48 protein-coding genes and 1 pseudogene (1 of these 49 running past the window's edge) are annotated in these 57,360 nt (G+C 68.9%); 17 read left to right on the plus strand and 32 right to left on the minus strand.

Annotation, left to right across the window (positions count from 1 at the left end; all coding sequences use genetic code 11):
• From A6745_RS09355 to A6745_RS09365, 3 genes and pseudogenes are all read right to left on the minus strand, one after another.
• Positions 1–1,270: the 5' portion of an efflux transporter outer membrane subunit gene (locus tag A6745_RS09355; protein ID WP_066126176.1), read on the minus strand. 218 nt of this gene lie to the left of the window's left edge; only the first 1,270 of its 1,488 coding nucleotides appear in the window; it begins with the start codon at positions 1,268–1,270; the stop codon falls past the left edge of the window.
• Positions 1,267–4,440: an efflux RND transporter permease subunit gene (locus A6745_RS09360; RefSeq protein ID WP_066126179.1), complete on the minus strand. Its 3,174-nt coding sequence runs from the start codon at positions 4,438–4,440 to the stop codon at positions 1,267–1,269. The genes A6745_RS09355 and A6745_RS09360 overlap by 4 nt, the downstream gene beginning before the upstream one ends.
• A gap of 11 nt (positions 4,441–4,451) precedes the next feature.
• Positions 4,452–5,629, minus strand: a pseudogene (locus A6745_RS09365) (efflux RND transporter periplasmic adaptor subunit).
• Between the two features lie 217 nt (positions 5,630–5,846).
• On the opposite strand from A6745_RS09365, the gene soxR reads away from it, so the two are divergent.
• A complete protein-coding gene (gene soxR / locus A6745_RS09370; RefSeq protein WP_066126181.1) occupies positions 5,847–6,323 on the plus strand; it encodes a redox-sensitive transcriptional activator SoxR in 477 nt (158 codons plus the stop codon).
• Between the two features lie 27 nt (positions 6,324–6,350).
• On the opposite strand, the gene A6745_RS09375 is transcribed toward soxR, so the two are convergent.
• Positions 6,351–6,776, minus strand: a complete 426-nt coding sequence (locus A6745_RS09375; RefSeq protein WP_066126183.1) for a DUF1810 domain-containing protein — start codon at positions 6,774–6,776, stop codon at positions 6,351–6,353.
• 163 nt (positions 6,777–6,939) lie between these two features.
• On the opposite strand from A6745_RS09375, the gene A6745_RS09380 reads away from it, so the two are divergent.
• Together A6745_RS09380 and A6745_RS09385 are read left to right on the plus strand one after the other, a co-directional pair.
• Positions 6,940–7,848: a D-hexose-6-phosphate mutarotase gene (locus A6745_RS09380; protein WP_066126185.1), complete on the plus strand. Its 909-nt coding sequence runs from the start codon at positions 6,940–6,942 to the stop codon at positions 7,846–7,848.
• A gap of 130 nt (positions 7,849–7,978) precedes the next feature.
• Positions 7,979–8,338, plus strand: coding sequence for a winged helix-turn-helix domain-containing protein (locus tag A6745_RS09385; protein WP_066126187.1), 360 nt, complete (start codon positions 7,979–7,981; stop codon positions 8,336–8,338).
• A gap of 30 nt (positions 8,339–8,368) precedes the next feature.
• On the opposite strand, the gene A6745_RS09390 is transcribed toward A6745_RS09385, so the two are convergent.
• Together A6745_RS09390 and A6745_RS29025 are read right to left on the minus strand one after the other, a co-directional pair.
• The gene (locus A6745_RS09390; protein ID WP_231885958.1) at positions 8,369–8,881 is read right to left on the minus strand and encodes a hypothetical protein; all 513 of its coding nucleotides are present in this window, start codon (positions 8,879–8,881) and stop codon (positions 8,369–8,371) included.
• A 155-nt stretch (positions 8,882–9,036) separates the two neighbouring features.
• Complete coding sequence (locus A6745_RS29025; RefSeq protein WP_082852989.1) at positions 9,037–9,426, minus strand: hypothetical protein; 390 nt, start codon at positions 9,424–9,426, stop codon at positions 9,037–9,039.
• A gap of 182 nt (positions 9,427–9,608) precedes the next feature.
• Between A6745_RS29025 and modB the strand changes: the two genes are divergently transcribed.
• From modB to A6745_RS09410, 3 genes are read left to right on the plus strand one after another with little or no spacing between them, the layout of a single operon-like run.
• Positions 9,609–10,286, plus strand: coding sequence for a molybdate ABC transporter permease subunit (gene modB, locus A6745_RS09400; protein ID WP_066126472.1), 678 nt, complete (start codon positions 9,609–9,611; stop codon positions 10,284–10,286).
• 22 nt (positions 10,287–10,308) lie between these two features.
• Complete coding sequence (gene modA, locus A6745_RS09405) at positions 10,309–11,058, plus strand: molybdate ABC transporter substrate-binding protein (RefSeq protein WP_066126193.1); 750 nt, start codon at positions 10,309–10,311, stop codon at positions 11,056–11,058.
• Complete coding sequence (locus tag A6745_RS09410) at positions 11,055–11,831, plus strand: sulfate/molybdate ABC transporter ATP-binding protein (protein WP_066126197.1); 777 nt, start codon at positions 11,055–11,057, stop codon at positions 11,829–11,831. Before modA ends, A6745_RS09410 begins: the two co-directional genes overlap by 4 nt.
• Positions 11,832–11,883: 52 nt before the next feature.
• On the opposite strand, the gene A6745_RS09415 is transcribed toward A6745_RS09410, so the two are convergent.
• A complete protein-coding gene (locus A6745_RS09415) occupies positions 11,884–12,864 on the minus strand; it encodes an AraC family transcriptional regulator (RefSeq protein WP_082852990.1) in 981 nt (326 codons plus the stop codon).
• A gap of 86 nt (positions 12,865–12,950) precedes the next feature.
• Positions 12,951–13,520, minus strand: coding sequence for an SAM-dependent methyltransferase (locus A6745_RS09420; RefSeq protein WP_066126199.1), 570 nt, complete (start codon positions 13,518–13,520; stop codon positions 12,951–12,953).
• A 414-nt stretch (positions 13,521–13,934) separates the two neighbouring features.
• Here A6745_RS09420 and A6745_RS09425 point away from each other — a divergent pair, with 414 nt between their 5' ends.
• Positions 13,935–14,987: an aldo/keto reductase gene (locus tag A6745_RS09425; protein WP_066126200.1), complete on the plus strand. Its 1,053-nt coding sequence runs from the start codon at positions 13,935–13,937 to the stop codon at positions 14,985–14,987.
• 167 nt (positions 14,988–15,154) lie between these two features.
• Here A6745_RS09425 and A6745_RS09430 read toward each other — a convergent pair whose 3' ends face one another.
• Positions 15,155–15,985 carry an SAM-dependent methyltransferase gene (locus tag A6745_RS09430; protein ID WP_156513338.1) on the minus strand — a complete coding sequence of 277 codons (831 nt, stop codon included), beginning with the start codon at positions 15,983–15,985 and terminating at the stop codon, positions 15,155–15,157.
• Between the two features lie 430 nt (positions 15,986–16,415).
• Between A6745_RS09430 and A6745_RS09435 the strand changes: the two genes are divergently transcribed.
• Together A6745_RS09435 and A6745_RS09440 are read left to right on the plus strand one after the other, a co-directional pair.
• The gene (locus A6745_RS09435; RefSeq protein ID WP_082852991.1) at positions 16,416–17,873 is read left to right on the plus strand and encodes a GGDEF domain-containing protein; all 1,458 of its coding nucleotides are present in this window, start codon (positions 16,416–16,418) and stop codon (positions 17,871–17,873) included.
• A 178-nt stretch (positions 17,874–18,051) separates the two neighbouring features.
• On the plus strand, positions 18,052–18,906 hold the full coding sequence (locus A6745_RS09440) for a universal stress protein (protein WP_066126202.1): 855 nt from the start codon (positions 18,052–18,054) through the stop codon (positions 18,904–18,906).
• Position 18,907: 1 nt separating this feature from the next.
• Here the strand turns inward: A6745_RS09440 and A6745_RS09445 are convergent, their stop codons facing one another.
• Together A6745_RS09445 and A6745_RS09450 are read right to left on the minus strand one after the other, a co-directional pair.
• The gene (locus tag A6745_RS09445; RefSeq protein ID WP_066126204.1) at positions 18,908–20,131 is read right to left on the minus strand and encodes a lytic murein transglycosylase; all 1,224 of its coding nucleotides are present in this window, start codon (positions 20,129–20,131) and stop codon (positions 18,908–18,910) included.
• A 75-nt stretch (positions 20,132–20,206) separates the two neighbouring features.
• On the minus strand, positions 20,207–21,058 hold the full coding sequence (locus A6745_RS09450) for a ferritin-like domain-containing protein (protein ID WP_156513350.1): 852 nt from the start codon (positions 21,056–21,058) through the stop codon (positions 20,207–20,209).
• 101 nt (positions 21,059–21,159) lie between these two features.
• Here A6745_RS09450 and A6745_RS09455 point away from each other — a divergent pair, with 101 nt between their 5' ends.
• Positions 21,160–22,293: a GNAT family N-acetyltransferase gene (locus tag A6745_RS09455; protein ID WP_066126209.1), complete on the plus strand. Its 1,134-nt coding sequence runs from the start codon at positions 21,160–21,162 to the stop codon at positions 22,291–22,293.
• A 124-nt stretch (positions 22,294–22,417) separates the two neighbouring features.
• Here A6745_RS09455 and A6745_RS09460 read toward each other — a convergent pair whose 3' ends face one another.
• Positions 22,418–22,885, minus strand: coding sequence for a cyanophycin metabolism-associated DUF1854 family protein (locus tag A6745_RS09460; RefSeq protein ID WP_066126211.1), 468 nt, complete (start codon positions 22,883–22,885; stop codon positions 22,418–22,420).
• Between the two features lie 12 nt (positions 22,886–22,897).
• Positions 22,898–25,165, minus strand: coding sequence for a cyanophycin metabolism-associated ABC transporter (locus A6745_RS09465; RefSeq protein WP_066126212.1), 2,268 nt, complete (start codon positions 25,163–25,165; stop codon positions 22,898–22,900).
• 276 nt (positions 25,166–25,441) lie between these two features.
• On the opposite strand from A6745_RS09465, the gene cphA (A6745_RS09470) reads away from it, so the two are divergent.
• The 5 genes from cphA (A6745_RS09470) (at position 25,442) to A6745_RS09485 (ending at position 31,865) form a co-directional block, all read left to right on the plus strand.
• Positions 25,442–28,060 (plus strand): cyanophycin synthetase, encoded by a 2,619-nt coding sequence (cphA, locus tag A6745_RS09470; RefSeq protein ID WP_066126215.1) that lies wholly within the window; start codon positions 25,442–25,444, stop codon positions 28,058–28,060.
• 103 nt (positions 28,061–28,163) lie between these two features.
• Complete coding sequence (cphA, locus tag A6745_RS09475; RefSeq protein ID WP_066126219.1) at positions 28,164–30,764, plus strand: cyanophycin synthetase; 2,601 nt, start codon at positions 28,164–28,166, stop codon at positions 30,762–30,764.
• Positions 30,765–31,104: 340 nt separating this feature from the next.
• Positions 31,105–31,305: a CsbD family protein gene (locus A6745_RS09480; protein ID WP_066126222.1), complete on the plus strand. Its 201-nt coding sequence runs from the start codon at positions 31,105–31,107 to the stop codon at positions 31,303–31,305.
• A 47-nt stretch (positions 31,306–31,352) separates the two neighbouring features.
• Positions 31,353–31,514 carry a DUF1328 domain-containing protein gene (locus A6745_RS27775; RefSeq protein ID WP_082852992.1) on the plus strand — a complete coding sequence of 54 codons (162 nt, stop codon included), beginning with the start codon at positions 31,353–31,355 and terminating at the stop codon, positions 31,512–31,514.
• A gap of 15 nt (positions 31,515–31,529) precedes the next feature.
• Complete coding sequence (locus tag A6745_RS09485) at positions 31,530–31,865, plus strand: BON domain-containing protein (RefSeq protein ID WP_066126225.1); 336 nt, start codon at positions 31,530–31,532, stop codon at positions 31,863–31,865.
• Positions 31,866–32,154: 289 nt separating this feature from the next.
• Here A6745_RS09485 and A6745_RS09490 read toward each other — a convergent pair whose 3' ends face one another.
• From A6745_RS09490 to A6745_RS09535, 10 genes are all read right to left on the minus strand, one after another.
• A complete protein-coding gene (locus A6745_RS09490; RefSeq protein ID WP_066126227.1) occupies positions 32,155–33,021 on the minus strand; it encodes a PhzF family phenazine biosynthesis protein in 867 nt (288 codons plus the stop codon).
• A gap of 205 nt (positions 33,022–33,226) precedes the next feature.
• Positions 33,227–34,606 carry a 4Fe-4S binding protein gene (locus A6745_RS09495; protein ID WP_066126230.1) on the minus strand — a complete coding sequence of 460 codons (1,380 nt, stop codon included), beginning with the start codon at positions 34,604–34,606 and terminating at the stop codon, positions 33,227–33,229.
• Between the two features lie 47 nt (positions 34,607–34,653).
• Positions 34,654–35,499 carry an FTR1 family iron permease gene (locus A6745_RS09500; RefSeq protein WP_066126234.1) on the minus strand — a complete coding sequence of 282 codons (846 nt, stop codon included), beginning with the start codon at positions 35,497–35,499 and terminating at the stop codon, positions 34,654–34,656.
• Positions 35,500–35,523: 24 nt separating this feature from the next.
• Positions 35,524–35,847 (minus strand): cupredoxin domain-containing protein, encoded by a 324-nt coding sequence (locus tag A6745_RS09505; protein WP_066126237.1) that lies wholly within the window; start codon positions 35,845–35,847, stop codon positions 35,524–35,526.
• Positions 35,847–36,383, minus strand: coding sequence for an iron transporter (locus A6745_RS09510; RefSeq protein WP_066126239.1), 537 nt, complete (start codon positions 36,381–36,383; stop codon positions 35,847–35,849). Before A6745_RS09510 ends, A6745_RS09505 begins: the two co-directional genes overlap by 1 nt.
• 154 nt (positions 36,384–36,537) lie before the next feature.
• The gene (gene phaR, locus A6745_RS09515; protein WP_066126242.1) at positions 36,538–37,101 is read right to left on the minus strand and encodes a polyhydroxyalkanoate synthesis repressor PhaR; all 564 of its coding nucleotides are present in this window, start codon (positions 37,099–37,101) and stop codon (positions 36,538–36,540) included.
• A 116-nt stretch (positions 37,102–37,217) separates the two neighbouring features.
• Entirely contained in the window at positions 37,218–37,955 is a 738-nt protein-coding gene (gene phbB, locus A6745_RS09520) for an acetoacetyl-CoA reductase (protein ID WP_066126245.1), read from the minus strand.
• A gap of 66 nt (positions 37,956–38,021) precedes the next feature.
• Complete coding sequence (phaC, locus tag A6745_RS09525) at positions 38,022–39,647, minus strand: class I poly(R)-hydroxyalkanoic acid synthase (RefSeq protein ID WP_066126248.1); 1,626 nt, start codon at positions 39,645–39,647, stop codon at positions 38,022–38,024.
• Positions 39,648–39,865: 218 nt separating this feature from the next.
• Positions 39,866–40,642 (minus strand): peptidoglycan editing factor PgeF, encoded by a 777-nt coding sequence (gene pgeF / locus A6745_RS09530; protein WP_066126253.1) that lies wholly within the window; start codon positions 40,640–40,642, stop codon positions 39,866–39,868.
• Positions 40,630–41,592, minus strand: a complete 963-nt coding sequence (locus tag A6745_RS09535; RefSeq protein WP_066126256.1) for an RluA family pseudouridine synthase — start codon at positions 41,590–41,592, stop codon at positions 40,630–40,632. The genes pgeF and A6745_RS09535 overlap by 13 nt, the downstream gene beginning before the upstream one ends.
• 107 nt (positions 41,593–41,699) lie before the next feature.
• On the opposite strand from A6745_RS09535, the gene A6745_RS09540 reads away from it, so the two are divergent.
• A complete protein-coding gene (locus A6745_RS09540; RefSeq protein WP_066126481.1) occupies positions 41,700–42,491 on the plus strand; it encodes an outer membrane protein assembly factor BamD in 792 nt (263 codons plus the stop codon).
• 67 nt (positions 42,492–42,558) lie between these two features.
• Here A6745_RS09540 and A6745_RS09545 read toward each other — a convergent pair whose 3' ends face one another.
• Entirely contained in the window at positions 42,559–44,682 is a 2,124-nt protein-coding gene (locus A6745_RS09545) for an ATP-dependent DNA helicase (RefSeq protein ID WP_066126483.1), read from the minus strand.
• Between the two features lie 314 nt (positions 44,683–44,996).
• On the opposite strand from A6745_RS09545, the gene tex reads away from it, so the two are divergent.
• A complete protein-coding gene (gene tex / locus A6745_RS09550) occupies positions 44,997–47,453 on the plus strand; it encodes an RNA-binding transcriptional accessory protein Tex (RefSeq protein ID WP_066126259.1) in 2,457 nt (818 codons plus the stop codon).
• 59 nt (positions 47,454–47,512) lie between these two features.
• On the opposite strand, the gene A6745_RS09555 is transcribed toward tex, so the two are convergent.
• The 8 genes from A6745_RS09555 to lpdA form a co-directional block, all read right to left on the minus strand.
• Positions 47,513–49,474, minus strand: coding sequence for a bifunctional diguanylate cyclase/phosphodiesterase (locus A6745_RS09555; protein ID WP_066126262.1), 1,962 nt, complete (start codon positions 49,472–49,474; stop codon positions 47,513–47,515).
• Between the two features lie 22 nt (positions 49,475–49,496).
• Positions 49,497–50,159 (minus strand): hypothetical protein, encoded by a 663-nt coding sequence (locus A6745_RS09560; RefSeq protein ID WP_066126266.1) that lies wholly within the window; start codon positions 50,157–50,159, stop codon positions 49,497–49,499.
• A 287-nt stretch (positions 50,160–50,446) separates the two neighbouring features.
• Positions 50,447–51,778 carry a tryptophan--tRNA ligase gene (locus A6745_RS09565; protein WP_066126270.1) on the minus strand — a complete coding sequence of 444 codons (1,332 nt, stop codon included), beginning with the start codon at positions 51,776–51,778 and terminating at the stop codon, positions 50,447–50,449.
• Positions 51,779–51,844: 66 nt separating this feature from the next.
• A complete protein-coding gene (locus A6745_RS09570; RefSeq protein ID WP_066126273.1) occupies positions 51,845–52,171 on the minus strand; it encodes a DUF3325 domain-containing protein in 327 nt (108 codons plus the stop codon).
• A gap of 4 nt (positions 52,172–52,175) precedes the next feature.
• Complete coding sequence (locus A6745_RS09575; protein ID WP_066126276.1) at positions 52,176–53,882, minus strand: PepSY-associated TM helix domain-containing protein; 1,707 nt, start codon at positions 53,880–53,882, stop codon at positions 52,176–52,178.
• Positions 53,879–54,160 (minus strand): DUF3649 domain-containing protein, encoded by a 282-nt coding sequence (locus A6745_RS09580; RefSeq protein WP_066126485.1) that lies wholly within the window; start codon positions 54,158–54,160, stop codon positions 53,879–53,881. Before A6745_RS09580 ends, A6745_RS09575 begins: the two co-directional genes overlap by 4 nt.
• Positions 54,161–54,311: 151 nt before the next feature.
• On the minus strand, positions 54,312–55,406 hold the full coding sequence (zapE, locus tag A6745_RS09585) for a cell division protein ZapE (protein ID WP_066126281.1): 1,095 nt from the start codon (positions 55,404–55,406) through the stop codon (positions 54,312–54,314).
• A 512-nt stretch (positions 55,407–55,918) separates the two neighbouring features.
• Positions 55,919–57,346, minus strand: coding sequence for a dihydrolipoyl dehydrogenase (gene lpdA / locus A6745_RS09590; protein ID WP_066126283.1), 1,428 nt, complete (start codon positions 57,344–57,346; stop codon positions 55,919–55,921).
• Positions 57,347–57,360: the final 14 nt, after the last annotated feature.

The following is a 57,360-nucleotide window of genomic DNA, read 5'->3' on the forward strand; positions in this document are numbered from 1 at the left end:
GGGAGCGCGCCAGGTCGCTGGCCCGGGCGCTGTCCTCGGCGGCCCGCCGCAGGTGCCCGGCCTCGGCCTGCGTGCGCGACAAGGTCAGCAAGGCGTTCTCGGTGTCCTCGGCCGCGCGCAGCACGGTCTGCTGATACTGGGCCAGCAGTCCCGCCGCGTCGGCGTCGCTGGCGGCGATGCGGGCGCGCACCCGGCCCACGTCCAGGAAAGACCAGTCGATACCCAGCGCGATCAGGTTGCGGTCGCTGCCGTCCCGGAAGAAGTCGTAGCTGCCCGTGCTGCTGCCGATCAGTCCCATCAGGGAGAGGCGCGGAAACAGCCCCGCCGTGGCCACGCCGATGCGCGCGGTGGCGGCATGCAGCCGGGCCTCGGCCGCGGCGACGTCCGGACGGCGGCGCAGCAGGTCGCCCGGCGTGCCGGGGCCGATGGAAGGCGGCGGCGAGGGCATGGCCCCGGGCGCGTCCAGGCGCGCGATCAGCGCCTCGGGCGGCTGCCCGGTCAGCACCGCCAGGCGATGCTGGCTGACGCCGATGACGGCCTCGTAGGCCGCGATGCGCGAGGCCGTGGACTCGTACTGCGCCCGGGCGCGGGCCGCGTCCAGGTCGGAGCCGCGTCCGGCATCCACGCGTGCCCGCACCAGCGACAGCGTCTCCTGCTGCGTCCGCGCGTTGTCGCGCGCCAGTTGCAGGCGCCGCTGCGCGCCGCGCAACTGCATATAGCTCTGCGCCACGTCGCCCGCGATGGCCACCCGCACCGCGCGCACGTCCGCCGCGCTGGCGTCGGTCTCGGCGCGCTGGGCCTCGATATCGCGGCGTACCCGGCCGAACAGGTCCAGTTCCCACGAAGCATTGGCCGCGAGGCTGGAGGTGGGAGAACCGCGCGGGTCGCGCGGCGCGCCGAAGGCCTCGTCGCGGCTCATCCGTTGATGGCCGATCTGGCCGCTGGCGGTGACGGTGGGATAGCGGTCCAGCTTGGCGCCGGACAACAGCGCGTTGGCCGAGTCATGGCGCGCGATGGCAATGCGCAGGTCATGGTTGGCGGCATAGGCCTGCTCGACCAATCGGCCCAGCACGGGGTCGCCGAAGCCCTGCCAGAAGGCGGCATCGGCCCCATCCCGCGCCGCCTTGCCTGGCCCGGCGTGCGCAGCCTCGCGGGCGTATCGGTCGGGCAATGGCGAGGCGGGGCGTTCGTAGTCGGGACCGACCGCGCAGGCGGACAGGACCAGCGCCGCGGCCAGCGCGAGCGGATAGCGGACAAGGCGCGCGTTCATCGATGTTCTCCTTCTAGCGCGATATGCGCCTCGTGATGCCCGGCCAGCCGGGTGCCCGCCAGCTTGCGGATGGCGACGTAGAAGACCGGCGTGAGGAACAGGCCGAACAGCGTCACGCCCAGCATGCCCCCGAACACGGTGACGCCGGTGGCGGCGCGCACCTCGGCGCCCGCGCCGCTGCCGATCAGCAACGGCACCGAGCCAGCGATGAAGGCGACCGAGGTCATGACGATGGGCCGCAGCCGCAGGCGGCACGCCTGCAGCGCGGCCTCGACGGTGCCCTTGCCCTGGATCTCCAGTTCACGCGCGAACTCCACGATCAGGATGGCGTTCTTGCACGCCAGGCCCATCAGCACCACCAGCCCCACCTGTACGAACACGTTGTTGTCGCCGCCGGCCAGCCACACGCCGAACAGCGCGGCGCACATGCACACCGGCACGATCAGGATCACGGCCAGCGGCAGCGTCCAGCTCTCGTACAGCGCGGCCAGCACCAGGAACACCAGCATCAGCGCCAGCGGGAACACCACGATGGCGGCATTGCTCTGCGTGACCTGTTGATAGCTGAGATCGCTCCACTCCAGCACGATGCCGGGCGGCAGGACCTGCCTGGCGATCTCTTCCAGCTTGGCGATCGTCTGGCCCGAGGACAGCACGCGCGGGTCGGATTCGCCGATGAGGTCGGCGGCGGGATAGCCGTTGTAGCGCATCACCGGGTCCGGCCCGAAGGTGGGCGTCACGGTGACCATGGAGCCTATCGGCACCATCTGGCCCGCGGCGTTGCGCACGCGCAGGTTGCCGATGTCGGCCACGGCCTGGCGATGGTCGGCATCGGCCTGCGCCATCACGCGGTACACCCGTCCGAACAGATTGAAGTCGTTGACGTAGCTCGACCCCAGGTACACCTGCAGGGTCTGGAACAGGTCGGTCAGCGACACGCCCTGCGCCTTGGCCTTGATGCGGTCCACGTTCACCTCCAACTGGGGAATGTTGGCCTGGTAGGAACTGACCGGGTATCCCATGCCCGGCGTCTGCGCCACCGCCCCCATGAAGGCCTCGGTGGCCTTCTGCAAGGCGCCGTAGCCCAGTCCGCCCCGGTCCTCCAGGTACAGCGAGTAGCCCGAGCCGTTGCCCAGGCCCTGGATGGGCGGCGGCATCAGCGCATAGGCGAAGCCGCCCTTGATGGTCGAGAACTTGGCGCCGAGCTCGGCGTTGATCTCGGCCGCTGTGCGGGTGCGCTGGCCGAACGGCTTGAGGATGACGTAGCTGTTGGTGATGTTGGGCGTGTTGGTCTGCTGCAGGGCATTCAAGCCGGCGAAACCCGCGACCGTTTCCACCCCATCGGTGTCCAGGGCCATCCGGGTCATCTGCTGCATCACCTCGGTGGTGCGCGCCAGCGAGGCGCCCTCGGGCAGCTTGGCGCCCGCAAACAGGTACAGCTTGTCCTGCGTGGGAATGAAGCCGGACGGCACCGTGTCGAACAGATACGCCGTGGCCGCCAGCAGCACCGCATACACGGCGAACACCAGGCCGCGCCGTTTCAGCGAGCGGCCCACCACGCCGTGATAGCCATCGGAACTGCGCTGGAAGAAGCGGTTGAACGGCCGGAACAGCCAGCCCAGCATCGCATCGATGGCGCGCGACAGGCCATCGCGCGGCGCGCCATGCGGCCGCAGCAGCCTGGCGGCCAGCGCGGGCGACAGCGTCAGCGAATTGATGGTGGAGATGACCGTCGAAATGGCGATGGTGACGGCGAACTGCTTGTAGAACTGGCCGGTGACGCCGCTCATGAAGGCCATGGGCACGAACACCGCGCACAGCACCAGCATGATGGCGATGATGGGGCCGGAGACTTCCTTCATGGCCTGGTGCGCGGCCTCGCGCGGGGCGAGGCCCCGTTCGATGTTGCGCTCGACGTTCTCGACCACCACGATGGCGTCGTCCACCACGATGCCGATGGCCAGCACCAGCCCGAACAGCGTCAGTGTATTGATGGAGTATCCCAGCAGCAGCAGGAACGCGAAGGTGCCCACCACCGACACCGGCACGGCCACCAGCGGAATGATGGACGCGCGCCAGGTCTGCAGGAACAGGATCACCACGAACACCACCAGCACCACCGCCTCGATCAGCGTGTGCTGCACGGCCTCGATGGAGTCGCGCACGAAGACCGTGGGATCCCAGGTGGCCTCGTACTTCAGGCCCGAGGGAAAGCGTTGCGCCAGTTCATCCAGCTTGGCGTAGACGACCTCGGCCACGGCCAGCGAGTTGGCGCCGGGCGACAGGAACACGCCCACCGACGCCGAATTCCTGTCGTCGCGGTAGGCGCGCAGGGTGTAGTCGCCCGCCCCCAGTTCGATGCGCGCCACGTCGGCAAGCTTGACCACCTGCCCGTCCGCCCCCGCGCGCAGCACGATGTTGCCGAACTCTTCGGCGCTCTTCAGGCGGCCGCGCACGTTGATGGGGGTCAGGAAGTCGCCGGCACGGGGACTGGGCTCGGCGCCCAGCTGGCCCGCGGACACCTGCGCGTTCTGCTCGCGCACGGCGGCCAGCACGTCGCTGGCGGCCAGGCCGCGCGAGGCCAGGCGGTTGGGGTCGAGCCACAGCCGCATGGCGTAGTCGCCAGCGCCATACAGGCCGACGTCGCCCACGCCGGGAATGCGCGACAGCTCGTCCTTCACGTGCAGCAGCAGATAGTTGCGCATGTACAGCGAATCGCGGCTGTTGTCCGGCGAATACAGCGTCAGGTACATCAGCGGCGTGGGCGATTGTTTCTGCGTGGTCACGCCGAACTGGCGGACCTCTTCCGGCAGGCGCGACAACGACTGGCTGACGCGGTTCTGCACGCGCACCGCCGCCGTGTCCGGATCGACGCCGGGCAGGAAGGTGACGGCCACCTGCAGCGTGCCGTCCGAGCTGGACACGGACTTCATGTACATGATGCCCTCGACGCCGTTGATGGCCTCTTCGAGCGGCGCGGCGACGGACTCGGCGATCTCCTTGGGATTGGCGCCCGGGTACGTGGCGCGCACGACCACGCTGGGCGGCACGACCTCGGGATACTCGCCCGCGGGCAGCACGGGAATGGCGATCAGGCCGACCGCGAAGAGGATGATAGACAGCACGACCGCGAAGATCGGCCGGTCGATGAAGAACTTGGAGAAATCCATGGCGTCCTGCCTTACGGCTTGTTGCCGGCTGCGCCAGCGGCGGCTTGCCCGGCCAGCGCCACCGGCTTGACCGGCGCGCCAGGGTAGAAGATCTTCTGGAAGCCCTCGACCACGACCTGATCGCCGGGCGAAAGGCCGGTCTCGACGATGCGCTGGCCGTCCACGGCCCGGCCCACCGTCACGTCGCGGCGCAATGCCTTGTTTTCCGGGCCGATCACATAGACGTACTTCTGGCTCTGGTCGGTCAGCACGGCCTTGTCGTCGACCAGCAGCGCGGACTGGGCAGCGCCGCTGTTCAACTGCACGCGCGCGTACAGGCCGGGCACGAAGGCCTGGCCGGGATTGGCCAGCCGCGCGCGCGCGCGCGGATGGTGCCGGTGGCCGGATCCAGGCGGTTGTCCAGGAAGTCCACCGTGCCCGTGTGCGGGAAGCCCTGGTCGTTGGCCAGCGCGATGCCCACGGGCGCCTGCGCGATCGCGCGCCCCTCGCCCTGGGCGCGCTGCGCGGTGTAGCGCAGGAAGCTCTGCTCGTCGCAATCGAAGTACACGTAGACCGGGTCCTGCGACACCACGGTGCTCAGCAGCGACTGGTCCGCGCGCGCCAGGTTGCCCACCGTCAGCAGGGCGCGGCCGATGCGGCCAGAAATGGGGGCGCGCACTTCGGTGTAGCCGAGGTTCAGCCTGGCGTCGTCGACGGCGGCGTCGGCGGCGCGCAACGAAGCCTGCGCCTGCAGTTGGGCGGCCTGGACGTTGTCCAGCTCTTCCTGCGAGGTGGCGCGCGCCTTCATCAACGTCCGCACGCGCTGCAATTGCACGCGCGCCAGCTGCGCGGCCGCGCGAGCCTGCTGCTGCTGGGCGATGGCGCGGTCCAGCGCGATGCGGTAGGGGCGCGGGTCGATGACGAACAGCACATCGCCCCGTGTCACGAAGTCGCCTTCCCTGAAGGCCACGCGCTCGAGATAGCCGCTGACGCGGGGACGAAGCTCGACGGCATCGACGGCTTCGAGGCGGCCATTGAACTCGTCCTTCAGTTGGACGGCGCGCGGCTGGATGACGGCCACGCCGACCTCGGGCACGGGCGGCGCGACGTCGGCTGCGGGCGGCTGGCACGCGGCCAGCATCAGGGTGAGGACGCCCGCCGACAAGCGGGCGGACAAGGGGCGGAATCTGAAGGCGTGAGAGCCGTGCATGGGAGAGAGCGCTTGCGGAGGTTGAGGTGCCGCCATGGTGGTGCGCCGCATGCCTGGGGCCAAGATCCAAGACATGCCTATTTGACTAGGCCATGTCCGCGATCCCGGCTTGCCCTGCCCGAGCGCCCGCCGCCATGACGGGGGGTACCGTGAAGAAGTGGGCGCATGGTAAAAGTTCAAGTGAACTTCAAGTCAACAAAAACCCTGCTGGAGGCATATGTCCGCCAAATCCGAGATGAATGAAGCCACGCTGCTGTCCATCGGCGAAGTCGCGGCGCGTAGCGGCGTGGCGGCGTCGGCGCTGCGCTATTACGAATCGCTGGGCCTGATCCAGTCGGTGCGCCAGGGCAGCAGCCGGCGCCATTTTCCCCGCGCCAGCCTGCGCCGCATCGCCTTCATCGTGTTCTCGCAGCGCATCGGCTATACGCTGGAGGAGATCGCCGAGCAGTTGAACGGCCTGGGCGTGAACAGGGCGCCAACCAAGGCCGACTGGGACCGGATGTCGCGCGACTGGCGCGCGCGCGTGAAGCAGCGCATCGCGGAACTGCAAAGGCTGGACATGGACCTGAACCACTGCATCGGCTGCGGCTGCCTGTCGTTGAAACGCTGCAAGCTGAGCAACCCGAACGACCGGGCAGCCCGCGCCGGCGCGGGCGCGCGGGTGTGGATGGGGGATGTGTATCCGGACGACTGAAGCGCGGCCCGTCCAGGGCAGCAAGCCCTAGTCCAGCAGGCGCAGCGTCTGCGCGTCCGGGCCGTCCGGATAGAACCGCGACAGCGCCGCCTCGACGCCCGCGTCGCCGGGTGCGATGGCGGCGAACAGTGTCAGGCAGGAGCGCAGTTTCATGTCGTCGGGCGAGCCGAAGATGGCGCGCGGATCGGCGGTGCCCAGGGCCAGCAGCGTGTGCACGCATTCGCGCAGGCGCGCGCCCAGCAGGGGATGCCGCAGATAGGCCGAGGCCTCGTCGCGCGAGGCAATGCCGTAGAACTGCGCGGCGTCGCTGCGGCCCAGCCCGCGCAGTTGCGGAAAGACGAACCACATCCAGTGGCTGGCCTTGCGGCCGCGGGCCAGTTCGGCCAGCGCCTGCGAATAGACCTCGTCCTGGGCATCGACGAAGCGTTGCAGATTGAAGGGGTCTTCGCTCATGGGCGTCTCGCGCAAGGCCGGCCAGGCCGGGTCGGACCCCAGTGTAGAGCCCCTTGTCCGGCTGCGTCACGTCCCGGCTGGGAACCGCTTGCAACATAGCGCTACGCCGCGGGCGCCCTGCCCGGTCTTACACTGTCCGGGACATCATAGGAGACCGACCGCCATGAACACCCCTGCCCCCGTACGCATCTTCCCAGAGCGCCTGGGCGAACTGGATTGCCTGCGCATCGAGACGCCGCACGGTTCGGCGCTGATGGCGCCACAGGGTGCGCAACTGCTGAGCTATACGCCCACCGGCGGCAAGCCGCTGGTGTGGCTGTCGGAGCAGGCGTCGTTCCGCGCCGGCGTCTCGGTACGCGGCGGCGTGCCTGTCTGCTGGCCCTGGTTCGGCGTCTATGCGCGCAATCCGAAATCGGTGCGCGACAGCGTGAACGCGCCGGAGGACGCGCCCTCGCACGGCCTGGTGCGCGGACTGGACTGGCAACTGGCCGACCCCGAGACGGGCAAGGACTGGGCCGAACTGATGTTCGCGCTGGATCTGGAAGACGGCATCGGCCCCTGGCGCCATTCGGCCCGGCTGGCGCTGACGGCGCGCTTCGGCAAATCGCTGGAACTGGGTTTCTCGATCACCAATACGGGCTCGTCGCCCTTTACCGTCAGCCTGGCCCTGCACACGTATCTGGCGGTATCCGACAGCCGGCGCATCCGCATCGACGGCCTGCAGGACAAACCCTACCTGGATACGGCGCGCGGCTGGACGCAGTTGCGCCAGCAGGGCGAGATCGCCATCGAGGAAGAGACCGACCGCATCTACCAGGAAGTGGACCGGCCCATCGAGGTGCACGACCCCGACTGGGGCCGCACCCTGCGCCTGGCGGCATCGAACTCGCGCTCGGCGGTGGTGTGGAATCCGTGGATCGAGAAGTCGGCGCGGCTGTCCGACTTTGCCAGCGATGCCTGGCAGCGCATGCTGTGCATCGAGACGGCGCGCATCATGGACGACGTGCTGACCGTGGAAGCGGGCGCGACCGAGACGGTGGCGCTGGCGATCCAGGCCGATACGGGGGATTGAACCGGCCTGCATGCCGCCGTCCCCGGCCCTGCCGGGCCGGGGGACGGCAAAAGCTCACGGCAGGCGGGCGGCCCGGGCGCACGCCACGGAACGGTGACACAATGGGCTTCGCCCCGATTTCCTCCGTGCCATGTCCCGCTCCGATCCTCCCCGCGTCCAGTTCCGCATGCGTGTCTACCGCGACGCGGACATCGCCGTGGGGCCAGGCAAGATCGCGCTGCTCGAAGCCATCATCGAGGCCGGCTCCATCACGGCGGCGGCGCAACAGCTGGGCATGTCGTACCGGCGCGCCTGGCTGCTGATCGACGAACTGAACCGATCGCTGCGGCACCCGGCGGTGCAGAGCGCGACGGGCGGCGCCCGCGGCGGCGGCACGGTGGTCACACCCACGGGGCTGGAGCTGATCCGCTGCTATCGCGCCATCGAGGCGCGCGCGCGGGCCGCGGCGGCCGACGAGATCGCCACGCTGACGAGCATGCTGGCGCCTTGAGCCAGGCGCACCAGCGCAGCGACGTCCGAGTTACGGCGCGCGGCGCCTGGGCTTGCGCGCAGAGCCGACGGGCGCCGCGGCGCGCAGAGCCTGCGCAGCCTCGTATTCGTCGGCGGTCATCAGACGATCCTCCTGCGGCAGGAACCCGCTGACGACGATGCCGGCATCGCGCACGGCCAATTGGATGTGACCATCGCGACTGAACCCGGAATACGCATCGCCTAGCGGCTCGCCTTGCAGGAACGCGCCACGCACCATTTGATAGGCCTGCATGCTTTGCGCCTGACGAAACGCATGCAATGCCGTGAAGACTTGATTGTTCAATCTGCGCAGCAAAGGATTGTTGTCGTCATTCCTGGCCAATGGCGCGCCTACGGCCTTGAGTTGCTCAAGCACTTCGGAAAACTCGTCCAGACCTGTCTGGGTCGTCATGTCCAGACATCCGGACACGCAGATCACCGCGCCAACCACCGCCGGTGTGAGGATCGGCCGTTTGGTGTAGAGCCTGTCGGGATGCGCCGCCGATTCAGCGGCGAAGTTCATCGCACGCTGCGGATCGCCTTCGAAAAAATAGGTTCCAGGGCCTAACCAATCATATTCATTCTGAGTATGGTCCAGGGCTCGCAGACGCCCCGACACCAGATCGTCGCGTGTTGTCGCGTCACACCCGTGGTAGGCCAGCAGTAGATGGCCCGGCGTCACTGGAATACTTTGGTCAGATGACCGGAGGCGGTCAGTACACCCGCCTTGCGCAACACGTCCAAAGTCTTTTGGCGGCTCAGCGCATAAGGCTTGGCCGATTGAGCCGAGCCCGCTGCCGACGCGGCAAGCGGCTTCTTTGCTGGCGCTTTTTTGGCAGCCACCTTTGCCATGGTCTTTTTGGCAGGCGCCTTCTTAGCGGCAATCTTTTTGGAGGCGGCTTTTTTGGCTGGCGCCTTACTTGCCGGAGGTTCCGACACGAGCGCAGTTGCCGCGAACGATCCCACTAGCGTCTTGGGCGCCGCATACGTTCCGCGCACGGCAGGGCTGATCGACGTTTTGGCGATCTGACGCGTACTGGCTGCAGCGGATTTGCGCGGTTTCGACATGATTCATTATTGCACGCGGTATCGGGCAGCCACAGTCGCAAGGTGACAAATAGGTGCATCTGAAATGCTGCATGTGGCTCATCCACCGCAGCGGCGTGCTGGGCAGTTTGCTGAAACGGCAAAGGGGCCGCATTGCCGTCGCCAATCTTTACAATCCTGTTTTTCGTTGTATTCTTGCGGATATGACGCTACCCACGCTGGCCGCCTTCGAGTGGTTTCCGCTGATCCTTTCCCTGAAGGTCGCCGCGCTGGCCACGGTCGTGGCCCTGGTCATCGGCGTCGCCCTCGGCTGGCTGTTCGCGCGCCGGCCGTTTCCGGGCAGCGGCGTGCTCGAGGCCATCTGCATGTTGCCGCTGGTGCTGCCGCCCACCGTCATCGGCTACGCCATCCTGGTGGCCGCTGGCCGGCGCAGCCCGCTGGGCGCCTGGCTGCGCGAGCACCTCGACTACACCCTCATCTTCAGTTGGCACGGGGCCGTGGCGGCCTCGGCGGTGGTGGCATTGCCGCTGGTGCTGAAATCCGCCAGTTCGGCGTTCGCCCACATCGACCGCACCATGGAATCGGCGGCCAGCACGCTGCGCCAGTCCCCGTGGTCGGTGTTCGTCCGTGTCACCCTGCCGCTGGCCTGGCCCGGCATCCTGGCCGGCACACTGCTGGCCTTCGCCCGCGCCATGGGCGAGTTCGGCGCCTCGCTGATGGTGGCGGGCTCGATTCCCGGCCGCACCCAAACGCTGTCCATGGCCATCTACGACGCCGTGCAGGCCGGCCAGGACGATCTGGCCCTCCTGCTGGTGGCCGTCACCTCGCTGCTGTCGGTCGCCATCCTGGCGGCCTCCAACCGCTATCTTTCCGTACGCTGATCCCGACCAAGGACTCCGCCCCATGCGCCGCGCCCGTATCGCCAGCCTGCTGCTCGCCCTCGCCCTGCCCCTGCCGGCCCACACCGCGGAACTGACCGTCTCGGCCGCCGCCAGCCTGACCGACGCCTTCAACGAGATCAACAGGCTGTTCTCGGCCAAGGCCCCGGGCACGACCGTGCGCGCCAACTACGGCGCCTCGGGCACGCTGCTGCAGCAGATGGCCGGCGGCGCCCAGGTCGATGTGTTCGCCAGCGCCGACCAGGCCACGATGGACAAGGCCGTGGCGCAGAAACTGGTGGATGCGCGGACGCGCCGCGACTTCGCCACCAACAGCGTGGTGCTGGTCGCGCCGATGCGGGACAGCGCGCCGATCAGGACGCTGCAGGACCTGGACACCCCGGCGGTCAAGCGCATCGCCATCGGCAAGGTCGCCAGCGTGCCGGTGGGCCGCTACACCCGGCAGGTGCTCGAAAGCGCCGGGCTGTGGACCACGCTGGAACCCAAGTTCGTGCCCGCCGACAGCGTGCGCCAGGTGTTGGACTACGTGGCCCGCGGCGAAGTGGACGCCGGCTTCGTGTACCGCACCGACGCGGCCGTGAGGAAGGACGAGGTCAGGATCGTGATGACCGCCGAGGGCCACACGCCCGTCAGCTACCCGGTGGCCGTGGGCGCCGACAGCGCGCACAAGGACCTGGCCAGGCAGTACGCAGACTTCCTGGCCACGCCGCTGGCCCGCGAAGTGCTGGAACGCCACGGTTTCGGCAAGCCATGATCGACCTGGACCTGGAACTGGATCTGCGGGACGGGGCGCGGCGTTTCGACCTGCGGGTGCGGTTCGCCACCGATGCGCCGTTCGCGGCCCTGTACGGCCCGTCGGGCGCCGGCAAGTCGCTGACGCTGCAGGCCATCGCCGGCCTGCTTACGCCCCGCGCCGGCCACGTGAGGCTGGACGGCCGCACGCTGTTCGACGCGGCGCGCGGCATCGACCTGCCGCCGCGCGAGCGCCGGGTCGGTTATCTGTTCCAGCATTACGCGCTGTTCCCGCACCTGACGGTGCGCCAGAACGTGGCCTTTGGCCTGACGTCGTGGCGCAAGCGGCGCCTGTCCCCGGAAGACGCGGCGCGCGTGCAGGATCTGCTGGAACGCTTTGGCCTGGCAGGGATGGCGGACAGCCGGCCGGTCAAGCTGTCGGGCGGCCAGCAGCAGCGCGTGGCCCTGGCCCGCGCGCTGGCCTGCGAACCCAGGGTGCTGCTGCTGGACGAGCCCTTCGCGGCCCTGAACCCCATGCTGCGGGCGTCGCTGCGGCGCGAGCTGGGTGAAGTGCGCCGGCAATGGAACATCCCGGCGCTGATGATCTCGCACGACGCGGACGACGTGCTGGAACTGGCCGACGTGGCCTTCATCTACGAGAATGGCCAGGTCACGCGCGAGATCGACGTGCGCAGCGGCGCAAGCCGCGAACTGGCGACTCGGCTGGGCGTGCAGTCCAATGAGGACACCCCGGTGCGCAGCAAGGTGCGCGCACTGCTCGGCGGCCGTACGTGACGCAGCCGACGCGGGTTGCCAGCGGAAATCGCGAGCCGATGCCAAGCGCGCGTCAGCGCGCGTCGTCGAGCAGGCGCCGGCGGTCGCGCATGGGCGACGCGCCGAACAGGCGGCTGTATTCGCGGCTGAACTGCGAGGCGCTTTCATAGCCCACCAGGTTGGCCGCCAGCGACACGTCCACCCCGCCCATGAACATGATGCGGCGGGCTTCCTGCAGGCGCAGCTGCTTCTGGTACTGCAGCGGACTCATGGCCGTGACGGCCTTGAAATGGTGGTGGAACGACGAGACGCTCATGTGTACCTCGCGCGCCAGGGCTTGCACGCGCAAGGGCTGGCGATAGCGCTCGCGCAGCAGGCGGATGGCATCGGCGATGCGCTGCGTCTGGCTGTCGTGCAAGGCGATCTGGCGCAACTGCGCGCCCTGCCCGTTGGACAGCAGGCGATACAGGATCTCGCGCTTGACCATCGGCGCCAGCACGCGGATGTCGTCGGGCGACTCCAGCAGGCGCAGCAGGCGCAATACGGCATCCAGCAAGGTGCTGCCGATGCGCTGCACGTACAGCCCGCGCGTGGCGCCGGACTGGCTGACGGGCGGCAGCGCGCCCTCGCGCAGCAAGTCGCGGATGTCTTCGGCGCAGAACTCCAGCCGCATGCCCAGGTAGGGTTCGGTGGAACTGGCCGCGGTGATCTTGGCGACCACGGGCAGGTCGACCGACGACACCATGTAATGCATGGGATCGTATTCGTAGACCTCGTCGCCCACCAGCAGGCGCTTGGAGCCCTGCGCGATGATGGCCAGCGCCGTGCGCTGGATGAGGTGTTGCGGTCCGCGGGGGTTCATGACCCGATTGATGGCCAGGCCCTCGATGGCCGTGGCCATGCTGCCTTCCTGGTCGCCCGTCAGGCGGCGCAGCAGGCTGACCAGTTCCAGGCGGGCGCGCTCCTGGCCCGCGTCGAAGGCGGGAGGCAGATCAGCCAGGGATGCCGACCCGGGGGCATCGGGAACGTCTTTGAAGCGTGAAGAATCAGGCATTGGGGAAAGGCGGCTGGCGGGGCAAGCGCCGATGATGCCGTGGTTAGCTTACACAGAGCCTGCCGCCTCTCTCAAGCCGTGTTATTTCACGACTTGCGTTCCGGCACGGTCCAGAAGTAGACCGTGCGGCCATTGACATTGATGGTCTGGTCGGGTTGCCAGTCGCCCATGTCGAAGGCGTGCGACACGATACGGGTGCCCGGCTTCAGGGCCAGCAGCTTGGGACGCAGCTTCAGGTTCAGCGACGGTAGCAGATAGAGGCTGATGACGGTAGCCCCCGACAGATCCTGCTCGAACAGGTCGGCCTGCACGAACTTGACCTTGTCGGTCACCTTGTTCTGGCGGGCATTGGCATTGGCCTCGGAGATGCGCTCGGGGTCGATGTCGAAGCCCACGCCCCGGGTGCCGAACTCGCGCGCGGCGGTCACCGGGATGATGCCGTTGCCCGATCCCAGGTCGTACAGCACGTCGTCGGGACCGACCTTGGCGGCCTTGAGCATCGCGTCGACGACCTCTTGCGGGGTGGGAACGAAGATGACGTCGGGCGCGCGCGAGGCGGCGGCGGGGGCCTGGGTCTGCGCTTGCAGGCCAGGGGAAACGGACAGCAGGGCGGCCGAAGCGGCCAGGGCGGTGAACAGGGAACGCGTGGTCCTCATGCTGGACTCCTAATGGACATGGATGCAGCTCGGTTCAATGGCGGTCTCGCGGTCTTGCGGCTTCTCCGGCGCGCGGGCGTCCCTGTGGAACGCGGCGTTTTCCCCGGCGGCACGGCCATGCATGGCTCGGCCGCCGCCTTTTTTCTGAATGAAAGCTGAACAATTATGGAAGCGAGGGCGACCGGAAAGTTGCCTGATCGTCCGGAACTTATGCCTGATCGTGCAAGCGGCCCTGGGCAGCCCCCGCCCGCCGTTGCGCCACGGAGAATCAGGCAGTAATGGAGCATGATCGGGCAGCAGCGCGACCAGGCGCGGGCGCATACTTGCGGCACGCGATTTACGCGGCATTCCCCAGATCCCGGCCCGTCCGCGCCCCCTGCGCCGCGGCGGCCCCCCTCTCCCAGGAGTCCCTTCATGCGATACAAGAAATTCGGCAGCACCGGCCTGTTCGTCTCCGAACTGTGCCTGGGCACCATGACGTTCGGCGGCAATGGCGAGATGTGGAACAAGATCGGCGACCTGCAGCAGAACGAGGCCGACGCGCTGGTCGGCCGTTCGCTGGAAGCGGGCATCAATTTCATCGACACCGCCGACGTCTACTCGCAGGGCCAGTCCGAGATCATCACCGGACAGGCCCTGAAGAACCTGAAGGTCGCGCGCGAGGACGTCGTGGTCGCCACCAAGGTGTTCGGAGAAACGGGCACGAAAGGCACGAACTCGCGCGGCCTGTCCCGCTATCACATCATGGACGGCGTGAAGGCCAGCCTGAAGCGCCTGCAACTGGACCACATCGACCTGTACCAGGTGCACGGCGTCGACCCGGCCACCCCCATCGAGGAAACGCTGTACGCGCTGGACAACCTGGTCAGCCACGGCCACGTGCGCTACATCGGCGTGTCGAACTGGGCCGCGTGGCAGATCATGAAGGCGCTCGGGATCTCGCAGCGCCTGGGCCTGGCCCGCTTCGAATCCCTGCAGGCCTACTACACGATCGCCGGCCGCGACCTGGAGCGCGAACTGGCCCCCATGCTGCAAAGCGAGGGGGTGGGCCTGATGGTGTGGAGCCCGCTGGCGGGCGGCCTGCTCAGCGGCAAATACTGGCGCGGCAAGGCGGCCGAGGCCGGCAACCGCCGCGCCTCGTTCGACTTCCCGCCGGTAGATACCGAGCGCGCCTACGACTGCATCGACGTGATGCGCGCCATCGCCGACGCGCACGGCGTGTCGGTGGCGCAGATCGCGCTGGCGTGGCTGCTGCACCGCCCGGTGGTCACCAGCGTGATCGTGGGCGCCAAGCGCATCGAGCAGCTGGACGACAACATCGCCGCCACGGGCATCACGCTGGGCGCCGAAGAGCTGGCGCGCCTGGATGAGATCAGCGCCCTGCCCCCGGAGTACCCGGGCTGGATGCTGGAGCGCCAGGGCGGCGTGCGGCTGGGCCAACTGGCGCAGTCGGCCGGGCCGCGTTAAGGCCGGGCCGCCCCAAGGCGAAAAAGCCCCCTCGGGGATGAGCCCGGACAGAAAACAGTCCTTGAGGACCGTTTTCTGCCTAGCGAATCCGAGCGGCTTGCAAGCCGCGGGTGGACAGCAAGCCGAAGGCGCGCGTGCGGGCCTTTTTCCCTTGCGCCTGCGGAAGATCAGATGCGGGTGGCCGTCCAGTTGCCTTGCGAGCCGCCCTTGCCGCTCATGCGCTTGCCGTCCACCGTGCCGGTATAGCGCACGCCGTCGACGCTGAACGAGATCTCGTTGCCCTTCATGCGGGCGTCGGCGATGGGGGTCTGGCCCAGCGTGCCGCTGAGCATCTGGTACTGCTGCGACAGCGTCAACTGGCGGTCGCCCAGCCTCCACGAACCCTCGACCTTGGCGGGCACGACCCACAGCAGCGCCGTGCACCAGTTCTGGCAGTCCTGCTCGACGGTGGCCGTCTCGTCGGGCTGCCAGTCGCCCATGCGGAACGTGTTGGACACTACGCGGGTGCCCGGCTTCAGGTCCAGCAGGACCGGCCGCAGGCGCTCGTTGATGGACGGCAGCAGGAACATGGTGATGACCTGCGCGCGGCTCAGATCGGCCTCGAACAGGTCGCCGGTGGCGAAGGACGCCCGCTCGGCCACGCCTTCCCTGGCGGCGGCGCGGCGCGCCACTTCCGTCATGTCGGGGTTGTATTCGATCCCGTGCGCGGTCAGGCCACGCTTGGCGGCCGTGATGACCGTGCGGCCATCCCCGGAACCGAGATCGATCAGATAGTCCGTCTTCCGCACCTTGGCGATGTCCAGCATGCGCTCGACCAGCGCCTGCGAGGTCGGCACCCACACCACGTCCTTGCCGGCCTGCCCCACCGAGGGCTCGTACGTCGCCTGGGCGCTGGCGCCGGCGGCGGGCAGCAAGACCAGCGCCGCGGCCACCAGCGGGGCGAGCAGCATGGCGCGGCCCGGGGACTGATAGGAAAGGGGAGAGGTCATCACAGGCATGGAGGTCTTCCTTTTCGGATGGGAGAGAAAAGCCAGGCGGCTGGAGAATGGAGCGCATTCAACCCTTAAGGTTCCCGTCAGTATCCTCTCGTGCGATGCAAAATCCGCCTTTTGCGCCCAACCGGGCGCAGGCTCGGGCATAACACCGGCCCTTCAATTTAAATCGGGCGGGCCGGCGGCGGCGTGGCTAGAATAGCGGTCCATCGACCCGTTACGAATGTCGTAACCGCACGACATCCGTAACCTGAATGGCCTTACGCCACCGAGATTTCCATACGGCGGCGTCAGTATTCGAAGCACACTTCCCGCCGTCCCTTTCCGGCCCACGCCGCCTCGCCGATCCCCGATCCGAGGCCGGGCGAACCGGTCATGGACGGCGCTGCGGCCCCAGGCCGCCTACGAACGCACTACACGCCAGGAAAGCAAGAACATGCACGACTCGGCCCCGGCGCAAGCCCAGGTGCCCGCCACGCTACCCGCCCGGTTCGTCCTGGCGACCGGTTCCGCCCTGCTTGCGGCGGCCATCCTGTTCCTGTGCTGCCTGGTCGGCATCTGGAGCCGGCCGCCCGGGTTGCTGGCCGCGCTGTGGCCCGCCAATGCCGTCATGCTGGGCATGATGATCCGCTGGCCGCGCATGGCCAACCCGGCGGGTTGGCTGGGCGGCGCCGCCGGCTACGTCCTGGCCGACCTGGCCACCGGCGGCGCCCTGGCCATGACGCTGTGGCTGACGCTGGCCAATATTGCGGGGGTCTTCACGGGCTGGACGTTGTTCTCGCGCCTGGAGCCGGACGAGCAGCGCCTGCAACGGCCCAGCTCGGTCATGCACCTGTTCGGCATCTGCGCCGCCGCCGCGGCCGCGGCCTCCCTGACCGGCGCCGGCATCACCACCGCCGTCTATGCCCAGGACACGCTGACCGGACTGACGTACTGGTTCATCGGCGAACTGGCGAACTACATCATCATGCTGCCGGTGCTGCTGACCTGGCCCGGCCTGCGGCGCGTGGCGCTGCTGCGCCGCTCGGCGGACATCAGCGCCCTGCTGGGCCGCGGCCTGCCGGCGCTGGCGCTGGCGGCCTCCCTCATGGCGGCGATGGCGATCGGCGGCCCCGGCGCCATCTTCTTCCCGATCCCCGCCCTGCTGTGGTGCGCACTGACCTACAAGATGTTCGCGGTGTCGCTGCTGACGATGGGCTCGGTGATCTGGGCGCAGCTCTACAGCTCGCGCGACATGATGGGAGAAGTCATGGCCTCGTTCATCCATGCCACCACCTCCATCCGCCTGGGCATCACGCTGCTGGCCCTGGCGCCCTTGACCGTGGCCAGCATCAATGCCGCGCGCAACCGCCTGCTGGCCGAACTGGAATACGCGGCGCACCACGATTCGCTCAGCGGCGCGCTGACCCGCGCCGCCTTCATCAAGCGCGGCACCCAGATCTGGCAGGGCCGCGCGCCCTCGCGCTGCAGCGCCGCCGCGCTGATGCTGTGCGTGGACGGTTTCCGCCAGGTCGACGACCAATACGGCTATTGGGCCGGCGACCGCATCCTGCAGGCCTTCGCGCGCCAGGTGCGCGCGGTGGTGCGCGAAGAAGACATCTTCGGCCGGCTGGGCGACGAGGAATTCGGCCTGCTGCTGTTCGGCATCTCGCGCCAGGAATGCCTGGGCGTGGGCGAACGGCTGCGCGCGGCGGTGGAGAACATGGAGATCGTGCTGGACGACGGCAGCCGCCTGTCCGCCACGATCACGGTCGGCATCACCTGGATTCCCGACCTGAACGACACCGCGCTGGGCCGCCTGCTGGTGCGCGCCGATGCCGCGCTGCACCGTGCCAAGAAAGCCGGGCGCAACCGCGTGGTCGACGACGAGGATATCTCGCTGCTGCGGGTCTGATCCCTGCTCGCCGGGGTCCGCACGCGGTGCGGTGCAGCACGTCCGATCCTTGAACTTTCGCGCGCCGCGCGGGATAGTGGAAGCGCAGAGGCCCCGCCCCCCCGGGGCGCACGCCGCCGGAGGCCCGCGCGGCGGCCCCGGATCGGCGGGGGCCCACGGCCCATCGAAGGAGACCGCCATGAAACAGGTCATCGCCTGCCTCGACGGCATCGCGCGTGCGCAAGGCATCTGCGACTACGCCATCTGGGCGACGCGCAGAATGGACACCGATCTGGAATTCCTTCACGTCCAGGAACCCCACTGCGAGCAGGCCGGCCTGTCCGACCTCAGCGGCAGCCTCTGGCTGGGGGCACAGGAAGCCCTGCTGCGCGAACTGTCCGAACTGGACGAGAAACGCGCGGCCGTCGAGCAGGAACACGGCAAGCAGTTGCTGGAACTGGCCCTGGAACGGGCTCGCGCGGCGGGCCTGTCCCGGCTGGACGCCCGGCAATACCGGGGCGACCTGATCGACACGCTGATCGAGGCCGAACCCGACGCGCGGCTTTTCGTGCTGGGCCACCACACGGCGCTGATCAAACCGTCCCGGCTGCTGCCCGACCACCGGTTGGAGGCGGCCGTGCGCGCACTGCACCGCCCTATCCTGGTGGCCGATGCGGCGTTCCGGGAGCCGGCCAGTTTCATGGTGGCTTATGACGGAAGCGCCACGGCGCGCAAGACGGTCGAGATGGTCAGCCGCAGTCCCCTGCTGGCCGGCCTGCGCGCGCACGTGGTGATGGCGGGCGGCGACGCGGCCCAGGCGCAGGGGGCATTGAACGAGGCCCGGGCGGAACTGGCGAACACGGGCTTCGATGCCCGCACCGCGCACGTGCCGGGCGATCCGGTCCAGGCATTGACGGCCTATGCCGGAGACCATGCCGTGGACCTGATCGCGATGGGGGCCTACGGCCATTCGCGCATCCGGCACCTGATGCTGGGCAGCACCACCACGGCCATCCTGGGGCAGGTGCGCCTGCCTCTGTTGATCCTGCGCTAGTTCAGGATGCCGGCTTGGCCCGCAGCGCGTTCAGCGTCTTGCGGCCCGCCCGGCCATCGGGCGTCAGGCCCAGCTCGCGCTGCACCGCCTGCAGGGCTTGGCGGGTCTTGGCCCCGATGATGCCATCGGGCTTGCCGATGTCGTAGCCGCGCGCCACCAGCAGTTCCTGCAGTTGGCGGCGTTCGGCGCGCGAAATGCCGGGATCGTCGGTCGGCCAGGCCGTCACGAACGGCATGCCGCCGCGCAGCCGGTCGGACAGATGCGCGATGGCCAGCGCATAGCTTTCGGCGGCGTTGTACGAATAGATCGCGTCGAAGTTGCGGGTGACCAGGAACGCCGGCCCCCTGGGCCCGGCCGGCAGCAGCAGGCCCACCGAAGTGTCGCCGTCCGGCAAGGCGCTGCCGTCGGCGCGGCGCACGCCCTGCGCGGCCCAGGCCGACATGGGCTTCTTGTTCTTGCGGCCGGCGTTGGACGTATCCATGTTCTCGGGCAGCTTCACCTCGAAGCCCCAGCCCAGGCCGGGCTGCCAGCCGGCCTGCTTCAGGAAGTTGGCGGTGGAGCCCAGCGCGTCGGGCACGCTGTCAACCAGGTCGCGGCGGCCGTCGCCGTCGAAGTCCACGGCCAGGCGCAGATAGGTGGACGGCATGAACTGCGTCTGGCCGAAGGCGCCGGCCCACGAGCCGTTCAGGCGCTCGGCGGGCACGTGCTCGTCCTGCAGGATGCGCAACGTGGAAAAGAACTCGCCGCGGAAATAGGCCTGCCGCCTGCCGAAGCACGACAGCGTCGACAAGGAGGTAAGCAGCGGGCGGCCGCCCAGGTTCTGGCCGAAATTGCTTTCCACGCCCCAGACGGCGGCGATGGTGGCGACGTCCACGCCGTATTGTTTCTGCGCGCGCGCCAGATCGTCCTTCCAGGTCTGCATGGCGGCCATGCCGTCGTCGATGCGTTCCTGGTCGACCAGGCTGGCCATGTAGTCCCAGATGGGCGTCTTGAACTCGGGTTGCGCGTCCAGCAGCGGCAGCACCGTGGCGTCGGGCGACAGGTTGGCGGTCTGGGTGTCGTACACCGAACCCTGCACGCCGCGCTTGAGGGCGTCGGGACGGATCTCGGCAAGACACGCGCGATAGGCGGCGGGATCGGCCGTGGGCGCGGCGGGCGCGGGCTGGGCGTCGAGGGCGGGGACGGCCAGCAAGGCCAGCAGGGGCAATAGGCGGCGAGAGATCATCGGGGCATTCTATACGTGAACAACCGATCACACCCAGCTTCAACCGTCATGCCAAACTGACGCCGAAACGAGACTTTACGAATGACTACGACGCGTCGTATCGACCTCCGCTCGCAACAGCGCCGCGATCTCGTCTTCCTCGAACCCCGCCGCGCGCCGCGCCGGCAGGTTGAACGGCCCGCGCAACGCCGGGGCACCGTATTGCCGAGCCAGCTCGGCGTAACAGGCGACCGGCGCCAATCCGCGCAACGCGCAGCCATGGCGGAACCAGCGGTTGCCCACCGCCACGTGGCCGATCTCGTCACGCAGGATGATGTCCAGGATGGCCGCGCCCGCCTCGTCGCCCGCGTCCGCCAGCTTGGCGCGCACCAGCGGCGAGGCATCGAGCCCGCGCGCCTCCAGCGTGCGCGGCACCAGCGCCAGCCGGGCCAGCAGGTCGCCGCGCGTCTTCTCGGCCATTTCCCACAGGCCGTTGTGGGCCGGGAAGTCGCCGTAGGCATGGCCCAGCGTGGCCAGGTGCCGGTTCAGCAGCGAGAAGTGATAGGCTTCTTCGCGCGCCACGCGCAGCCAGTCGCGGTAGTAATCGTCGGGCTGGCCGGCATAGCGCCACACCGCGTCCAGGGCCAGGTTGATGGCGTTGAACTCGATGTGCGCCAGCGAATGCAGCAGGATCGCACGCCCCAGCGGCGAACGCACCGACCGCTGGCGGGTGTGCGCACGCGCCACCAGTTCGGGCCGCTGCGGCCGGCCCGGCAGGCCGGGCGGTTCGTCCAGGACCGCCTCGGCATCCACCGGCAGCTCGTCGGTGATGGCGTCCACGGCATCCAGCTTGTGCTGCCAATCCGCCGCCGCCAGGGCATGCAGCGCGGCATGGCGCAGGGAGGCGCTCACGGCCGCCTCCGGACGCGGTGCGGGGCCCGCGCCCAGGCCGGGGCGTGATCGGACGTCGGCGCGCCAGGCGCCGGGGGCAGGACAGGATTCATGGAAAGGCAATGGTTGCGAACGCCCGGCGACTTTATCATTGCGCCATGCCCTCTTCCGCCCGCCTGAGCATCGAGACCTCGCTTGCCGCGCTGGACCCCGGCCAATGGAACGCCCTGGCCGGCGACCAGCCTTTCGTGCGCCACGAGTTCCTGTCCGCCCTGCACGACACCGGCTGCGCCGCGCCCGACACGGGCTGGACGCCGTATTTCCTGGTGCTCAAGCGCGACGGCCGCCTGGCGGGCGCCGTCCCGCTCTACCTCAAGATGCACTCGCGCGGCGAGTATGTGTTCGACTTTTCCTGGGCCGACGCCTTCGAGCGGCACGGCCTGCGCTACTACCCCAAGCTGCTGTCGGCGATTCCGTTCACGCCGGTGGCGGGCGCGCGCCTGCTGGCGGCCGACGACGCCGACCGCATGCTGCTGGCGCAAGGGCTGATCGAACTGGCGCAGGGCATGAAGGTCTCGTCGCTGCACCTGCTGTTTCCGCGCCCGCAGGACTTGGACGCGCTGCGCGAGGCGGGCTACATGATCCGCGAGGGCGTGCAGTTCCATTGGACCAATCCGGGCTACGCCGACATTGACCAGTTCCTGGCCGCGATGAGCCACGACAAGCGCAAGAAGGTCCGGCAGGACCGCAAGAAGGTCGCGCAGGCGGGCATCACGTACCGCTGGATGACGGGCGCGCAGATCGACGCCGCGTCGCTCGACTTCTTCTACCGCTGCTATTGCCAGACGTATTACGAGCACGGCAACCCGCCCTACCTGAACGAAGCCTTCTTCACGCGCGTGCGCGCCGAGCTGCCCGGGTCGATGGTGCTGGTGCTGGCCATGCGCGGCGAGCAGCCGGTGGCCGCGGCGCTGAACCTGCGCGGCGGCGATGCGCTGTACGGACGCTACTGGGGCAGTTCTGAATTCGTGCCCGGCCTGCATTTCGAGACCTGCTACCTGCAGGCCATCGAATATTGCATCGTGAACGGCCTGCGGCGTTTCGAGGGCGGCGCGCAGGGCGAGCACAAGATGGCCCGCGGCCTGCTGCCCACGCCGACCTGGTCGGCGCACTGGGTGGCCGACCGGCGCTTCGCCGAGGCGATCCAGGACTTCCTGGACCAGGAGACCTCGGCCGTGCAGGCATATGCCGGCGAACTGGCGGCGCATGCGCCGTTCAAGCGGCAGGAATAGGCACCCCACCGCCTCCGATCGGCGCACCGCTTGCCCGGGACGTTTCCGTTCCTCGGCGCCGCGCCTTGTGACCGTATCATCCGGCAGGCCCGAGCCATGTGGCGCGCTGAGGCGCCCGGCCGTCTTACAGGAACCGGTCCAGCAACTGCCGGCTCGCCCGATCCAGCCCCGCGGCATCGCGGATCAGGTAGTGGATGCCGTGGCTGTCCGAGATCAGCAGGGTCTGCCCGGCCAGGCGCCGGATGTCTTCCTCGCCGCGCAGCACGAAAGACGTGGCGCCCCGGTCGGTCTCGACCTGCCAGGTCGACGGCGTGGCGTAGGTGGACACGGCCACGATGCGGCGGATCTCCGGCATGAATTCCCGGCCGGCCAGTTCGGCCTCGACCAGTTCGCGCTGCGCGGGCGGCAGGTCTTCCACGCGTTCGATCCAGGCCAGTTCGCGGCCATCGGAGGCCACCAATGACAGGCCCTGGCCCGGGCGGGAAATCGGAAACGCGCGCACGGGCACGACGCCCTCGTGGCCGACGCCATCCGCGCCCGTGTAGACCAGCCGGCCATGGGCGTTGCGCTGCAGGGAAAAAGCGGTGCTCATCGTGATGTCCCGTCAGTCCTGGTCGGATTCGCCATCGCCCGAGCCGGACGGCGAGTCGGCAAGCTCCGCCTGACGCATCTGCGCGCGGTACAGCTCATAGTAGGCGCCTTCGCGCGCCATCAGCGTCTCGTGCGTGCCCTCTTCCACGACCTTGCCGCGATCCATCACGACCAGCCGGTCGGCGCGGCGCAGCGTGCTCAGGCGGTGCGCGATGGCGATGGTGGTGCGGCCGCGCACCAGGTTGTCCAGCGCCTTCTGGATTTCTTTCTCGGTGGTGGTGTCCACCGACGAGGTGGCCTCGTCCAGGATGAGGATGCGCGGATCGATCAGCAATGCGCGCGCGATCGAAATGCGCTGGCGCTCGCCGCCCGACAGCGCCTGGCCGCGCTCGCCCACCAGCGAATCGTAGCCGTGCGGCAGGCGCAGGATGAATTCATGCGCATGCGCCGCGCGGGCAGCGGCCACGATCTCGTCGTGCGTGGCGTCCGGCTTGCCGTAGGCGATGTTCTCGGCGATGGTGCCGAAGAACAGGAACGGCTCTTGCAGCACCAGGCCGATGTGCTTGCGGTAGTCGGCCACCCGCAGCGCGCGGATGTCCACCCCATCGACCAGCACGGCGCCCTCGGCCACGTCGTAGAAGCGGCAGATCAGGTTGATCAGCGTGCTCTTGCCCGAACCGCTATGGCCGACCAGGCCGATCATCTCTCCCGGCGCGATGGACAGGCTCATGCCGCGCATCACCGAGCGGTTGCCGTAGCGGAACCCCACTTCGCGCAGCTCGATGCGGCCCCGCACCTGCGGCAGGTTCACGGGCGACTGAGGCTCGGGCACGCTGGACACGTGGTCCAGGATGTCGAAGATGCGCTTGGCGCCGGCGGCCGCCTTCTGGGTGAAGGACACGATGCGGCTCATGGAATCCAGCCGCGTGTAGAAGCGCCCGATGTACGCCAGGAACGCGGCCAGCACGCCCACGGTGACGTCGTGCTCGGCCACCAGCCAGATGCCGAACACCCAGATCACCAGCAGGCCGATCTCGGTCAGCAGCGTGACGGACGGCGAGAACAGCGCCCAGATTCTGTTGACGCGGTCGTTCACGTCCAGGTTGCGCAGGTTGGCTTCGCGGAAGCGCTGCACTTCGCGGCGCTCCTGGGCGAACGCCTTCACCACACGGATGCCGGGAATGGTGTCGGCCAGCACGTTGGTGATCTCGCCCCACACGCGGTCGACCTTCTCGAAGCCATGCCGCAGGCGGTCGCGCACCAGGTGGATCAGCCACATGATGAACGGCAGCGGCAGCAGCGTGGCCACGGCCAGCGGCGGATTGATCGAGAACAGGATGACCGCGGTCATCACGATCATCAGCACGTCGGTGGCGAAGTCCAGCAGGTGCAGCGACAGGAACACGCAGATGCGGTCGGTTTCGCTGCCGATGCGCGACATCAGGTCGCCGGTGCGCTTGCCGCCGAAGTATTCCAGCGAAAGGTGCTGCAGGTGCGAATAGGTGGCGATGCGCATGTCCGCGCCGATGCGCTCGCTGACCCAGGCAAGGATATAGGTGCGTGCCCATCCCAGGCCCCACGCCGCCAGCGCCGAGGCCAGCAAGCCCAGCAGATACCACTGCACGATGCCGTAGTCGATCTCCTGGCCGTTCTGGAACGGGATCAGCACGTCGTCCATCAGCGGCATGGTCAGGTAAGGCGGCACCAGCGTGGCGGCCGTGGACAGCAGCGTCAGCACGAAACCGGCCAGCAGGCTGCCGCGGTAGGGCTGCGCGAAGCGCCACAGGCGCAGCAGCGCCCAGGTGGACACGGGCTTGGGAGTCTCTTCCTCGGCGCAGGCCGGGCATTCGTCGCTGTCGGGCGGAATCGGCGCCTGGCAATCGGGACAGGTGCGCAGCGGCTCGACGGGCTGGCTGGCCTGGCCGGCGGCGCGCGCCTGGCGCTGCTCGAACTGCGTCAGCAGGCGCAACGCGGCGGGCGAGCGGCCCAATGTGAAGCGCCATGCGCCGACCCGCGTCTGGCCGTCGTCCAGCTCCAGGCAGGCCGCGCCCGCATGATCGTGCAGTTGCAGCTTCAGGCCGGGACCATGGCGCCAGGACTGCCAGGACGCCTGGCCCGGCGCGCGCGCCAGCAGCCGGCGGTCGGTGAGCAGCACCGCGCCCGGCCGATAGCGCAGGCGCTCGTCCAGGTCGGTATCCAGACGCGCCAATACGGTCTCACCCGCATCCAGGGGCGCGTCGGCGAGGCCGGCCGGGCCGGAAGGGAGGTGGGCAGTGCTCATGGCTTGCTCCGGCAGGACATGGGAAGGAAAACCGCCCCTGCCCCACCGCGGGTTAGTCTGTCCCCTGGTAACAACATGTCAGGGGACCGACACGAGGGCGCGAGTTTATACGGCCATAAAGGCGGCGTATAGTAGCGCTCGATACACCCCACTTTCCCGATAGGAAAATCGTCCAGCGACGCACCGGCGCTGCTCCCCAAGACGCCCCCCAGACAAGCCATAACAACTCCGGGGGTATGCCTGCCATGCCAGCCTGTGTTCTTTCTCTGTATATCCATGAAGAAACGAGACATTGAATTCCTTGATGTCGTGGCTCTGCGCGGCCCGAACATCTGGACCTATCGCCCCGTCCTGGAAGCCTGGGTGGACATCGGCGAACTGGAAGACTTCCCTTCCAATCTTATCCCTGGATTCTACGAACGTCTGTCGACGTGGCTGCCGACCCTGATCGAGCACCGTTGCAGCCCGGGCGTACGGGGCGGGTTCCTGATGCGGTTGAAGGAAGGCACCTGGCCCGGCCACATCCTGGAACACGTCACGCTCGAACTGCAGAACCTGGCCGGCCTGCCCGGCGGTTTCGGCAAGGCGCGCGAGACCTCCACGCGCGGTGTCTACAAGGTCGTGGTGCGCGCCTGGCAGGAAGACGTCACCCGCTCGGCGCTGCAAGAGGCCCGCGACCTGGTGATGGCCGCCATCGAGGACCGGCCGTTCGACGTGGACAGCGCCGTCTCGCGGCTGCGCGGCATGGTCGACTCGCTGTGCCTGGGACCCAGCACGGCCTGCATCGTCGATGCCGCCGATGACCGCGACATCCCCTACATCCGCCTGTTCGACGGCAATCTGGTGCAACTGGGCTATGGCGCGCGCCAGCGCCGCATCTGGACCGCCGAGACGGACCGCACCAGCGCCATCGCCGAAGGCATCTCGCGCGACAAGGACCTGACCAAGTCGCTGCTGGAGACCTGTGGCGTCCCCGTGCCCGAAGGCCGCCTGGTCGAAAGCATGGAGGACGCGTGGCGCGCCGCCGAGGACGTCGGCCTGCCCGTGGTGGTCAAGCCGTATGACGGCAACCACGGCCGCGGCGTGTTCACCAACCTGATGACCCGCCAGGAAGTCGACTCGGCCTATGCCGTGGCCGTCGAGGAAGGCAGCGGCGTCATGGTCGAGCGCTTCGTGCTGGGCAACGAGCACCGCCTGCTGGTGGTGGGCGGCCGCATGGTGGCCGCCGCCGCCGGCGAGCCTGCCTGGGTCACGGGCGACGGCAAATCGACCATCGAAGACCTGATCGACATCCAGATCAACACCGATCCGCGCCGCGGCCGGGCCGAGACCTGCCCGCTGAACCCGGTGCGCCTGGACTCCGCGGCCCGCCTGGAGATATCCCGCCAGGGCATGACGGCCCAGACCGTGCCCACCGCCGGCCGCCGCGTGCTCATCCAGCGCAGCGGCAACGTGGCCTTCGACGTCACCGACCGCGTGCATCCAAGCACCGCCGCCGCCGTCGTGCTGGCCGCGCGCGCCGTGGGCCTGGACATCGCGGGCGTCGACCTGGTGGCCGAAGACATCTCGCGCCCGCTGGACGCGCAGCGCGGCGCCATCGTGGAAGTGAACGCCGGCCCCGGGCTGCTGATGCACCTGAAGCCCGCCGACGGCAATCCGCAGCCCGTGGGCCGCGCCATCGTCGACCACCTGTTCCCCGCCGGTGACGACGGCCGCATTCCGCTGGTGGGCGTCACCGGCACCAACGGCAAGACCGTGGTGTCGCGCCTGATCGCCCGCCTGCTGCAGTTGTCCGGCCGCCAGACCGGCCTGGCCTGCAGCGAGGGCCTGTACATCGACCGCCGCCTGGTGCAGGCCGGCGACCGCGCCAACTGGGCCTCCAGCCGCCGCCTGCTGATGAACCGTTCGCTGGATGCCGCCGTCATCGAGAACGACAGCGGCGTCATCCTGGGCCAGGGCCTGGCCTACGACCGCTGCCAGATCGGCGTGGTCACCAACATCGACGAAGGCGACCACCTGGGCGACTTCGACATCAACGACGCCGACCGCCTGTACGGCGTGTTCCGCACGCAGGTCGACGTCGTCCTGCCCGGCGGCGCCGCCGTGCTCAATGCGCGCGATCCGCGCGTGGTCGAGATGGCCGGCCTGTGCGACGGCGAGGTCGTGTATTTCGGGATGGACCCTGCCCTGCCGACCCTGGCTTCGCACCTGGCGCTGGGCAAGCGCGCCGTCACGGTGCGCGACGGCCAGATCGTGCTGGCGCGCGGCCGCGAGGAACAGCCCGTGGCCAACATCGCCGCGGTGCCGCTGACCTGCGGCGGCCGTGCCGGCTTCCAGGTCGAGAACGTGCTGGCCGCGGTCGCCGCGGCCTGGGCGCTGGACCTCTCGCTGGAAGTCATCCGTGCCGGCGTCGAGACCTTCGGGGTCGACCAGAACGACGCGCCCTGGCGCTTCACCGTCTTCGAACGCGACGGCGTCACCGTCGTGGTGGACGGCGCGCACAACGCGCCGGCCCTGCGCGCGCTCATCGAGGCCATCGGCCACTTCGGCGGCACGCACCGCACCGTGGTGTACGGCGCCGGCGTGGACCGCCGCGACGATGCCCTGGTCGAGCAAGGCAGGCTGCTGGGCCAGGCTTTCGACAGCGTGGTGCTGTATGACGACGCCACCATCTCGACCAAGCGGCCCGCCGGCCAGGCCCGGGCGCTGCTGCGCCAGGGCGCCCTCCAGGGCGGCCGCGCGACCCAGGTGGCGGACGAGCCCGACCATGCCGACGCGATCCGCGCGGTGCTGGCCCAGGCCAGGCCGGGCGAGTTCGTGCTGTTGCAGTCCGATGAAGCCAACGCGGAACCGGTCACCGGGATGGTGCGGCGCTGGATCCAGCAGCAGGACTGATTTCCGTACGTCCGGCCGTCCCGAAGACGTCGGGACGGCCCAGTGTCAACAGGCCCTACATTTTCAGCACTCTTTTTTCCGTCAAGAAAAGGAAAAATCCGCCATGGAAGTCTCCCGCATCCGCGCCCTGCGCGGCCCCAATCTCTGGAGCCGCAATACGGCCATCGAGGCCATCGTGGCCTGCAGCGATACCGAGTGCTCCATCGACGACACGCCGGAGTTCGAGGCGCGGATGCGCGCCCGTTTTCCGCTGATCGGCCTGCTGCGCCCCGAAGGCCACCTGGGCGCCCTGTCGATGGCCCACGTGCTGCAGACGGTCGCGCTCAGCCTGCAGGCCCATGCGGGCTGCCCGGTCACCTTCGGCCGCACGCAGGCCACCATCGAGCCGGGGGTGTTCCAGATCGCGGTCGAGTACAGCGAGGAATCCGTCGGCAAGCTGGCGCTGGAACTGGCCCAGAGGCTGCTGCAGGCCGCCGTCGACGACCAGCCCTTCGATCTGGCCGACGCGCTGCACAAGCTGCGCGAACTGGACGAGGACATCCGCCTGGGCCCCAGCACGGGCGCCATCGTGGCGGCCGCCGTGGCGCGCGGCATCCCGTATCACCGCCTGACGCAGGGCAGCCTGGTGCAGTTCGGCTGGGGCAGCCGCCAGCGCCGCATCCAGGCCGCCGAGACGGACAACACCAGCGCCATCGCCGAGTCCATCGCCCAGGACAAGGACCTGACCAAGATGCTGCTGGACGCCGCCGGCGTGCCCGTGCCCAGTGGCCGCGTGGCCGATTCGGCCGAAGGCGCCTGGGAAGCCGCGCAGGAACTGGGCGGCCCGGTCGTGGTCAAGCCGCGCGACGGCAGCCAGGGCCGCGGCGTGGCCGTCAACATCGATACGCGCGAACGCGTCTTCCAGGCGTATGAAGCCGCCAGCGAGATCAGCGCCGAGGTCATCGTCGAGCGCTACATTCCCGGCCACGACTTCCGCCTGCTGGTGGTGGGCAGCCAACTGGTGGCGGCCGCGCGCCGCGACCCGCCCAAGGTCACGGGCGACGGCGTGCACTCCATCCGCCAACTGGTGGAGCAGGTCAACGCCGACCCGCTGCGCGGCGACGGCCACGCCACGTCGCTCACCCGCATCCGCTTCGACGACATCGCCCTGGCCACGCTGGCCAAGCAAGGCTACGGCGCCGACACCGTGCCGCCCGCCGGCACGCTGGTCGTGCTGCGCAACAACGCCAACCTCAGCACCGGCGGCAGCGCCACCGACGTGACCGACGAAGTCCATCCCGACCTGGCGGCCCGCGCCGTCACGGCCGCCCGCATGATCGGCCTGGACATCTGTGGCGTGGACGTGGTCGCCGAAACGGTGCACCTGCCGCTGGAAGACCAGCGCGGCGGCGTGGTGGAAGTGAACGCCGCGCCCGGCCTGCGCATGCACCTGAACCCCTCGTTCGGCAAGGGCCGTCCGGTGGGCGAGGCCATCATCGGCCAGATCTTCGCCGACGGCCAGGACGGCCGCATTCCGGTGGTGGCCGTGGCCGGCACCAACGGCAAGACCACCACGGTGCGCCTGACCGCGCACCTGCTGTCCTGCGCCGGCAACCGCGTGGGCATGACCAACTCCGACGGCGTGTACGTGCAGTCGCACCGCATCGACACCGGCGACTGCAGCGGCCCGCGCAGCGCGCGCCGCATCCTGCTGCACCCCGGCGTGGACGCGGCCGTGTTCGAGACCGCGCGCGGCGGCATCCTGCGCGAAGGCCTGGCCTTCGACCGCTGCGACGTGGCCATCGTCACCAACATCGGCCAGGGCGACCACCTGGGCCTGGGCTACATCAGCACGGTGGAAGACCTGGCCGTGGTCAAGCGCGTGATCGTGCAGTACGTGCGCCCCGGCGGCATGGCCGTGCTGAACGCCGCCGACCCCATCGTGGCCGAGATGGCCAGCGCCTGCCCGGGCTCGGTCACCTTCTTCGCCGCCGACCCTGACCATCCCATCATCGCCACGCACCGGGCCCAGGGCCAGCGCGTGGTGGTCCGCCAGAACGACGCCATCGTGGCCCAACAGGGCGAGATGCGCGTCGAACTGCCGCTGTCGGCCATTCCGCTGACCCGCGGCGGCGACATCGTGTTCCAGGTCGACAACGCCATGGCTTGCGTGGCGGCCGCCTGGGCGCTGGACGTGCCCTGGGAAACGATCCGCTCGGGCCTGGCCGGCTTCGTCAACGACGCCGCCACCGCTCCCGGCCGCTTCAACATGTTCGACTACGGCGGCGCCACGCTGATCGCCGACTACGGCCACAACCCCGACGCCATCCTGGCCCTGGTCAAGGCCGTGGACGCCCTGCCCGCCAGCCGCCGCAGCGTCGTGATCAGCGGCGCGGGCGACCGCCGCGACGAAGACCTGCGCCGCCAGACCGAGATCCTGGGCGACGCCTTCGACGACCTGGTGCTGTACGAAGACCAGTGCCAGCGCGGCCGCGAGGACGGCGAGGTGCTGGCGCTGCTGCGCGCGGGCCTGGCCAATGCCCGCCGCGCCAGCAGGATCGACGAGATCCGCGGCGAGTTCCTGGCCATCGACACGGCGCTGGCGCGCCTGGCGGCGGGCGACCTGTGCCTGATCCTGGTCGACCAGGTCGAAGAGGCCCTGGCTCACATCGCGCAGCGCGTGGCCGAGCGCAATGCCGCCGTTTCCGTGGCGCCGGCGCGATAGCCCCGCGATAGCCTCGGTTACGTACTCCCCTCAAAGCCGGTCAAATGGTCACCCAGGTGTAACAGCCGCCTGGGTGACCCGTCTCTTCCTCCTGGAGCGCCGTCACGGCATCCCCCGGCCGCTCTCCTATGCGGCCTTTGCGGCCGTGCCCTCGCCTGCCCGGAAAGCCCCACGAAACGGGCACCTGGCGTGCTTACATTTACCCACACCGGCTGTTTGACACCCCATGGGGGCGACTGGTGTAGTGGGTCCCACGGACAGCTGATCAGCTTTCATATCCCTCGCGGCGCCAACCGACGGCCATCGGAGACCCGCCGCACTCTCGCTAGGAGAAGACGACATGAACAACGACATCGTTGCTGGCAAGTGGAAGCAGCTCAAGGGCAAGGCCAAGGCGGCCTGGGGTGACCTGACCGACGACGAACTGACCCGCACCGAGGGCAATGCCGAACGTCTGGCCGGCCTGGTCCAGGAACGTTACGGCAAGACGCGCGAAGACGCCCAGCGCGAAGTGCGCGAATTCTTCGACCGCAACCCCTGAACCGGCGCGCAGCGCTTCCCGCATTTCGTATCTAGAGGAGAAACACCATGCTGTATTACGCGGTAGTCTTCTTCGTCATCGCCATCATCGCGGCGGTCCTGGGCTTCGGCGGCATCGCCGCCGGCGCGGCGGGTATCGCCAAGATCCTGTTCTTCGTGTTCCTGGTCCTGGCCCTGCTGTCGATCCTGGGCGGCGCCTTCCGACGGTAACGGGGGACACCAGCCATGATCACCCGTAAATGGATGGCCGCGGCCGTGATCGGCGCCGGTGTGGCGGTGACCGCGCCGGCCGTCGCGGCGGACGGCAAAGGCGACAAGCAATCCGTCGGCGAATACGTGACGGACGCCACGATCAGCACCAAGGTGCGCGCGGCGTTCGTGGCGGACAAGGCGTTGAGCGCCCTGGATATCGCCGTGGAAACCAATGATGGTGTCGTGAACCTGACGGGCAGCGTCGCCACCAGCGAGCAGGTCAACCATGCGGCTGACGTGACCCGCGGTGTCGACGGCGTCAAGCAGGTCAAGAACGACATCAAGGTGGACCCGGGCAAGGCCAAGTAAGGCCTTCACGTCGTCTCCAGCGACGCCCCTGAACGGGCCTTCGATACCCGGACCACGGTCTGGATTCGAGGGCCGGTCCAGGGGCGTTTTCCATGGAGCGGGCGTGCCGATCCGGCCGCCGGCCGTGGCCGCCCCCGTGCAGGCGCGACGCGCGCGCTTCCGCCCCGGCGGCGCGCCATGACCTGGAACGGCATCGAAACGGTTGAAGGTGCTGGACCGGCGCCCCGAACGCCTGGCTGAAGTCCGGGACGCCTGGGGCACGCCTACCGCACGGGCAAAGCCCTGGCGTTCACACCGTCACCTCGCCCCGCCCCAGCGGAATCACCCGGCCGCCGACCTTGATCTTGCCGTCCTCGGTCACGTCCAGGTAAAGCGTGCTGGGCCGTCCCACCTGCTCGCCCTGGCTGACCACCAGCCTAGCCGGCAGCTCGCGGCCTTGGCTCAGCAGCCAGCCCCCCAGGTTGGCGCAGGCCGATCCCGTGGCGGGATCCTCGACCACGCCGCCGCCCGGCTTGACGAAGAAATGCCGCGCCAGCACGGTCTGGCGGCCATCGGCCGCCGGGTCGCCGAAAGCGAACACATAAGCGGTGCGGCGTCCCAGGCTGTTCGTCGGCCAGTCGGCGCGCCCGGCATCCGGCATGGCGCGGCGCACGGCGTCGAAACTCTTCAGCGGCACCAGCATCTGGTCGTTACCCGTGTCCACGCGCATCGGTTCATCCAGCAGATCGTCCGCCGACAGGCCCAGCAAAGCCGCCACCTCGGCCGCCGGCGCGGACACGCGCGAGGTACGCGGCGCGCCGTCGGTGGGGGCGGTCAGGGTCCAGAGATTGCCTTGCGCCACCACGGGCACCAGCCCCGCCTTCACTTCCAGCGTCACGGCATCGCCGGCGCGCTGCACCTGGCTGACCACGTGCGCCGTGCCCAGCGTGGGGTGGCCGGCAAAGCGCATCTCGTAGCCCGGCGTGAAGATCCGCACCCGCGCATGCGCCGCGTCGCACGGCAGCATGAAGGTGGTTTCGGACAGGTTGAACTGCAAGGCCAGGCTCTGCATCAGCGCGTCGTCCATGCCGCGCGCATCCTCGAAGACGCACAGGGGGTTGCCGCCAAAAGTGCTTTCAGCGAACACGTTGACAAGGTGATAGGTATAGGACGGCATGCGAGGGCTCCGGAGCGGGACGAATGCCCGACACCTTAGCGCATCTCTGTTCCGGTCCGCGCGGGTTCAACTGTGCTGGTCGAACCGCCCGCCCAGCGGGATCGTGGGGCACATGCCAGGCAGGATCGCCCAGGCTCGCACCCCGTCTGCCATGGCATGCGCCGCGCATGGCGCGGCCCGCCGCCAGAGGCGGGCCGTGGCGACATCACCAGAGCGCGAAGAACAGCACCCAGGCCCAGCAGAACGGCGCGATCCCGGCGGCGAAAGCCACCCAGGCAGCCGCCCGGCGCGCCAGGCCCGCCGGGCGCCGCGCCAGCACGCGCCAGCCCAGCCGCAGCGACCACAGCACCGCCAGGGCCAGCAGCGTGAAGCGCACGGGCGCGACCCAATGCGTGCCCATGCCTTCATGCTGCAGCAGCGTGATGGTGGTGGCCGACAGGCCCAGGAACACACCGATGCCGGCCGACGGGATCAGCGCCTGCGCCAGCTTGTGCACGCCGCCGAAGCGCGTGGCCGACTCCTTCAACGGGGCCAGCCGGTCGGCCAGCCACAGCGACAGGAACGACGCGCCGCCGATCACGGCCGCGGCGCCCACGCAGAACACCAGGATGGCGCTGCCGTCCAGCCAGGAAAAGCTGTCGTTGGCCTCGGGATAGTGCGTGAGGATGTACCAGGGCGCGTTGTCCATCAGCGGCCACAGGATGTCGCGCTCGACCAGCCAGGTCGCCACCGCCTGCTTCAGCGTGACGTACCAGGGACTGGCGCTCCAGAGGAACGCGCCCATGGCCACGCCCATCATGCCGAAGCAGATCAGCAGGGTCTGCCAGGGATCGCCATCGGCCACCTGCACGATCTCTTCCTCGGGCGAACGCGGCGTCAGCGCGATGGCGCCGCGGTAGCCGCTGCAGCGGCCGCAGACGTGGCAGTCGCCCGCGCCCTTCATGTGGCGCAGCGGCACCAGCGGCGCGCAGTTCACGGGCTCGATGCGGATGACCGGATGGCGCCACGCCTCTTCGTTCACCTTGAAATGCCAGGGCGCCAGCTTGGCCAGCAGCGTGAACACGCCGTTGACCGGGCACAGGTACTTGCACCAGACGCGCTTGCTGCGGCCGTAGCGCCAGCCGACGATCATCGCGGCCACGGTCGAGCCGCCCAGCACGGCGAGCACCGCCAGCGGATACTGGTAGACGCTGACCAACTGTCCATAGACGGTGGTGATGACGAAGGCCATGAACGGCCAGCCGCCCCAGCGCATCCACTTGGGAATGGCATGGCCCTGCCCGCGCTCGCTGGCCCACTCGGTCAGCATGCCCTCGGGACAGAGCCAGCCGCACCAGGCGCGGCCCAGGATGGGCATCGACACCAGCACGAACGGCCACCAGACCCCCCAGAAGGCGAACTGCGCGACCACCGTCAGATTGTTGAAGACCGACGCCGCGTTGTCCGGCAGCGGCAACATCGGCGGCACGATCAACAGGAAGGCGTAGATCACGACAATGCCCCATTGCAGCCTGCGCAGCAAAGGGGCGTGGTCGCGGAGGAAGTCGGCGATGCGGACGGTTGCCCGTCCGAGTACGGCAGCCATGTATTCAAACCTTGCGCGCCCAGGGGCGCGCGTTCAAGCCGTGAAGTTCATTGCACCGCCGGGCGGGCCGATGCACCGGCCGCCTGGCGGCCGGCGCGGCGCAACAGCGCCCACACCACCACCCAGTAGGCCAGCCAGAACAGGACGGAAACCAGCGCGGGATAGGCACGATAACCTGCGAAGTCGGCCAGGACCTTGCCGATGCCGCTGCTGTCGTCCAGCAACCAGGAACTGTCCCAGATCGGATCGACGACAGGCGGCACCACGCCCAGCGAGATCAGGCGGTCCAGGCCACCGATCAAGAGCGCGCCAGCCAGCAGCAGCAACAGGATCTCGGTCACCTTGAAGAAACGCCGCCAGGTGATCAGCTTGCCGCCCAGTTGCAGCAGCCAGAACGTCAGGAAGGCGATGCCCAGGCCGGCCAAGCCGGCCAGCGCCAGCATCCAGGGCGACTCGCCCTGCGCCGCCGACACCGTGCCGTACAGGAACACGACCGTCTCGCTGCCTTCGCGCGCCACGGCGATCATCACCAGCACCAGCAGGCCCCACCAGTTGTCCTGGGCCACGGACTGGCGCGCGCCGCCTTCCAGTTCGCCCTTCAGCGTGCGGCCGTGCCGTTTCATCCACACGACCATCTGCACCACCAGCGCGCACGCCACCAGCGACATGCCGCTCATGAACCATTCCTGCCCCTCGTCGCTGAGCCAGGACGACACGCCCAGCAGCACCAGCGCCAGGGCCAGGGCCAATCCCAGGCCGGCGGCCACGCCCCCCCACAGATAGGGCATGCCGCGGCGGCCTTCGGGCGAGGCCCGCAGCCATGAATAGAGGATGCCCACCACGAGCAATGCCTCGACGCTTTCGCGCCATACGATGAAGAGAACCTGTTCCATGTTCCGTGCCGCCCTGTATTCGCGCTACTCGGGCTTGACCACCAGCGTGCCGCGCACCTGCTGGTGGAAATCGTCGAAGAAGGGATACTCGCCGGGACGCGAGATGGTGATCACCACGAAGGACTTGACCCCGGGGCCCAGCACTTTTTCCTTGCGCAGCGGAAGGCTCTCGAACTCGACCGGCTCGTTGCTTTCGTTGATCAGTTCGATCTTGAAACGGCCCGCCGGCACTTCGAGCCGCGCGGGCTCGAACGTGCCATCGGGCTTGAACGTCAGCGTGAAGGTCGGCATGTCGGCGGCGGCGGCCGCCGACCACGCGAGCAGCACGGCGGCCAGCAGCCAGCGCATCAGTAGCCGCCCTTCTTGCCGGTGCCGGCGTAGACGAAGTCGTACTCCAGGTCGAACGCGGCGGGGAACGGCGCGACACCGGTTTCCTTGTCGGTATGGCGGCCGAAATGGCTCATCCCATCCGCGCCCGGCGGCAGGATCGTGTACTTCAGGTGGTATTTGCCCGGGCCTTCCAGCTTGACGTTGTCGCCGTAGTGCGGACCGTCGTTGGCCACCATGGGCATGAACGTGCCCTTGATGACGTTGGCGCTGCCGGCCTTCTGGATCTCGAATTTGACCGTCAGGTACGGAACCCATTCGCCCTCGGGAAAACCGCTTTTGTTGTCAGCGGTGGCATGGATGTCGGCCTCGAGGTGCACGTCCGAATCCTTGGCGGCGCGCATCATGCCCGGCGGGTCCATTTCGATCGGCTGCAGGTAGACCGCGCCGATTTCCATGCCGCCCTTCTGGACCGGCTTGCCGATGGGATATTCAGCCGCTTGGGCGGCGACCGAAAGACCCAGGCCCATAGCCAGCGCCATGGCGTGCTTGATCATCAGTACTTCCTTCAGTTCCGACGCGCCCCGGAGCACGTCGCGCAGTTTTTAAACAAGAACCATTTTCAATAATGGTACCGCGTTGAACTGACGTTTCACTGAATCGTCATGCATGCTGCCGCTGGGGACGCATGCGTTCCCCGTGGGCGGCTTCTTACTTGCGGCCGCCCGGCGTGCCGCCCGGCGGGAACGGGAAGGTGGAGAACATGGCGCGGGTCTGATCCTGCATCTGATCCTGCATCTGCACGAACAGGTTCTTGCTCTGGTCGATGTAGTTGTTCATCATGTTCTGCAGCATCGGCGTCTGCACGTTCATGAACTGCGCCCAGGCCTCGGGGCCGAACTGGCTGCCGTACAGGCCCTTGGACTGCTCGGCCATGCGCTGCTGGATGTCCATGAAGGCCTGGATGTTCTTCTCCAGGTACGAACCCATGATGCCCTGCATGGCGTGGCCGTAGAAACGGATGATCTGCGACAGCATGGTCGACGAGAACATCGGCATGCCGCCGCTCTCCTCTTCCAGGATGATCTGCAGCAGGATGCTGCGCGTCAGATCCTCGCTGCTCTTGGCGTCGATGACCTGGAATTCCTCGTTCGCAAGCACCAGCTGCTTCACGTCGGCCAGCGTGATGTACGTGCTGGTCTGCGTGTCGTACAGGCGGCGGTTCGGATACTTCTTGATCAGGCGCACCGTGGCGCCGTTCTGTGCTTGCGTCATGACTGTCCCCGAGATCGGGTGATCTCTTCTAATCGCGTTGGTTGTCAGTGTACCGCCGGGCTACCGCCCTCCTCGAACGGCGCCCGCGGGCGTGATCGAAGCGGCGGCGACCGCGCTCAACCCATGTGCAGGCCGCCGTTGAGCGAGAAGTCGGCGCCGGTGGCGAAGCCGGATTCGTCGGAAGCCAGCCAGGACGTCATCGAGGCGATTTCCTCGGGCGTGCCCAGGCGGCGCACCGGAATGGTGGCGACGATCTTCTCCAGCACGTCGGGGCGGATGGCGCGGACCATGTCGGTGCCGATGTAGCCCGGCGAAATGGTGTTGACGGTGACGCCCTTGCTGGCCACTTCCTGCGCCAGCGCCATGGTGAAGCCGTGGATGCCGGCCTTGGCGGTGGAGTAGTTCGTCTGCCCGAACTGGCCCTTCTGGCCGTTGACCGAACTGATGTTGATGATGCGGCCCCACTGCCGGTCGACCATGCCGTCCAGCACCTGCTTGGTGACGTTGAACAGGCTGTTGAGGTTGGTGTCGATGACGGTGCGCCAGTCGTCCACGGACATCTTGCGGAACAGGCCGTCACGCGTGATGCCGGCATTGTTCACCAGCACCTCGACCGGACCGAGCGCCTGCACGACGCGCTCGAAGGCTTCCTTGGTGGAGTCCCAGTCGGCCACGTTGCCGACCGAGGCGTGGAAGGTGTAGCCCTGCGCCGCCTGCTCGTCCAGCCATTGCTGGTAATTGCGGCTGGGGCCGCAACCCGCCACGACCGTGAAACCGTCCTTGGCCAGGCGCTGGCAGATGGCCGTCCCGATGCCGCCCATCCCGCCAGTCACGTATGCAATCTTGCCGCTCATGGGAAATCCTCCGTTGTGCCCCACACGTTTCTATGCCGATACCTGGTTCGCCGCCGCGGCGGACGATCAGACGGCTCTGACTTTCACGTACCTGCCCGGCGCCGGCTCGATCGGCCTGTGCCGGGCGTTACCCAGTTTGCTGCGGGCGCGCACCTGCGGACCCGCTTGCGTGCCCAGCCATTGCGCCCAGTCGGTCCACCAACTGCCGGGATGCTCGACCGCCTCGGCCAGCCAGGCATTCGGGTCGCCCGGCAGGGCCGCGCCGTCGGCGCCCACCCAGTAGCTGCGTTTCTTGCGCGCCGGCGGGTTGACCACGCCGGCGATGTGCCCCGATGCCCCCAGCACGAATCGCTTGGGTCCGCGCAGCAATTGCGTGGACGCGTACGCGGACGTCCAGGGCACGATGTGGTCCTCGCGCGAGCCGAACAGATAGGCCGGCAGGTCGAGGCGCGTCAGGTCCAGCGGGACGCCGCGGGCCTGCGTGCGTCCCGCCACCTTGAGATTGTTCTCCAGGTACATATTTCGGAAGTACCACGCGAAGAACGGCCCCGGCAGGTTCGTGCTGTCGGCGTTCCAGAACAGCAGGTCGAACGGGGGCGGCGTCTGTCCCTTCAGGTAGTTGCCCACCACGTAGTTCCAGACCAGCTCGTTGGGCCGCAGGAACGAGAACGTGGTGGCCAGGTCGCGCGCGGGCATCAGTCCGCCACGGCCCAGTTGATGGTCGCGCAGCAGCGCATGGCCTTCGTCGACGAAGACCTTGAGCACGCCGGTGTCGTGGAAATCGAGCAGCGAGGTCAGCAGCGTGAGCGAGGCGGCCGGATGCTCGCCGCGCGCATGCGCCAGCGCCAGCGCCGAGGCCAGCATGGTGCCGCCCACGCAGAAGCCCAGGGCATTGACCTGCGGCTGGCCGGTGACGTCGGCCGCCACGGCCAGCGCCTGCAGCACGGCCTCGTCGAGGTAGTCGTCCCAGGTGGCGGTATCGACGCCGTCGTTGTCGGCCGGCACCGGATTGCGCCACGACACGATGAACACCGTGTGCCCCTGCTCGACCGCATGGCGCACGAAGGAGTTCCCGGGCTGCAGGTCGAGGATGTAGTACTTGTTGATGTTCGGCGGCACCACGACCAGCGGACGCTGGTGGACGGTGCCGGTGGTGGGCGCGTACTGGATCAGCTGCATCAGCCGGTTCTCGTACACGACCTGGCCCGGCGTGGTGGCGACGTTCACGCCGATCTCGAACTGGGTCTCGTCGGTCTGGCTGATGCGGCCGCGCTGCAGGTCGTTCAGCAGGTTCGACATGCCGGCGGTGAGCGCCTTGCCGGCCGTCTCGACGATCGATTGCTGCGCGTCGGGATTGAAGGCCAGGAAGTTGGCGGGCGACAGCGCGTCGACCCACTGCATGATGGAGAAGCGCAGGCGTTCGCGCACCGGCTCGCTGACCTGGGCGGCGTCGACCATGCGGGTCATGGCGCGCGCGGACAGCAGGTAGGCATGCGCGATGAGCGCGTGCTGGGCATTGGTCATCCATGCCGCGCTGGCGAAACGGCGGTCGGACGGAGCCGGGAGCGCGCCACGCTTGGCGTCTTCGCACAAACGCAGCCAGTCACGCGAGAAGTCGGCTTGGATCTCGGCCAGGGCATCCGGCGCCACGCTCACCGGAACGGGCCATGTAGCGGAAAGATGAGCGGTCACTGCGACACCTTGTTATCGGAACTGCGCGAGACGATGGTGAATGGCGCACCAAACACTGTCAATGCGGGAATACAACAAGGATACGGGGAATGGCGCGAGGATTCATGCTGCAGCGCAGTATGGCGGCATCGGCGCGGCCCGCACATGCCGCCCGCGCGAGCCTTGTTCACGGCAACCGTGCGAGTCAGGGTCAGGTCGGGGCGCCCTCGGCGGACGGCCTACTCGCCCTCGCGCGTGCCGCGCGGCGCCAGCCAGGCCAGCGCCGCCATGCGCCCGGTTTCCTTGTCGCGCCGGTACGAGAAGAAGCGCGGATCGGTGACGGTGCACAGGCCGCTGAGCTCGGGCTCGGCCACGCCGGCACGCACCAGTCTCAGGCGCGCCAATCCCGGCAGATCCGCCAGCCATTTGCCGGGCGCCTCGGGACGCGGCGCGAAGAAGGCCGCGGCCTCGGCATCGCCATCGGCGAAGGCCCGCACCACGTCCTCGCCGACCTCGAAGGCCGACGGGCCGATGCCGGGGCCGATCCAGGCGCGCCAGCCCCGGGCGCCGGGCGCCTTGGCGCGCATGGCGGCCAGCGTGTTTTCCAGCACGCCGCCAGCCAGGCCGCGCCAGCCCGCATGCGCCACGCCGAGCACGGTGCCCTGGCCGTCGGCCATGATCACCGGCAGGCAATCCGCCGCCATCGCGGCCAGCACCCGGCCGGGCCGGGTGGTGACGCTGGCGTCGGCGGCGGGTTCGTGGCGCTCGTCGGTATCGGCGTCGACCACGTCGGCGCTGTGCACCTGCCGAAGCCACAGCGGCTCGGACGGCACGACGGCGCGCACGCGCCTGCGGTTCTCGTCCACCACCCCGGGGCGGTCGCCCGCGCGCAGGCCCAGGTTCAGCGTGTCGTGCGGGGCCGTGCCCACGCCGCCGCCACGGGTGGTGCAGAAATACCTCACCCCCGGCCAGCGCTGGCCGCCCACCACGGGCAGCTCACCGATCACGTATTCCATTGAATCGCATCCTGTACGGCAATCATGTCGGCGGGCAGCGCCGAGCGGAATTCGACCAGGCCGGCGCCGCCGGGGTCGTCGAAACGCAGCGCGCGCGCATGCAGCATCTGGCGCTGCGCGCCGGCCAGGGCATTGCCGCCATACAGTGCGTCGGCCAGCAGGGGATGACCCAGGCTGGCCAGGTGCACGCGGATCTGGTGGGTGCGGCCGGTTTCGAGCCGGCAGATCACCTGCGTGACGGGCTTGTCGCCGGCGGCGACACCCTGGCGGTCGGCGCGGTAGTGCGTGATGGCGGGCTTGGCCGCCACGGGGCGCTCGACGCTCATGCGCACCGGCACCCGCGCGTCCCGGCCGATGGGCCGGTCGACGCTGCCCTCGGCGCGCAGCCAGCCCTGCGCCAGCGCCAGGTATTCGCGGCCCACCGTGCGGGCCTGCAACTGGCGCACCAGATGGGTCTGCGCCAGCTCGGTGCGCGCCACGACCATCAGGCCGGAAGTGTCCTTGTCCAGCCGGTGCACGATGCCGGCGCGCGCCACGCGCGTCAGCTCGGGATAACGGTGAAGCAGGCCGTTGAGCAGCGTGCCGCTCCAGTTGCCGGCGCCGGGATGGGTGACCAGCCCGGCGGGCTTGTCGACCACGATCCAGTCGGCGCTGTCGGCCACGACGGTGAAATCGATGGGTTCGGGCGAGAACGCCAGGTCTTCGGGAGCTGGCTGTTCCCAGACGGCCAGGCGGTCGCCCGGGCCGACGATCTGGCGCACCTTGGCCGGTTCGCCGTTGACGTGTACGTGGCCGGCCTCGATCCAGCCCTGCAGGCGGCTGCGCGAATGGCCCGGCAGCAGGCCCGCCAACACCTTGTCCAGCCGGTCGGCCTGGGTCCGCAGCGGCAGCGCGATCACGAACGGTTCATCGTCGGAAAGCGGGTCTGTGGAGACGGCTGTGTCGGACATGGAGACAAATCATATAATCGGCCTGCCATGCTACCACTTAGGAAATTCGCCTCGTGATTCACCGCACCGCAGCTCCCTCGTCTTCCGGCTTCCGACGCGGGCCGGCCCTGCGCGCGGCGATCGCGCTATCGGCCCTCTTGCTGATCGCCGGTTGCGGCGGCTCGAAGAGCGACTACGACCCCACCGCCGGCTGGAGCGCCGAACAGCTCTACGCCGACGCCAAGGAGGAAGTCTCCGCCGGCAACTGGGACAACGCCCGTACCCGCCTGACCTCCATCGAAAGCCGCTACCCGTTCAGCGTCCATGCCCAGCAGGCCCTGATCGAACTGGCCTACGTCAACTGGAAGGACGGCGAGAACGAGCAGGGCCTGGCCGCCATCGACCGTTTCCAGCAGCTGTATCCGAACCATCCCGGTACCGACTACATGCTGTACCTGAAGGGCCTGATCAACTTCACGCCCGCCAGCGCCTTCATGACCAACCTCACCGGCCAGGATCCCGCCGAGCGCGATCCCAAGGGCCTGCGCGCGTCCTATGACGCCTTCGCCGAACTGCTCAAGCGCTATCCCAACAGCCGCTACGCGGCCGACGCGCAACTGCGCATGACCTGGCTGGTCAACGCCATCGCCATGAACGAAGTCTACGTGGCGCGCTACTACTACGAGCGCGGCGCCTACCTGGCCGCCGCCAACCGTGCCCAGACGGTCATCACCGACTTCGAAGGCGTGCCGGCCGCCGAGGAAGCGCTGTACATCCTGCAGCAGTCCTACGGCAAGCTGGGCATGAAAGACCTGGAAGCGGACGCCGGCCGCGTGCTGAACAAGAACTACCCCAACAGCAAGTTCAAGACCGACGGCCTGGCCGCGGAAAAGAGCTGGTGGAATCCCTTCTCGCGTTGATCCGCCTGGGCGCGCGGCCATCGGGGGGCGGCATGGACTGCCGCCATCCGAAGGCGGATGGCGGGTTCTAGTCCTGGAACGTGCCCGACGAGCGGCGCGCGTAGAACGCCAGGGCCGCGTCCATGTCGCGCGTGCGGGCGAATGGCGGCAGGCCGCGCCACAGCCGCTTGCCGTAGGGCTTCTCGACCAGACGGGCATCGCCCACCACCAGCACCCCCCAGTCGCTTTCGGTGCGGATCAGCCGGCCCGCGCCCTGCTTGAGGGCGATGGCGGCCTCGGGCAATTGGTACTGTTCGAACGGATTGCCGCCGCGGGCCCGGCAGGCGCGCAGGCGGGCCTCGATCACGGGATCGTCGGGCGGGGCGAACGGCAGCTTGTCGATGGCCACCAGCGTCAGCACGTCGCCGGGCAGGTCGATGCCCTCCCAGAAGCTGGCGCTGCCGACCAGCACCGGATGCTTCAGCTTGACGAATCGCTCAAGCAGGTCGCGGCGCGTGGCTTCGCCCTGGCGCAGGATGGGCCATTCGTGGCCGGCGTCCTCGCAGGCATCCTTCAGGCCCTCGGCGACCCGCTCGACGGCGCGCAAGGTGGTGCACAGCACCAGCGCGCCGCCCGGGCTGGCCTCCAGCAGCGGCATCAGGGTCTCGACGAAACGCTCGACGAAACGCGGCGATTGCGGCTCGGGCATGCCCTGCGGCACGTACAGCAGGCCCTGGGTGGCGTAGTCGAACGGCGATTCCCAGCGGCCGGTTTCCGCGTCATCCAGGCCCAGTTGGCTGGTGAAGTGATTGAAGTCGCCATGCACGGACAGCGTGGCCGATGTCAGGATCCACGCCTGGCCCGGCTTGCGGTGGCGTGAAAACGCCTGCGCCACCGACAGCGGCGCGGCATGCAGCCGCACGTGATGCTGCCCGTGCTCGACCCAGCGCACCGCGGGCCCCGTCCAGGACGCCTCGGCGGCGGCTTCCCGCAGCACGGCCTGGGCGGCCTCGCGGGCGGCGGCGACGGCCGGCTCGGCGGCTTCGGCCACGGCCTGGGCCTCGGGACCATTGGCGTCCGAGCCCCAGCCCGGATCCAGCGCCGCCTCGGTGGCGCCCGGGCGGCCCGGCGACGCCCAGCGCGACAGGCGGGTGACCAGATCGGCGCCGCCACGGGCGGCCGCCATCAGGTCCGGATGCTTTTCCGCCACGCCGGCCAATGCCCGGGTGGCGGCTTCCAGCGTCTTGCGCAGCACGGCCAGCGCGGCGTCGAACACCTCGGGTTCAGGCATGGCCTCGAACGTGGCCTTGCGCCCCGGCACGCGCTCGAGCGAGGCACAGGCCAGGCGCAGTTCGCGGGCGGCGGTCTCGACCTCGCGCGAGACGTCGCCCCATTTCGCGGCCTCGCGCGCATAGGCCAGGCCGGCGGCCTCCATGGTGCGGCCGAAATCCAGCAATTGGTGCGTGGACACGCTGTTGCCCAGGAAGCGCGTGGCCGTGTCCGGCAACTGGTGCGCCTCGTCGAAGATGACGGTGTCCACTTCCGGCAGCAGGTCGGTCACGCCCTCTTCGCGCAGCACCATGTCCGCCATGAACAGCGCGTGGTTCACCACCACCACGTCGGCTTCCTGCGCCTGGCGGCGCGCCTTGACGACGAAACAGTCGCGGATGCGCGGACAGTCCTGTCCCAGGCAGTTCTCGCGGGTGGAGGTGACGCGTTGCCAGATGTCGGCGTCTTCGGGAATCTGGGCCAGGTCGGCCCGGTCGCCGGTCTTGGAGATGTTGGCGAAGACCTGGATCTGGCGCAGCTGGGCGATCTCGGCGCGGTTCTTCAGGGCACGCTCGTCGCCCTGCAGGCGGTCGAGGTGGTAGTGGCACACGTAGTTGCCGCGCCCCTTGAGCAGCGCGGCCGTCACCGGCAGCGCCAGGGCGGCGCGCACGCGCGGCAGGTCGCGGGCATATAGCTGGTCCTGCAGCGTGCGGGTGCCGGTGGACACCAGCACCTTGCCGCCACGCGCGAAGGCCGGCACCAGATAAGCCCAGGTCTTGCCGATGCCCGTGCCGGCCTCGGCCACCAGCGTGCCGCGCTGGGCCATGGTGCGCTCGATGGCCTGGGCCAGGTCGACCTGGGCGTCGCGGCGCAGATAGCCGGGCAAGGCTTGGGCCAGGGGGCCGTCGGGGGCGAAGAATTCGGTGATGTCCGGATGCAGCATGGCGGGGGGCGCGAAGATGACCTCCATGATACCCGGGGCCGCCCCCGTCAGTCCTCGACAGGGACGTTTCCGCCGCGCCGCCGCCCGCTGGACGGCGGCCCTGGAGCGGCGGCATGCGACCGTTTCGCCACGCTTGGGCCGGCGGCTTTCGCCGTCCGGCAAAACCCCGTGCCGCGCCGCCTGCGGCGGTTTGCGGCCCGGCATCCCACCTGGAAACCAGAGGACACACTCGTCCCGGCGGAGCCCGCCCCCGCGGAGGCGCGGGTCGCTTATGGCAAAATCCGGCGCTTGTTCGTATTTCAGCCATAGCGAAGATGACTCAACCCTCCGCCTCCACGAGCGCCGTGCCCGACACCGCCCGGATCATCGCCCAACTGGCCACCGAACTGCAGGTGCGCGCCACGCAGGTGGCCGCCGCCGTCGAGCTGCTGGATGGCGGCGCCACGGTGCCGTTCATCGCGCGTTACCGCAAGGAAGCCACCGGCGCCCTGAACGACACCGTCCTGCGCGACCTGGAAGTGCGCCTGGGCTACCTGCGTGAACTGGAAACGCGCCGTATCGCGATCCTCGAATCGATCAGCCAGCAGGGCAAACTGACGCCCGAGCTGCGGACAGAGATCGCCTCGGCCGACACCAAGCAGCGGCTCGAAGACCTGTACGCGCCCTACAAGCCCAAGCGCCGCACGCGCGCCCAGATTGCCCGCGAAGCCGGCCTGGAGCCGCTGGCCGACGCCATCCTGGCCGATCCTTCCTGCGATCCCGCCGCGCTGGCCGCGCAATACCTGAATCCCGAGGCCTCGATCAACGATGCCAAGGCCGCGCTGGACGGCGCGCGCGACATCCTGGCCGAGCGCTATGCCGAGAACGCCGACCTGCTGGCCGACATGCGCGAACACCTGTGGAGCACCGGCGTGCTGTATTCCAAGGTGGCGGACGGCAAGGAAACCGAAGGCGCCAACTTCCGCGACTGGTTCGACTTCAACGAGACGCTGCGCACTCTGCCCTCGCACCGTATCCTGGCGCTGCTGCGCGGCCGCCAGCAAGGCGTGCTGGAACTGCGCGTGGGCCTGCAAGCCGACCAGGAAGCGCTGACGCCCCATCCTTGCGTGGCGCGCGTGGCCACGTTCCTCAAATTGGGCAATGGTGAAGGCCCCCACGCCACGCCTGCCGGCTCGCTGCCCCCCAGGGGGGCGCAGGCTGTCTCGGGGCGGCCCGCCGACAACCTGTTCGCATTGGATGCCCCCCCTCGCGCCCGCTGGCTGGCCGAGGTGTGCCGCTGGACCTGGCGCGTAAAGCTGCTGACGGCCTTCGAAAGCGAACTGTTCGGCCGCCTGCGCGACAGCGCCGAAGCCGAGGCCATCCGCGTGTTCGCCGCCAACCTGAAAGACCTGCTGCTGGCCGCGCCGGCCGGCCCCAAGGCCGTGCTGGGCCTGGATCCTGGCATCCGCACGGGCTGCAAGATCGCGGTGATCGACCGCACCGGCAAGGTGGTCGACACCACCACCGTGTACCCCTTCGAGCCGCGCCGCGACCGCGAAGGGACCATCAATACGCTGGCCGCGCTGGCCGCGCGCCACCAGGTCGAACTGGTCGCCATCGGCAACGGCACGGCCTCGCGCGAAAGCGAGAAGCTGGTGGCCGACATGATGGCGCGCTTCCCCGACCTGCGGCTGACCCGCGTGGTGGTGTCGGAAGCCGGCGCCTCGGTGTATTCGGCCTCGGAAACCGCCGCACTCGAATTTCCCGACCTGGACGTGACGCTGCGCGGCGCGGTGTCCATCGCCCGCCGCCTGCAGGACCCGCTGGCCGAACTGGTCAAGATCGATCCCAAGGCCATCGGCGTGGGCCAATACCAGCACGACGTCAACCAGCGCGAGCTGGCCCGTTCGCTGGATGCCGTCGTGGAAGACTGTGTGAACGCCGTGGGCGTGGACGTGAACACGGCCTCGGCCGCCTTGCTGACCCGCGTGTCGGGCCTGAACTCGACGCTGGCCAAGAACATCGTGGCCTGGCGCGACGCCAACGGCGCGTTCCCGACGCGCAAGAAACTGATGGACGTTCCGCGCTTCGGCGACAAGGCCTTCGAGCAGGCCGCGGGCTTCCTGCGCATCCCGAACGGCGACAATCCGCTGGATGCCTCTTCGGTGCACCCCGAGGCGTATCCCGTGGTCGAGCGCATCGTGGCGCGCATCAAGGCCGACGTGAAGCAGATCATCGGCCAGCGCGATGCCCTGAAGGGCGTGTCGCCCGCCGACTTCACCGACGAGCGCTTCGGCCTGCCCACCGTGCGCGACATCTTCAGCGAACTGGAAAAGCCCGGCCGCGATCCGCGCCCCGAGTTCAAGACCGCCCAGTTCAAGGAAGGCGTCGAGACGCTGAACGACCTGTATCCCGGCATGGTGCTGGAAGGCGTGGTCACCAACGTGGCCAACTTCGGCGCCTTCGTCGACATCGGCGTGCACCAGGACGGCCTGGTGCACATCTCGGCATTGGCCGAGAAATTCGTCAAGGATCCGCGCGACGTCGTGCGCGTGGGCCAGACCGTGCAGGTGAAGGTGCTGGAAGTCGACGCGGCGCGCAAGCGCGTGGCGCTGACGATGCGCCTGAACGACGCGGCGGAGCCCGTGCGCCGCGGCAGCGGCGCAAGCGCGCCGGCCCCGCGCGGCGGCGATCGCGGCGCACGCCGTCCGGGTCCGGATGGCGGCGGCCGCGGCGCGGCGGCGCCGGCGAACAGCGCCATGGCGGATGCCTTCGCCAAGCTCAAGCGCTGACACGGCTGGCGCATGTCCCTCGCCGGGAGGGATGGCCCGGCACGCGCCCCCGCCGGCCCTCAGGCCTCGGCTCTTACGCCCGCCCCGCGCATCTGCGTGATGCCCAGGCCTTCCAGCACCTGCCGGGTCGCCACGTCGGGGACGTCCTCGGCGCATACGTCGATATCGCGCTGGCGCGCCAGGTCGATCACCGTGGCCGCCAGCGCCTGGCTGCCGGGGCTCGTGGCAAGCCCGGCAACGAAACCGCCCCCCAGCTTCACGTAGGCCAGCGGCAGGCCGTGCAGCCGGGTCAACGCGCTGAACTGCTGCGCCAGGCGGCGCAGGCCCACGCGGGTGCCCATGCGGGCCGCCAGGCGGCACAGGTCTTCGACCGAAGCGTATTGCTCGACCAGGCCATGCGCGTCGATTTCAATGTACAGGCGGCTCGCCAGGGCCGGGGATTCGGACAGTTGCCGCTGCAACTGCGTCAGGAAGCTGGACTGCTTGAGCGACGGCAGCGACACGCGCACGACCAGGTCACCCTCGTTCTGCGCCAGCCACTCCAGCCCCAGCCGCACCGCCTGCAGGTCGCAGTCGGCCGACAGGTTCAACCGCACGGCGGCGGGAATGAACAGATGGGCGGGGATCGGCTCGTGCGAGCCGCCCGCCAGCAAGGTCAGTTGCGCCTCGTGGCGCACCACCTGCCCTTGCAGATCCACCAGCGGATCGACGGACAGCGAATACAGGCTGAGCCGCACGCCGTTCTGGATGGCTTCCTTCCAGGCGGTCTCGCCCACTGCCAGGCCTTGCGGCGCGTCCTCGGGGGCGAACTGGGGCTGGTCGTCGCCCGAGTCCTCGGCCTGCATCAACGCATGATCGAGCCGCGCCAGCACCTCGCCGGCCTGCGCGCCAGGCATGTAGTTCGTCAACGCCAGCGCCCAGCGGCACAACGCCCCCTCGCCCACGGGGATGCGCAGGTGGCGCAATTCCGCGCGCAGGCGTTCGGCCAGCAGCGTGGCCACGGGCGTGGTGGAATTCGGGAACAGCAGCGCGAAGTCCGAGCCGTTCAGGCGGCCGAGCACCGCGCCGGGCTGGCGCCGCGCCGCCACGACACTCTGTATGCGCTCGTACACCATGCGCAGCCACTGGTCCGCCAGCGCGCGATGCATGTGGCGGTTGATGCCGGCCAGGTCCCGCTGGCGGAACACCAGCACGTGGCCCATGGGAAAGCGTTGGCGCGCCTCGGCGTCCTCGGCGGATTCGGCCAGCGCCTGGTCCAGGCCCTGCATGAATGCCTTGCGGCTGGCCGCGCCCGTGACCACGTCGCGCTCCAGCTCGGCCCGCATGGATTCGGTGCGGGCCGCCTGCGCCTCGGCGGCGGACCGCAACTGCTCGCGCGCCTCGTTGACCGCATCGGCCACGACGGCCAGCTCCGCCACGCGCGACACCGCCGGCGCGCGATTCCATTGGCCGCGTCCCAGCGCACGGACGTGATCGCCCAGCTCGGGCAGCAGGCGGCGGTGCAGCCAGCTTGCCAGCGACCAGGCGAACAGGCCCCACGACACGCCGGCGGCCAGCACCAGCGCCGCCACGCGCTGGCAGCTTTGCCACAAGGTTTCCCACGCATAGGCGTCGTCCGCGACCAGCGTCACGGCGCCGACCTGGCGCCAGCCGTTGTTCACGGGATGGCTGGCGGCGCGCGCATGCATCGGCACCAGGCGACGGAACCAGGCCGGCGCGGCAGGCTCGGCATGTTCCTGGCGGCGTTGCACCACAGGCTTGCCCTGGGCATTCTCGAAGCTGACTTCCTTGAAGTTGCCCCCGTCGAACAGCGACGTCACCAGCAGCGACTGGACCGCGGGATCGGCGCTGCCCGGCTGGGACAGCGCCAGGGCCAGGGAAACGGCGGCATCACGGGCCTGCATCTGCAACTGGCCCGACAGGTACTCGCGCGCGGATGAAATGCTCAGGGCCAGTACGCCCACCAGAATGGCGACGATTGCCAGGGAAACACTCAACAACAGTCGCCGAAGAATCGACATGGGCAATTCCTACACACTCCAATCAGGGTTCCAGGCCTTCACGCCGCATGCGGGCCAACAGCGCGCGCCAGCGTCCGACCCGGTCGGCCGGCGTGGCGCGGCGCTCGTCCAGGTAGACGCCGCCCGCGCTGAAGCTGAATACCGGGATCAGGTCCGGACGTTGCGTGGCCGGCAACACCGCCGCCGCAAGGTTGTCCAGCACCAGCGGCTCGGCGCCGGGGGTGGCGTAATATCCGAGCACCATGTGCGGCACCGGACGCCCCTCTAACGGCCGCGCCTCGACATAAATAAAGCGCAGGCGGTCGACGGGCACGCCCAGCACGGCCAGCGAGAAGTACTTGCCGACGGCGTAATCGGCATAGGCGCCCTGCCCTCTTGCCAGGATTTCCAGGGGGGTGGCCCAATCCAGCGCGGGCCGCGCCACGGCCTCGGCGGGCAGGATGCTGCGATTCCAGAAGTCGTTGACGCGTTCGAGTTTGTCGCGTTCCGGCAACGCCGCATCGTTGTGCAACTGCAGCAGCCAATCCGCCACGGCCTGCAGCGCCTGCGGGCCATAGCGGGTTTCGGCCGCGTGGCGCAGCCGATCAGGATTCAGTTCCAGCGCGCCCGCGGCGCCGCTCCAGCAGGCCAGGCACAGCAAGACCGCCCAGCCGGCCTGACGGGCCAGCCGTATGGGTATGGACATGATGCTCGCTCGAGAGAAGGTGGCGCGGCGCCAGCCCGGCGGCGCCCAGGCAGAGCGCTACGCCACGAGCCGCGCCTGCCTCCATGCCGCGGCCCCGGCTCGCCATCCCGGAACGGGAACGATTTGCCTGGGAACGGCCTGGCGACCAAAACCGCCTCCGACGGTCTCGGAAATTACCACAAGACCTGTCTGTCGAAACAAAATGTCTGTGCTTAATTTGTGAGCAAAACACCCCATTGACGGCCGGCGCGATCCGGGAGCAACGCCCGGCTTGCGCGTCGCTTCGCCTATTGCGCCAGTTCGGCCAATGCGTCGCGGGTGCGGTCGATCGTGCCGGCGGCCGTGCCCTCGGGGCTGGCCGCCACGTCGGCGCCATCCAGTTGGACCGCATACGAGGCGTCGCCCGTGGCACGCAACTGCGCCTCGGCCGGCAGGCGCTTCATGGCGGCGCCGGCCTGCTTGGGATCGGCATAGGCCTGCGAGGTCAGCAGCTCCTGGCCATCGGCGGCCAGCAGGCGGAAGCGGAAGCTGCCGTCGGCATCGCGGAAGCTGACGAAGCGAGCGCCCTTGGCGGCCTTGGCGCGCGCACCCTTCTTGTCGGCCGCCTGCGCGCCCAGGTTGCGCAGGCCCACGGCCTCGCGCAGCACCTGCAACGCAGGACCGGCCATCGCGCGGGCGCGGGCCGCGCCGTGCCGCAGGATTTCCTCGATGCGTTCGGGATGGGCCATCAGCGCGTCGTAGCGCTCGCGCATGGGCGCCAGGATGCCTTCCAGGCGCTCGTACAGGGCCGTCTTGGCCTCGCCCCAGCCCATGCCGCCCTCGAGCTGCGCGCGGAAAGCGGCGCTTTCCTCGGGGGTGGCGAAGGCGCGGTACAGGGTGTACAAGTGCGAGCCTTCGGCGTCCTTGGGTTCGCCGGGCTGGCGCGAATCGGTCACGATGCGCATCACCGCCGCGCGCAAGGCCGCCGCGCCGCCCTCGAACAGCGGGACGGTGTTGTTGTAGCTCTTGGACATCTTGCGGCCGTCCAGGCCGGGCAGCGTGGCCACCTCTTCCTCGATGACCACCTCGGGCAGCACGAAAAAATCGCTGCCGTACAGGTGATTGAAGCGCTGCGCGATGTCGCGCGCCATCTCCAGGTGCTGCACCTGGTCGCGGCCCACCGGCACCTTGTGCGCGTTGAACATCACGATGTCCGCGGCCATCAGGATGGGATACGAGAACAGGCCCATGGTGACGCCATCATCGGGCTCGACACCCTTGGCCGCGTTCTGGTCGACGGACGCCTTGTAGGCGTGCGCGCGGTTCATCAGGCCCTTGGGCGTGACGCAGGTCAGCAGCCAGCACAGCTCGGGGATCTCGGGCACGTCGGACTGGCGGTAGAACGTGACGCGCTCGGGATCCAGGCCGGCCGCCAGCCACGTGGCCGCCAGCTCCAGGCGAGAGCGCGCCACGCGCGCCGGATCGTCGCACTTGATCAGCGCGTGGTAATCCGCCAGGAAGAAGAACGCGTCGACGCCGGGCTGGGTACTGGCCAGGATGGCCGGGCGGATGGCCCCGGCGTAGTTGCCCAGGTGAGGCGTGCCGGTGGTGGTGATGCCGGTGAGGACGCGGGTATTCATGACTGCGGCGGTGGACGAGTGAATAGAAGCCGCAGTGTACTCCGCGGGACCGCCGCGAACCGGGCCTCAGGCTGCCCAGGCCAGCACCGGCGCGGCCAGCGCGCAGGCGCCGCCGGTGGCCAGCGCCGCCCGCGGCCAGTAGGTCAGGAACCAGATCAGCAACAGGCCCGCCAGGCTGAGGATGCCGACCCATTCGACGGTGCCGTAGCTCCAGCCCCAGGCCGCCGCGCAGGCGCCCAGCGACAGGGCCAGGCCCAGCCAGCCCATCAGGCGCAGCAGCAGGCGATGCCGGCGCGGGATCTCGCGGTCGAACACGTCCTCGTAGTGGCGGTCCATGGCCAGGCACAGGGCGGAGAATCCGGCATAGGCCAGGCAGAAGGCGGCGGCGTTCATGCGATCACCTCGGGTCGTAGGCAGCGTTCGCGCCAGGCTCGGCCTGGGCGCGAGAGAAAGCAGCGGGCGCGGGCGCGCGGGCGGCGGCATTGGATGCCTCGGCAGGCGTGCCGGACCGTGGCCTGGCGGCTCGCGCCGCGGCTACGGGACGGGCGCGGCCCGCGCGATGCGCGATCCAGCCCAGCAGCGCGCCGCAAGCCAGCACGGTCAGGTCGAAGCCCGCCATGACCCAGTCGCCTGCCGGCAATGACACGCCGAGATGGCGTGAGGTGGTCAGCGCGTTGACCACGGGCACGGCCATCAACATCCAGGCGGCCAGCCACAGCAGCTCGCGCCACTTGCGGCGTCCGCGGACGAAGGCGTACACGAAGCAGAGGCCCCATGCGATGAAGAAGGCGCGCGACTCCCAGTTGCCGTGGTTGGGCAGGTCCGGCGGCAGCAGGCGGTTGGCCCAGAAGTATGTGGCGCACGCCACGCCCAGGCCGGCGATCGTGCCGGCATTCAACGCGTCGACCACACGCAGCGAGATCGTGTCGGGCGTGCCCGGCTTGAGCTTCTGGCGCCGCTTGGCGATCCACAGGACCAGGCCCGAGCCGACCATGGCGGTGCCCGCCATGCTGACCAGGAAGTAGAACCAGCGCAGCAGCGGTTCGGCATACAGTCCCAGGTGCAGGCCGATGAGGGTGCCGGCCGTGATGGCCGCGCCGCTTTGGGCATCGTTGCGGCTGATCAGGCTGCCATCCACGCCGCTGTAAGTGATGGTCGGGGCCAAGCGGCCATAGGACACGCGTTCGGAAGTGGCGCGGCCCACGCTTACCGTGGCGGCGGCATCGCCGGGCTGGCTGACCACCACGCGCCCCACCCGGCCGCCCTGCCAGTCCGCCTGCGCCTGGGCCACCAGCGGCCCCAGCGGCAGCAGCTCGGCCGGCTTGCCGGTCGCGGGCCTCACGGCGAACGCGGGAAAGGCTTCGTCGAAAAACTGGCGTTCGTTATCGTAGGTGGCCAGGATGCCCGCCGGCAGCAGCATGGTCGCGAACAGCACCACGCCGCTGAACGTGATCAACAGGTGGAACGGCAGTCCCAGCACCGACAGCACGTTGTGCCCATCCATCCACGCGCGCTGCCCGCCCTTGCCCGGCCGGAACGTGAAGAAATCGGCGAAGATCTTCTTGTGCGTGATGATGCCGCTGATGATGGCGACCAGCATGAACATGCCCGCGATGCTGGCCAGCCAGCGCCCCCACGGGTAGCCCATTTCGAGTTCGAAATGGAACCGGTAGAAGAACTCGCCGCCGCGCGTGTCGCGCAGCTTGAGTTCCTGGCCCGTTGCCGGATCCAGCACCGCCCGCTTGAACGCACGCTGGCCGGGCGGCGGCTTCGGGATCTGGTAAGTGAGCAGAATGGCCGGCTCGCGCGGACTGGACGGCGTGATGAACCAGCGTGTGGCATTGGGCGCGTGCTCGCGCAGGAAGCGTTCGGCCACCGCGACGGATTGCGCGGTGGACACCGCCTGCACCGAGACGTCGGGTTGCATCCAGCGGGTGATCTCTGGCCGGAAGAACGCCAGCGTGCCCGTCAGGAACATCGCGAACAGCACCCAGCCGAATATCAGGCCCGACCAGGTATGCAGCCAGGACATCGCCTGGCGCAGGCCCTCGGCCTTCGCGGGGCCGGCTCCTGCGTCGCCCCGGGCGCGGTCCGGCGCGCTCATGCCGCCCCCGGCACGCGCGCGAGCCACCACAGCCCCGCGAAGATCGCGGCCGGCAGCACGACGCCCACCCAGGCCCGCCAGGCGCTATGCGTGGCGAAGACCCAGATCACCGCGCAGGCGTAGGCCACGAAGGCCAGCATCTGCGCCGTCAGGACCGCGTCCACCCGGGACATGGGCAACCATACGGCAAAGCACGCGGCGGCGGCGGACGCCAAGGCATACCCGCCTCCGATGGCGGCAATGGCGCGTGAGGCGACGGCGAAGCGGTAACGCAACAGACTGGCGGAGGGATCGGGTTTCACAGGCGGAATTCGGCGTACGGCGGAGGAAACGCACGAATTATAATCATTCTTAATTAGAATGACCTACCCGCCCGGGCGTTTTTCATGTGGGCGCGCCGCCGGCAGGGCGGCGCGCGGGGCCGGCTTCCTACAGCTGCACCGTCTTGCGGCGCTCGGCCTCGAGATACTCGCGCGACTGCATCTCGAGGATGCGCGACACCGTGCGATGGAACTCGTTGGCCAGCGCGCCCTCGGTGTAGATTTCTTCCGGCGGGCATTCGGCCGACATGATCAGCTTGACCTTGTGGTCATAGAACACGTCGATCAGCCAGGTGAAGCGGCGTGCCTCGGACGCCTGCCGCGGCCCCATGCGGGGTACGTCGGACAGCACCACGGCATGGAAGCGGTTGGCCAGTTCCAGGTAGTCGTTCTGCGAGCGCGGCCCGCCACACAGCGTGTTGAAGTCGAACCACACCACCGAACCGGCCAGCTTGCGCGCGCGTATCTCGCGGTGCTCGATGTGCAGCACGGGATCGGCCTCGGGCGGCGTATCGGACAGCTTGTGAAAGGCCTCTTCCAGGGCCTGGCGCGCGTGCTCGTCCAGCGGCGCGTGATAGCACTGCACCTGTTCCAGCGTGCGGCGGCGGTAGTCGATGCCGGCGTCGACGTTCATCACGTCCATGCGGTCCTGGATCAGCTTGATGGCCGGCAGGATGCGGTCGCGGTGCAGGCCGTCCGGATACAGCGTGGAGGGCTCGTAGTTGGACGTCATGATGAACGAGGTACCGTGCTCGAACAGCTTCTGCAGCAGGCGGTACAGGATCATGGCGTCCGCCACGTCCGAGACGTGGAATTCGTCGAAACAGATCAGTCGATAACGGCGGGCGACGCGGCGCGCGACTTCGTCCAGGGGGTCCTGCATTCCCTTGACCTCGTCGAGCTCGCGGTGCACCCCGCGCATGAATTCATGGAAATGCAGGCGCGTCTTGCGCACCACCGGCACGGTGGCGTAGAACGCGTCCATCAGGAAACTCTTGCCCCGCCCCACGCCGCCCCACAGGTACACGCCGCGCGGCACTTCGGGACGGCTCAGCAGCTTCTTCAGCGCGTTCGAGCGCATGGACTTGAAGCGCACCCAGTCGTCGTAGTAGCGCTGCAGGCGGTCGATGGCGCGCTGCTGCGCCTCGTCGGGCTTGTAGCCGCGTTCGGACAGGGCTTGTTCGTAATATTGCTGGACGTTCATTGTTGCTTGAGCCTCTCGAAGGCGTCCTGTCGATGGAGGGCGTCGGTTGCCGGGTTCTCGCTTGAAGGCGTCCTGCGAGAGCCGGACGCGCGCGGGCCGGCCAAGTCGTCGGGCTCGGGCGCGTTACCAGACGCCCTCGGTCCCGCTGCGCGGGACTTCCCCTCCTCCAATTGGCCGGCCCGCGCGCGCCCGGCTCTCACAGGACTCACGTCAATGGCATGCACAGGGCGCTGGCATGCCGCTGCCGTGGAGCTTGGCCACGGCGTTGCACATCCTCGCATTGTCAGGCGGTTCAAACCTGTTCGCCAGAAGCCAGATGGGCAATGGAAGACACTGAGAGCTCTCGCCGGCCGCAGGGGCCGAGCCGGCCAATTGGAGGGAGGGCAGTCCCGCGCAGCGGGACCGAGGGCGCCTGCTGGCGCGCCCGAGCCGAGCGACTTGGCCGGCTCGGCCCCTGCGGCCGGCGAGGGCGGCTAAAGAACACCAACACCCTCGACGGACTTACACCGAACTCAGAAGTTCAGCGTACGCTTGTCCACCGCCAGGGCGGCTTCCTTCACCGCTTCCGACAGCGTCGGGTGAGCGTGGCAGATACGAGCGATGTCTTCCGCGGCGCCACGGAATTCCATGATCGTGACCGCTTCGGAGATCAGCTCGGAGGCCATCGGGCCGATGATGTGCACGCCCAGGACTTCGTCGGTCTTGGCATCGGCGATCACCTTGGCGAAGCCGGTGGTGTCGCCCAGCGCGCGCGCGCGGCCGTTGGCCATGAACGGGAACGAGCCGGCCTTGTACTCGCGGCCCTCGGCCTTGAGCTGCTGCTCGGTCTTGCCGACCCAGGCGATTTCCGGCGAGGTGTAGATGACCCACGGCACGGTGTCGAAGTTGACGTGGCCGTGCTGGCCGGCGATACGCTCGGCCACGGCGACGCCCTCTTCCTCGGCCTTGTGCGCCAGCATCGGGCCACGCACCACGTCGCCCACCGCCCACACGTTGGGCAGGTTGGTCTTGCAGTCGCCGTCCACGGCGATGAAGCCGCGCTCGTCCAGCTTCAGGCCGACGGCGTCGGCGTTCAGGCCGCCGGTGTACGGAACGCGGCCGATCGAGACGATCAGCTTGTCGACCACCAGCTTCTGCTCGGCGCCCTTGTTGTCGGTGTACGGCACGGTGACCGACTTGGCCGTCGCCTTGATCTCGCCGATCTTCACGCCGGTCTGGATGTCCAGGCCCTGCTTGGCGAAGGCCTTGGCGGCCTCCTTGGCGACCTGCTGGTCCGCGGCGGCCAGGAACTCGGGCATCGCTTCCAGGATCGTGACTTCCGCGCCCAGGCGGCGCCACACGCTGCCCATTTCCAGGCCGATGACGCCGGCGCCGATCACGCCCAGCTTCTTGGGCACGGCGGCGATGTTCAGGGCGCCGTCGTTGGACAGCACGGCCTTTTCGTCGAACGGCAGGCCGGGCAGTTCACGCGGCGACGAGCCGGTGGCCACGATCACGTGCTTGGCGACCAGGTCTTCTTCCGAGGTGCCGGTGACCTTGATGGCCCAGCCGCCCTCGACCTGGCCGGCGAACGCGCCCTTGCCATGGATGAAGGTGATCTTGTTCTTCTTGAACAGGTACAGGATGCCGTCGTTGTTCTGCTTGACGACCTTGTTCTTGCGGCCCAGCAGCGTGTCGAGCTTCAGGCTCACGCCCTTGGCCTCGATGCCGTGCTCGGCGAAGTGGTGGTTGACCTGTTCGAAGTGCTCGGACGACTGCAGCAGCGCCTTGGACGGAATGCAGCCGACGTTGGTGCACGTGCCGCCGGGGGCCGCGCCGCCTTCGCCGTTCTGCCAGGCGTCGATGCACGCCACGGACATGCCGAGTTGGGCGGCGCGGATGGCGGCGATGTAACCGCCGGGGCCGGCACCGATGACGACGACGTCGAATTGTTTGGACATGATGTTCTCGCGAT

Source organism: Bordetella ansorpii, from assembly GCF_900078705.1.
Lineage (GTDB): Bacteria > Pseudomonadota > Gammaproteobacteria > Burkholderiales > Burkholderiaceae_B > Bordetella > Bordetella ansorpii_A.

Excerpts from the sequence above, each read along its gene's own strand:
- A6745_RS09360 (WP_066126179.1), bottom strand. The coding sequence starts at position 4,440 with ATGGATTTCTCCAAGTTCTTCATCGACCGGCCGATCTTCGCGGTCGTG.
- soxR (WP_066126181.1), top strand. The coding sequence starts at position 5,847 with ATGTCCGCCAAATCCGAGATGAATGAAGCCACGCTGCTGTCCATCGGC.
- A6745_RS09375 (WP_066126183.1), bottom strand. The coding sequence starts at position 6,776 with ATGAGCGAAGACCCCTTCAATCTGCAACGCTTCGTCGATGCCCAGGAC.
- A6745_RS09380 (WP_066126185.1), top strand. The coding sequence starts at position 6,940 with ATGAACACCCCTGCCCCCGTACGCATCTTCCCAGAGCGCCTGGGCGAA.
- A6745_RS09385 (WP_066126187.1), top strand. The coding sequence starts at position 7,979 with ATGTCCCGCTCCGATCCTCCCCGCGTCCAGTTCCGCATGCGTGTCTAC.
- A6745_RS09390 (WP_231885958.1), bottom strand. The coding sequence starts at position 8,881 with ATGAACTTCGCCGCTGAATCGGCGGCGCATCCCGACAGGCTCTACACC.
- A6745_RS29025 (WP_082852989.1), bottom strand. The coding sequence starts at position 9,426 with ATGTCGAAACCGCGCAAATCCGCTGCAGCCAGTACGCGTCAGATCGCC.
- modB (WP_066126472.1), top strand. The coding sequence starts at position 9,609 with ATGACGCTACCCACGCTGGCCGCCTTCGAGTGGTTTCCGCTGATCCTT.
- modA (WP_066126193.1), top strand. The coding sequence starts at position 10,309 with ATGCGCCGCGCCCGTATCGCCAGCCTGCTGCTCGCCCTCGCCCTGCCC.
- A6745_RS09410 (WP_066126197.1), top strand. The coding sequence starts at position 11,055 with ATGATCGACCTGGACCTGGAACTGGATCTGCGGGACGGGGCGCGGCGT.
- A6745_RS09415 (WP_082852990.1), bottom strand. The coding sequence starts at position 12,864 with ATGCCTGATTCTTCACGCTTCAAAGACGTTCCCGATGCCCCCGGGTCG.
- A6745_RS09420 (WP_066126199.1), bottom strand. The coding sequence starts at position 13,520 with ATGAGGACCACGCGTTCCCTGTTCACCGCCCTGGCCGCTTCGGCCGCC.
- A6745_RS09425 (WP_066126200.1), top strand. The coding sequence starts at position 13,935 with ATGCGATACAAGAAATTCGGCAGCACCGGCCTGTTCGTCTCCGAACTG.
- A6745_RS09430 (WP_156513338.1), bottom strand. The coding sequence starts at position 15,985 with ATGCCTGTGATGACCTCTCCCCTTTCCTATCAGTCCCCGGGCCGCGCC.
- A6745_RS09435 (WP_082852991.1), top strand. The coding sequence starts at position 16,416 with ATGCACGACTCGGCCCCGGCGCAAGCCCAGGTGCCCGCCACGCTACCC.
- A6745_RS09440 (WP_066126202.1), top strand. The coding sequence starts at position 18,052 with ATGAAACAGGTCATCGCCTGCCTCGACGGCATCGCGCGTGCGCAAGGC.
- A6745_RS09445 (WP_066126204.1), bottom strand. The coding sequence starts at position 20,131 with ATGATCTCTCGCCGCCTATTGCCCCTGCTGGCCTTGCTGGCCGTCCCC.
- A6745_RS09455 (WP_066126209.1), top strand. The coding sequence starts at position 21,160 with ATGCCCTCTTCCGCCCGCCTGAGCATCGAGACCTCGCTTGCCGCGCTG.
- A6745_RS09460 (WP_066126211.1), bottom strand. The coding sequence starts at position 22,885 with ATGAGCACCGCTTTTTCCCTGCAGCGCAACGCCCATGGCCGGCTGGTC.
- A6745_RS09465 (WP_066126212.1), bottom strand. The coding sequence starts at position 25,165 with ATGAGCACTGCCCACCTCCCTTCCGGCCCGGCCGGCCTCGCCGACGCG.
- cphA (WP_066126215.1), top strand. The coding sequence starts at position 25,442 with ATGAAGAAACGAGACATTGAATTCCTTGATGTCGTGGCTCTGCGCGGC.
- cphA (WP_066126219.1), top strand. The coding sequence starts at position 28,164 with ATGGAAGTCTCCCGCATCCGCGCCCTGCGCGGCCCCAATCTCTGGAGC.
- A6745_RS09480 (WP_066126222.1), top strand. The coding sequence starts at position 31,105 with ATGAACAACGACATCGTTGCTGGCAAGTGGAAGCAGCTCAAGGGCAAG.
- A6745_RS27775 (WP_082852992.1), top strand. The coding sequence starts at position 31,353 with ATGCTGTATTACGCGGTAGTCTTCTTCGTCATCGCCATCATCGCGGCG.
- A6745_RS09485 (WP_066126225.1), top strand. The coding sequence starts at position 31,530 with ATGATCACCCGTAAATGGATGGCCGCGGCCGTGATCGGCGCCGGTGTG.
- A6745_RS09490 (WP_066126227.1), bottom strand. The coding sequence starts at position 33,021 with ATGCCGTCCTATACCTATCACCTTGTCAACGTGTTCGCTGAAAGCACT.
- A6745_RS09495 (WP_066126230.1), bottom strand. The coding sequence starts at position 34,606 with ATGGCTGCCGTACTCGGACGGGCAACCGTCCGCATCGCCGACTTCCTC.
- A6745_RS09500 (WP_066126234.1), bottom strand. The coding sequence starts at position 35,499 with ATGGAACAGGTTCTCTTCATCGTATGGCGCGAAAGCGTCGAGGCATTG.
- A6745_RS09505 (WP_066126237.1), bottom strand. The coding sequence starts at position 35,847 with ATGCGCTGGCTGCTGGCCGCCGTGCTGCTCGCGTGGTCGGCGGCCGCC.
- A6745_RS09510 (WP_066126239.1), bottom strand. The coding sequence starts at position 36,383 with ATGATCAAGCACGCCATGGCGCTGGCTATGGGCCTGGGTCTTTCGGTC.
- phaR (WP_066126242.1), bottom strand. The coding sequence starts at position 37,101 with ATGACGCAAGCACAGAACGGCGCCACGGTGCGCCTGATCAAGAAGTAT.
- phbB (WP_066126245.1), bottom strand. The coding sequence starts at position 37,955 with ATGAGCGGCAAGATTGCATACGTGACTGGCGGGATGGGCGGCATCGGG.
- pgeF (WP_066126253.1), bottom strand. The coding sequence starts at position 40,642 with ATGGAATACGTGATCGGTGAGCTGCCCGTGGTGGGCGGCCAGCGCTGG.
- A6745_RS09535 (WP_066126256.1), bottom strand. The coding sequence starts at position 41,592 with ATGTCCGACACAGCCGTCTCCACAGACCCGCTTTCCGACGATGAACCG.
- A6745_RS09545 (WP_066126483.1), bottom strand. The coding sequence starts at position 44,682 with ATGCTGCATCCGGACATCACCGAATTCTTCGCCCCCGACGGCCCCCTG.
- tex (WP_066126259.1), top strand. The coding sequence starts at position 44,997 with ATGACTCAACCCTCCGCCTCCACGAGCGCCGTGCCCGACACCGCCCGG.
- A6745_RS09555 (WP_066126262.1), bottom strand. The coding sequence starts at position 49,474 with ATGTCGATTCTTCGGCGACTGTTGTTGAGTGTTTCCCTGGCAATCGTC.
- A6745_RS09560 (WP_066126266.1), bottom strand. The coding sequence starts at position 50,159 with ATGTCCATACCCATACGGCTGGCCCGTCAGGCCGGCTGGGCGGTCTTG.
- A6745_RS09565 (WP_066126270.1), bottom strand. The coding sequence starts at position 51,778 with ATGAATACCCGCGTCCTCACCGGCATCACCACCACCGGCACGCCTCAC.
- A6745_RS09570 (WP_066126273.1), bottom strand. The coding sequence starts at position 52,171 with ATGAACGCCGCCGCCTTCTGCCTGGCCTATGCCGGATTCTCCGCCCTG.
- A6745_RS09575 (WP_066126276.1), bottom strand. The coding sequence starts at position 53,882 with ATGAGCGCGCCGGACCGCGCCCGGGGCGACGCAGGAGCCGGCCCCGCG.
- zapE (WP_066126281.1), bottom strand. The coding sequence starts at position 55,406 with ATGAACGTCCAGCAATATTACGAACAAGCCCTGTCCGAACGCGGCTAC.
- lpdA (WP_066126283.1), bottom strand. The coding sequence starts at position 57,346 with ATGTCCAAACAATTCGACGTCGTCGTCATCGGTGCCGGCCCCGGCGGT.